Here is a 40,432-nt window from a genome sequence, read left to right as displayed (position 1 = left end):
CGAGCTTGCTCGCGAAAAACTCACAGGCGCCGCGTTCATTCAGGAAGCACGCGTTATCGTTGAAGTTTTTCGCGGGCAAGCCCGCTCCTACAGGGGGTTAGCGGCGACCGTTCCAGTAGCCGGAAAGTTGGTGCCAGGATTTGCCCGCCGTCAGCAGCAGCGGGCGAATCGCGTCCTTGCCGATGATGGTGGGGCGGTGAATCGAGCTGACCAGGTCATAGCGCGCCGAGCCTTCGCTCATGCCTTCGGCCAGCACCTTGCAGATGATGTGGCTGGGGGTGACGCCAAAGCCGGAATAGCCCTGCACGAAAAACGCGTTGCTGCGCCCCGGCAAGGTGCCCACCTGCGGGAACAGGTTCGGGCTGCACGCCATTGGGCCGCCCCAGGCCAGGTCGATTTTCACGTCCTTGAGGTAGGGGAAAATCTTCAGCATGAGGTTGCGGTTCCAGGCTTTGAGGTCGCCGGGAATGTGCTCCACCAAAGGCGTGGCGGCACCGAACAGCAGGCGGTTCTCGTTGGTGACGCGGTAGTAGTCGATCACTGGGCGGATGTCGCTATAGGCTCCACGGATCGGGCTGATGCGCTGGATCAACTCCTCGGACAACGGCTCGGTCATCATCTGGAACGCGTAGGTGTTGATGGTCGAGCGGTGCAGTTCCGGCTCCAGCTTGTTGAGGAAGCTGTCACAGGCCCACAGCAACTTGCTGGCGCGTACCGAACCGCGCCCGGTGCGCACGGTGATGCGCTCGCCGTAGCTGACGTCCAGGGCCGGGCTGTTCTCGAAGATCTTCACGCCATGGCTGGCCAGTGCGGTGGCTTCGCCCAGCAGCAGGTTCAGCGAATGCACATGCCCGCCACCCATGTGCAACAGGGCGCTGGTGTAGGCGGTGGAGCCGATGATCTGCTGCACATCGGAGCCGCCGAGAAAGCGGATTTCGTGCTGGCTGTTGATCGACTTGAAGTCCTTCTCCCAGGCGCGCAGGGTTTTTTCCTGGCGGGCGTTGAAGCCCATATAGCCGTAGCCGTGGCAAAAGTCCGCGTCGATGTTGTACTTGGCGATGCGGTTCTTGATGATGTCGGCGCCCAGGTCGCTGATCTCGAACACTTGGCGCAGGCCGTCTTCGCCCACGTCCTTCTTGATCTTCTCCAGGTCATGGCCGATGCCTGCCATGATCTGCCCACCGTTGCGGCCCGTGCCGCCAAAGCCCAGGTAGCGCGCTTCAAGCACCACAATGTTGGTGATGCCTTTTTCCGCCAGCTCGAGGGCCGTGTTGATCCCGGAAAAGCCGCCGCCGATGACCACGACGTCTGCCTCGATATCCTGTTCCAGGGTGGGGAAGCTGAGGTTGTATTTCTTGGTGGCGGTGTAGTACGTGGGGGTTTCGATGTTGATCATGGCGCAGCCTGAAAAAGTGAAGGAAGGCGCTAAAGCGGATGCCTCCATTAGGGCCCCTGGCGGGCGGGAAGTCTTGATCCTGCGTGCCCGGGTTTTTGATTCAGCGCGCCACGGGCGAGGGCACCTACAAGTTATAGCGCGGTCGCCGGCCGGGAATGTTAGAGTTTCGTTAAACTATTAACTAAATACTTCGTGACCCTGAGCCCTATGTCCACACCTCGACAATCCCTGACCCTGGCCTTGCTGCAAGCGCGCGAGGCCGCGATGAGTTTTTTCCGTCCTTCCCTGAATGAACACGGCCTGACCGAACAGCAATGGCGCATCATCCGCATCCTTGAACAGCATGGTGAGTTGGAGATCTACCAACTGGCGGAACTGGCCTGCATCCTCAAGCCGAGCATGACCGGCGTACTGGTGCGCATGGAAGCGGCCGGCATGGTGCACCGGCGCAAGGCCGAACAGGACCAGCGCCGGGTGCTGATTACCCTGGCGGACAAGGGCAAGGCGAGTTTCGAGTCCATGAGCCAGTGCATGGAGGCCAACTACCAGCGTTTGCAGGATCAGTTTGGCGAAGAGAAATTCCAGATGCTGTTGGGGTTGCTGGATGACTTGAAGAACATCAAACGCTGAACTAATGACTGAACCACCACCGGTCAACTGTGGGAGCTGGCTTGCCTGCGATAGCGCCGGGTCAGCTGGCTTATCTGTCGCTGATGCACCGCCATCGCAGGCAAGCCAGCTCCCACATGGATTTCAGTAGACACCACCGGTATTGGCAGCCACCGGTACGTCTTTGAACTTCCCGGCCAGGCTTTGCAGCCCCCGCATCAACACCGTGGTATCCACCCCCACCGCCACGAACGTCGCCCCCAACTCGATATAGCGTCGTGCGAGATTTTCATCCGCACTGAGAATCCCTGCCGCCTTACCCGCCTTGACGATACGCACGATGGCGTCCTCAATCGACGCCTGTACCTGCGGATGCCCCGGGTTACCCCGATGGCCCATTGACGCGCTCAAATCTGCCGGGCCGATAAACACCCCGTCCACGCCTTCGACGGCGGCGATGGCGTCCAGATTGGCCAGGCCCTCGGCATTCTCAATCTGCACCAGCAGGCACATCTGCGCGTCGGCCTGGTCGAGGTAGTCGGTGATGCTGTTCCAGCGCGAAGCACGGGCCAGGGCGCTGCCGACGCCGCGAATACCCTGGGGCGGGTAGTGCAGGGCGCGCACCAGTTCCCGGGCCTGGGCAGCGCTTTCGACCATGGGCACCAGCAGCGTCTGCGCGCCGATATCCAGCAGTTGCTTGATCAGCGCCGTGTCGCCGATCACCGGGCGAATCAGCGCCTGGCTGGGGTAGGGTGCGATGGCCTGTAATTGCGCGAGCATGTCCCCCAGCTGGTTGGGCGCATGTTCGCCGTCGATCAGCAGCCAGTCGAACCCGGCGTTGGCGGCCAGTTCCGCGCAGTAGGCGTTGGCAAGGCCGAGCCACAGGCCGATCTGTACCTCGCGGTTGTGCAGGCGTTGCTTGAAGCGGTTGACAGGCATGTCCATGAAAGCACTCCTGGGTTCAGACGAAGCGGCAGGCAATCGAGCCGAGCAGGTCGTAGTCGACGTGGAAGGTATCGCCAGGGCGGGCTGCCACGGGGCGGGTAAACGAGCCGCCGAGAATCACTTGGCCGGGCAGCAGGGTGACGTCATAGGGCGCCAGCCTGTTGGCCAGCCACGCCACGCCTTTGGCCGGGTGGTTGAGCACCGCCGCCGACACCCCGGACTCTTCGATCACGCCATTGCGATACAACACCGCCGGCACCTTGCGCAGGTCGATCTCGGTGGGGCGCACGGCGCGGCCGCCGAGGACCACACCGGCGTTGGCGGCGTTGTCGGAGATGGTGTCGAACACCTTGCGGGTGGCGTTGGTATGCGGGTCGACCTGCTGGATGCGGGCGTCGATGATTTCCAGCGCCGGGATCACCCACTCGGTGGCGTCGAGCACATCGAACACCGTGCAGTTTGGTCCTTTGAGCGGCTTGCCGAGGATGAAAGCCAGTTCCACCTCCACCCGTGGCACGATGAAACGCTCGAAGGGAATGTCGCTGCCTTCGTCGAAAAACATGTCGTCGAGCAGGGCGCCATAATCGGGTTCGGTGATATTCGACGACACCTGCATGGCCCGTGACGTCAGGCCGATCTTGTGGCCCTTGAGCGTGCGCCCGTGCTTGATCTTCTGGGCGACCCATTCACGCTGGATGGCGTAGGCGTCCTCGATCGTCATATCGGGGTAGCCGAGGGAAAACTGGCGCACCTGTTCGCGGCTGCGTTCGGCGCGGTCCAGGTGGGCGGCAGCTGCGAGGATTTGCTGGGAGTCGAGCATGGCAACGGTCTCTAGTGTGGGTTGACGATGGCGGCCTGGGTGCGCAGCACCAGCAAGCCACCGAGGGCGATAAACAGGGCGAGTACGTACAGGGCCAGGCTGGCGCTCTGGGTGGCGTCGCGCATCCAGCCGATCAGGTACGGCGCGAGGAACGCGGCGATGCTGCCGAACGAGCTGATCATGGCGATGCCCGCCGCCTGGGTGGTGTGGGAGAGAAACGCCGGTGGCAGTTGCCAGAACATCGGCAGCGCGGCACTGGCGCCCATGCCGGCGACCACCAGCCCGCCCATCACCAGCAGCGCGTTGGCGGGCGCCAGGCCCGCGACGGCGATGCCGAGCGCCGCCATCAGCAATGGCACGCACAGGTGCCAGCGGCGTTCGCGGTGGCGGTCGGACGAGCGCCCGCAGCCGAGCATGAAGAAGCAGCCGGCCAGGTACGGCACGGCGCTGAGCAAGCCGACCTGGCTGTCACGGCCGATGCCGGCGCCGTGGATCAGGGTGGGCATCCAGAACGCCAGGGTGTTGACCGCCAGCATCACCGCAAAGTACACGGCCACCAGCAGCCACACCTGCGGGTCACGCAGGATGCCGCCGAACGAGGTGATGGTCTTGCGCTGTTCCTCGTTGCTCAGTTGGGTGTGCAATTGCTGTTTTTGCTCGGCAGTCAGCCAGTGCACCGACTCGAAACTGTCCGGCAGCCACTTGAGTACCACCAGCCCCAGCAGCACCACGGGCGCGCCTTCGATCAGGAACATCCATTGCCAGCCGCGCAGGCTGCCGACGTCGTGGAAGTTCTCCAGGATCGCCCCAGAAATCGGCCCGCCCAGCACTCCGGCCATGGGCACCGCAATGGCAAACAAGGCAGTGACCTGGGCGCGACGGCGTGCCGGGTACCAACGGTTGAGGAATACCAGGATCCCCGGGAAAAAACCGGCCTCGGCCACACCCAGCAGAAAGCGCAGCACGTAGAACCCGCGTGCGCTCTCCACCCACAACATGCCGGTGGAGAGTAGACCCCACACCATCATCAGGCAGGCGATCCAGCGCCGTGGTCCGACGCGGTCCAGGGCAATGTTGCTGGGCACGCCGAACAGTGCGTAGGCAATGAAGAACAGGCCGGCGCCGAAGCCATACACGGTGTCGCTGAAGTGCAGGTCGCTGCTCATCTGCATCTTGGCAAAGCCGATGTTGATGCGGTCCAGATGGGCGAACAGGTAACACACCAGCAACAAGGGCATCAGGCGCCAGGTCACCAAACGATGGGTACGGTCGTGCTCGGCAAGCCGCAGGCTTGCAGTGGAATGGGCTGTGCTCATGGCGTTGTTCTTTTTGTTGTAGGAGCGAGCTTGCTCGCGAAAAACGTTAACGAAAACGCAGCGCTGCCGGTGATCCGCGGTGCCTGTGGGTTTTTCGCGAGCGAGCTCGCTCCTACAGGGGGGGCGGGGCCGTTTCAGCTTGCCGGGTTGTTCAGGAACGCATGCACATTGTTCTGCTTGAAGTTGAGCTGCGGGTGCAGCTCGATCATCTCGAACGACAGCGCCAACAACCGTTGCGCCTGCAGCTCGGCGAAGTGTGCGGTGATCACCGCGAACACCGCTTGGGCGACTGCTTCGCGCGTCGCCAGGTCGCGGCCATGGCCGACCTTGAGGGTCATGTGTACAAAGGCATAATCGTGCTTGCCGTCGGCCATGCGCCAGGTGTCCAGGCGCACGCCGCGACTGCGAATGCCGCCCAATGGAAACACACCGCTGTCACCCAGCACGCGGTGGACTTTTTCAAACAGGCCGGGCAAATCGGCCTGCTGTTCGAGGTTGTCGGTGTACTCAGCGATAAAGTGCGGCATGGTGTTCTCCCAGGGTTAAAGCGGGAAAATCGCGTTGATCTGGCCGGTGCCCGAACTGCCGAACGGCGGCGTGATGATCTCGGTCGGCTTGGCATAGTCCGGCCCACCCAGCAGGCCCAGGAGCATGGCGGTGTCGTGCATCTTGCCTTCGCCAAAACAATGTTCGGCGTAGTCGGGCAACATGGCGCAGAACTCCTTGAAGCGACCTTGCTTCCACATTTCCACGACATGCAGGTCCACCTGCTTGTCGAATTCGCGGGTCCAGTTGTGGATATTCGCCTCAGCCTGGCGGTCGTCCGAGAACCGATGGGACAGCGAGCCGGACGCCAGCACCAGCACCTTGCGGTCGCTCTTTTCGATCGCCCGGCGCACGGCGGCGCCGAAGGCAAAGCTGTCTTCCAGGCGATGCCAGGCGCACCAGGCAGCGATGGAAATGACCTTGAATTTCTCTGCGTCGGGCACGCCCATATGCATGTAGCGCATGGGCACCAGGGTGCCGTATTCCAGCTCCAGGCTCGGGATGTTGTGGGCCATGCTGCGCACGCCAGCCAGGTTGGCTTCGGCGGCGATCAGCTCGCCCAGCTCTGGGCAACCGGGGTAGGCGTAGTCCATGTTCTTGATGAAATGCGGCAGTTCGTTGCTGGTGTAGGTGCCCTGGAACTGCTCGCCGCAATTGACGTGGTAGCCGCTGTTGACCAGCCAGTGCACGTCGAACACCACCGCAGTGTCGGCCCCCAGTTCGCGGGCACGCCGGCCGATCTCCTTGTGCCCGGCAATCGCCGCTTCGCGACAGCCGTGATGCTTGCCGGGCAGTTCCGACAGGTACATCGACGGTACGTGGCAGATCTTCGCTGCCAGAACCACTTGGCCCATGATGACTCTCCTGAATAATTATTCTTGTATGGCCTGTGAGGTCCCTGTGGGAGCTGGCTTGCCTGCGATGGCATCGACTCGGTGCGGCTGAAGGACCGCGGTGTCTGCATCGCGGGCAAGCCCGGCTCCCACAGGAGGCTTGTTTGAGCCTGGGCTACACGCCCCAGCGCGGAATGTGATGACTGCCCATGGAAATACACACGTTCTTGATCTCGGCAAACACTTCGAAGCTGTACTGGCCGCCTTCACGCCCGGTGCCCGAGCCTTTGACTCCGCCAAACGGCTGGCGCAAATCCCGTACGTTCTGGCTGTTGATAAATACCATGCCCGCTTCGATACCGCGCGCCAGGCGGTGGGCCTTGCCGATGTCCTGGGTCCAGATGTAGGAGGCCAGCCCGTATTCGGTGTCGTTGGCCAATTGCAGCGCTTCAGCTTCGTCTTTGAACGGGATCAGGCACACCACCGGGCCGAAGATTTCTTCCTGGGCGATGCGCATCCGGTTGTTCACGTCGGCAAACACCGTCGGCTGGATAAACTGGCCGCGGCTGAGGTGCGCCGGCAGGTTGGCCGGGCGTTCCAGGCCGCCAGCCAGCAGCGTGGCGCCTTCCTCCAGGCCGATCTTGATGTAGCCGGTGACCTTATCGTAGTGGGCCTGGGTGATCATCGAGCCGACCTGGGTGTTCGGGTCCTGGGGGTCGCCGACGATCAGGCGCTTGGCTCGCGTCGCGAACTCGGCGACAAATTGCGAGTAGACACTTTCCTGGATAAAGATCCGGCTGCCAGCGGTGCAGCGCTCGCCGTTGAGGGAAAAGATCGTGAACAACGCGGCGTCGAGGGCGCGTTCCAGGTCGGCGTCTTCAAAAATCAGCACCGGCGACTTGCCGCCCAGTTCCATGGAGTACTTTTTCAGGCCGGCGCTCTGCATGATTTTCTTACCCGTGGCGGTGCCGCCGGTAAAGGAAATCGCCCGTACATCCGGGTGGCGCACCAGTGCATCACCGGCGGTGGCGCCGTAGCCCTGGATCACATTGAGCACGCCGTCGGGAATCCCGGCTTCCACCGCCAGGCGCCCCAGTTCATTGGCGGTCAGCGGCGACAGCTCCGACATCTTCAACACCGCCGTATTGCCCAGCGCCAGGCACGGCGCGGTCTTCCAGGTGGCGGTCATGAACGGCACGTTCCACGGCGATACCAGCCCGCACACGCCCACCGGCTGGTACAGGGTGTAGTTGAGCATCTGGTCATCCACCGGGTAGGTGTGGCCGTCCATGCGGGTGCAGACTTCAGCGAAGAAATCGAAGTTGTGTGAGGCACGCGGGATCAACACGTTCTTGGTCTGGTGGATCGGCAGGCCGGTGTCCAGGGTTTCCAGCTCGGCCAGGTGTGGCACGTTCTGTTCGATCAGCTCGCCCAGTTTGCGCATCAAGCGCGCGCGCTCCTTGGCCGGCGTATTGGCCCACTTGGGGAACGCCGCCTTCGCCGCCGCTACGGCTTGCGCGACTTCTTCGGCGCCGCCGCTGGCGACTTCGCCGATGGCCTCGCCGGTGGCCGGGTTGTAGTTGATAAAGGTGTCTTTGCTTTCGACCTCACGGCCGTTGATCCAGTGTTTGATCATGGTGCTCAAGCCTCTTTGCGCGCGGAGAAAAACTCCGTTTCACTGACAATACGGTTGACCAGGCGGCCCACGCCTTCGACTTCCACCACGACCTCATCCCCCGGCACCACATCGGCCAGGCCCTCGGGCGTGCCGGTGGCGATCATGTCGCCCGGTTGCAGGGTCATGAAGCTGGACAGGTATTCGATGAGGTAGGGGATATCGAAAATCATGTCTTTCGTGCTGCCTTCCTGGCGCAGTTCGCCGTTGATCCAGGTACGCAATTTCAGGTTGCCTGGGTCGGGCACATCGGCCACGTCGACAATCCACGGGCCGACCGGGGTGGTGGCGTCGCGGTTTTTCACGCGCAGGTTGGGGCGGTAGTAGTTTTCCAGGTAGTCGCGGATCGCGTAGTCGTTGCACACCGTGTAACCGGCCAGGTAGTCCAGGGCGTCGGCGCGCTTGACGTTGCGCGCGGTCTTGCCGATCACCGCCACCAGCTCGCACTCGTAGTGCATGTAGGCGACGTTGTCGGGGCGCCAACTGACTTGGCGGTGACCGGTGTAAGTGCCCACCGATTTGATGAATGCCAGCGGTTCGGTCGGCGGCGTAAAGGCCAGTTCGGCGGCGTGGTCGGCGTAGTTCAAACCCAGGGCGAACATGTTGCCGGTGGCGGGTGGCAGCCATTGCACCTGGTCTTCGGCCAGCAACCGCCCATCCTTCAGGCGCACGCTGCAGTCGGCTTGCACCAATACGTTGTGGGTTGCACCTTCAAAGTGGATACGTGCGCGTTTCATGCCGATGCCTCCGCTGCAATGGTGTTGCTCAGGCGGCCAATGCCGGTGATATCGACCTCAACCTGGTCGCCTGGCTGCACATCCACGCGGCCTTGCGGGGTGCCGGTGATCAGCACATCGCCGGGGTACAGGGTCATGAACTCGCTGATCTCGGCGATCAATTGCGGGATGTCGCGTACCCAATCGGCGGTAGAGCTTTCCTGGCGCAGCTCGCCATTGACGAACAGCTTGAGGCTCAATTGATTGGGGTTGGCCACTTGATCCCGCGCCACCAACTGCGGGCCCAGGGCGCAAAACCCATCGCGGCATTTGGCTTTGACGGCGGGGCGGTAGTAGCTGTCTTCCGGCAGGCTGAATTCATTCACCACCACATACCCGGCCACATGCGCCATGGCGTTCTCCAGGCTGACACGGCTGGCGCGCTGGCCGATCACCACACCCAGCGCCGGGCCCGGCTGCAGGCGCTCGCCCGCAGGCTGCAGCACTACGCCGCCATGGGCATTGCGGGTGTTGGGGGTTTTGATAAACAGCACCGGCTTGGTCGGCGGCTGCTGGTAGGGCGGCTGTTGGAAGGCGGCGAGATGCTGGTCCAGCAGGCCCTGGTAGTTCAGCGCAACGCCGAACAGGGTGCCGCTGGCAACATCATGCAGGGTTCGGCTCATGCGTTTCTCCTGGCGGTGACGACGGCTGCACAGGCCGTTCGTTAAGTTGTTAACGTTATAATTAATATGTTAACTACCGTCAAGCGTGGCACACTGCGCTGGCCTCACAACAACAAGAAGAGAGCCCCGTGAAGCCGATTCCCAACATCAACATCGGGCAGGTCTACGACCAGCGCTACAGCGACGCCGAGGTGCATTACGACAAGCTCGGCAACCTGGCGGGGTTTTTCGGGCGCAATATGGCGGTGCATCGCCATGACCGGTTTTTCCAGGTGCATTACGTCAAGAGTGGTGCAGTGCGGGTGTATCTGGATGACCGCCAGTACGTTGAATCGGGACCGATGTTTTTTCTCACGCCGCCCACGGTGGCCCATGCTTTTGTCACCGAAGCCGATGCCGACGGGCATGTGTTGACGGTGCGCCAGCAGCTTGTATGGGGATTGATCGACGCCGACCCCAGCCTCGCCTCCGGCGCCGCATGTGTGGCCTTGACTGGCGACGCTGAGGGCTTGGAACAACTCTTCGAGGCGCTGTGCAGTGAGATCAACGCCGAACGGGCAGGGCGCGCCGCCGCCCTCGACAGCCTGACGCGGTTGATCATGATCCGCCTGCTGCGCCTGTGCGCCCACGCCCAGCCGGCACGCCCGACAGCCCACGAAGACCTGCGCATCTTCCATCGTTTCAACGAGCTGATCGAAGCCCACTACCTGGAACATTGGCCGTTGGCGCGTTATGCCGAGAGTATTGGCGTGACCCAGGCGCGGCTCAATGAAGTGTGCCGACGCATTGCCGACCTGCCGTCCAAGCGCCTGATCCTTGAACGGCTGATGCAAGAGGCCAAGCGCCTGCTGTTGTTTACCGGCAGTTCCGCGAATGAAATCTGCTACCAGCTGGGGTTCAAGGACCCTGCGTATTTCAGCCGGTTTTTTTTGCGCTATGCACAGATGACACCGGGGGAGTACCGGCTGCGGCAGTCGGGGTTGCGCTGATATCCCAGGCGCCACCCAGTGCGGTATACAAATTCACCTCGGCGACCAACTGCGCCAGCCGGTCCACAATCAGCGCCTGTTGCGCGCTGAACAGCGAACGCTGCGCATCGAGGAACGTCAGGTTGCTGTCCACGCCGCTGCGGTAACGGTGCTCGGCCAGGTCATAGTAGTTCTGGTTGGCGGCGACGAAATCCCGTTGCGCCGCCAGTTGGTCGTTGAAGGTCTGGCGTGCGGCGAGGCCGTCGGCAACTTCCTGGAAGGCGCCCTGGATGGATTTTTCGTACTGGGCCACCGTGATGTCCTTCTGCAGCCTGGCGTAATCGAGGCTGGCGCGCAGGCTGCCGGCGTTGAAGATCGGCAGGTTGATCTGCGGCTGGAAGGTCCAGCTACCCGAGCCGCCCTTGAACAGCCCCGACAGCTCCTTGCTGGTGCTGCCGGCGTTTGCCGTCAGGGTCACGGAAGGAAAGAACGCAGCACGGGCCGCACCGATATTGGCGTTGGCCGCCTGCAACTGGTATTCGGCCTGGAGGATATCCGGGCGGCGTTGCAGCAGGTCCGAGGGCAAGCCGGCGGGCACGCGGGCGACCAGATCGTCGGCCAATGGGCGCGCAGGCAGGTGTTCATCCACCGGGCCACCCACCAGCAGCGTGAGGTTGTTGAGGTCCTGGGCCACCTGGCGTTCATAGCGGGCTACGCTGGCGCGGGTACTTTCCACTGCTGTGCGCGCTTGCACTACGTCCAGCGCCGAGGCTTTGCCTGCGCTTTTACTGCGGCTGGTCAATTGCCAGCTGTGGTCGTTGGCGACCAGGGTTTGCTCGGCCAGGGCCAGCAGTTCCTGATCGGCGCGCCAGGTCAGGTAGGCATTGGCGACGTTGGCCACCAGGCTCAATTGCGTACTGCGCCGCGCTTGTTCGGTGCCCAGGTAAGTGAGCAGCGCCTGTTCGCTGAGGCTGCGCACGCGGCCGAACAGATCCAGTTCGTAAGCGCTCAGGCCCAAGGTGGCGGAGTAATTGGAGGTTATCGCTGACTTGCCGGTGCCGGTCACGCTCCCCGGCAGCTTCTGGCGCTTGCCGGCGCCTGTGGCAGAGATCGCCGGGAACAGATCCGCGCGCTGTATTCGGTACTGGGCCTGGAACGCTTGCACATTCAGGGCCGCCACTCGCAGGTCGCGGTTGTTGACCAACGCATCATTAATCAGCTGTTGCAGCGCCGGGTCGCGGAACAGCTGCTGCCAGTCCGAGTTTTGCGCCTGGGTGCCGGCCTGTGCCAGGCGGTACACGCCGCCTTGGGGGTACTGCGCAGGCGTCGGCGCGGCTGGTCGCTGGTACTCGGGAATCAGCGAGCAACCGCCGAGCATCCAGGCCATGCCGACGGTGCACAGTGCTCGTGTGTTCATCAGGCGCCCACCATCCATTTGGCCAGGCCATGCCGGCCGCTCACGCCCAGCTTGGCGGCGGCGCGCTTGAGGTAGGTCTCGATCGAGCTGTTTTTGACACTGAGTTTCTCCGCGATTTGCGGCACGGTACCGCCGGTCAGCAGGCCCAGGCACACCTCCTGTTCCCGCGCCGAAAGGGTGATGTCGCTCAAAGACAAGCGTTTGTAGAACTCACGCTGCAACTGCGATTGTTCCAACACGGTATGGGCCGGCTCAGTCTCGGCGTGCGGCGCCTGGCGCAGGCTCTGGGCGTGCCGTTCCATCAACGGCAACAGCGTGTCCGACAAGCACTTGAGAAACGACAACTCAGCCAGGGAGAACCCCTGCTGCGTCGGCGGGCGGTAGAACGAAATCACACAGCGTCGATTGCCCTGGCGCGATACCAGGTTGCACTGGTGCGAAGTACCGCGCGGATGCGCGCTGTTGGCCTTGGCGTTCATCTGGATCAGCAGCGGGTCTTGCATGTGCAGCATCTGCCGCAGCAACGGGTGGTCGTTCAGCGCATGCAAGGTCTGGGGCACCGACAAATCCTTTTTTACCCCGGCGCTGCCCAATAACTTGATGTCCAGCACGCGGTCACGCAGTTCATCCAGGGCCCATTCGCTGAGGTCTACCAGGTGAATCGGTACCCACTTGCCCACCAGTTGCAACATCGTGGCGGCGAAATGTTCGTCGCCGCTGTTTGAAATCAACTCGCCCATTTCGGCATAAAAATGCGGGCCGCAGGTGTCGCCAATACTTGGGGTCAGACTCATAGCCATCTCATCCTTGATGTCGAAAACCGTCAACGGTTGCCCAGGGCCTGTGCAGGGCACTCCGTACTGCTTGAACGTAACTCGGCGTTCGAGATTTTATTTAGCCATAGGGATTTGTCCTACGTATGTAGCGGAAACGAGGGACACAAGCTGCCATAAAAGCTGCGCCATTAATCCGACGTTTCTCGTGAATTAAGCCGGCTACGTACAGGTGTAAGTTGTTTTTATTTTTAGCTAAGTTATTGATGTAAATAATGAATTATTAAAATCAACGGATTATCCAGAGGCTCGGCATGGATGAGCTGTAGCCAATCTCCTACAACGCTTTAATCGTTTCAGCCATGAACCTTTGACCAAGGCCTATCCATCCATTTGAATGTCCGGGTTTCGGGTGTCAGACACCCCTCGGCGCCCATGCTCCAATCCGGCAACTTCGGCGTAATGGGCCACCTCTGCGCGGCCAGTGCCTGACCCCCATGAGAAGGATCTTATGCAGTATTCCTCCAGCCAGCCGGCCCGCTTCCCCCTCACTGGCGCCCAACAAGACATTTGGCTCGACCAACTGCGCGTGGGCGATTCGCCGCTGTACAACATTGGCGGCTATCTGGATTTTGCCGGCACCGTCGAGCCCGAACGCATGCAGCATGCTGTCGCACTGCTGGTGGCCCGTCACGATGCACTACGCACCCAACTGCACACCGACGCCAATGGCCTGCCTGGGCAAACATTCGCCCCGGAGCTGAAGGTGGAAATGGCGCTGCATGATTTCTCCGCGCTGCCCGACCCATCCGCGGCAAGCCAAACCTTGATGCAGGCGCAAATGGCTCGGCCCTACGCCCTGAGCGGCGAGCCACTGTGCCGTTTTTTCCTGGTCAAACTTGATGATGATCACTACCGCCTCGGTACCCAGGCTCATCACCTGATCCTCGACGGCTGGGGCTTCGGCCAGATGCTGCAATCCCTCGCGCAGCTCTACAGCGCCCTGGAGCAGGGGCGCACCACCGAGCCACTGGCGCCTTCCTACATCGACTTTATCGACACCGACCAACGCTACCTGCAATCGGCCCGCTACGCCCGCGACCGTGATTATTGGCTGGGCAAATACCAGGTGCTGCCCGAGCCGCTGCTCACCCCCAGGCACAACACCAAGACGTCGAGCAACACCTGGGTGCAAGGCTTTCCGGTGCAGTTGCAGAGCCGCATGGAGCAGGTTGCCAACCACTACCAGGCGTCGGCCTTTCATGTGTTGCTGGCGGCGATGTATGTGTATTTCACCCGCACCAGCCAACGGCAGGAATGGGGAGTGGGCCTGCCGATTCTCAACCGCTCCAACGCGCGTTTTCGCGCCACTGTGGGCCTCTTCACCCAGGTCAGCGCGGTACGTTTTGCGTTCAGCGAGGGCGTGTCTTTCGGTGCTCTGGTACGGGGCATTCGTGATCAACTCAAGCGGGATTTTCGTCATCAGCGCTTCCCGTTGAGTGAGATGAACCGCGAGCTGGGCTTGCGCCGAACAGATCGCGGGCAACTCTTCGACGTGTCGGTATCGTTCGAGCAGGACGACCACGACCTGCGCTTCGGTCAGGTCCAGGCCCGCGCGATCAAAGTCTCCAATCACCATGAAGCGCTACCGCTCGCCATTCACTTGCGCAGCAACCGTTACCAGGACAATGCGTGGCTGCATTGCGTCTACAACGAGGCGTATTTCCAGGCGCACGATGTGCAGGCGTTGGCCCAGCGTTTCATCGGGCTGCTGGAGCAGGGGTTGGAGGACACTGCGCTGCCCATCGGCGAGTTTTGCATGCTTCTGCCCGAGGAGCACGCCCGACTGCTGCACTGGAACGCCACCGCGCAGCCCAACGCCACGCCGCAAACCCTGCACCAGCGTATCGAGGCCCAGGCCGCACGCACGCCCCACGCGATTGCGGCGGTGTATCAGGACCGCTCACTGAGCTACACCCAACTCAACCGCCAGGCTAATGCACTGGCCCATCAATTGGTGGCATTCGGCGTACAGCCCGATGACCGTGTGGCGATCCTGGCCCGGCGTGGCCTTGACACCCTGGCGGGGCTGTTGGCAATCCTCAAGGCCGGCGCCTGCTACGTGCCGCTGGACCCGGCCCATCCCGGCGAACGCCTGGAGTACCTGCTGCACGACAGCGCGCCCGTGGCCATCCTGACTCAGCGCGATTTACGCCAGCGTCTGCCCGTCTCGACGGTACCGGTGATCGCGCTGGAGCCTGGCAGCGCATCCATCGACAGTAACCCTCAGGTTGCCGTCACGCCGTCGAACCTGGCTTATGTGATTTACACCTCGGGTTCCACTGGGTTGCCCAAGGGTGTGATGGTCGAACATCACAGCGTGTCGAACCTGGTGGACTGGCATTGCCAAGCGTTCGACCTGCATGCGGGCAGCCACACTGCCAGCGTCGCCGGCTTCGGTTTTGATGCCATGGCCTGGGAAGTCTGGCCGGCGTTGTGCGTGGGGGCGACCTTGCACCTGCCACCGGCCCATGAAGGCGCGGAAGATATCGACGCGTTGCTCGGCTGGTGGCGCTCGCAACCATTGGATGTGTGTTTCCTGCCCACGCCTGTGGCCGAATATGCGTTCAGCCAGGGGCTGGGGCATCCCACCTTGCGCACCTTGCTGATCGGCGGCGACCGCCTGCGCACCTTCACCCAGGCGCAGACGTTTGCGGTGGTGAACAACTATGGCCCCACCGAAGCCACCGTTGTGGCGACCTCGGGGCGCGTTGAGGTGGGCCAGCCGTTGCATATCGGCGCGCCGGTCGCCAATGCCCGCGTCTACCTGCTGGACGCGCAGCAACGCCCGGTGCCGATTGGCGTGGCGGGGGAGTTGTATGTCGGCGGCAAGGGCGTGGCGCGGGGGTACCTGAACCGTGCCGAGTTGAGTGCCGAACGGTTTATCGACGACCCTTTCAGCGGCGGTCGCATGTACCGCACCGGCGACCTGGCGCGCTGGCTGCCAGACGGCAATCTCGACTACCTGGGGCGCAATGACGACCAGGTAAAAATCCGTGGCGTGCGCATCGAACTGGGGGAAATCGAGTCGGCCCTGGCCAGCCATCCGGCGCTTCAGGACGCGGTGGTGCAGTTTCGCGACGGGCAATTATGGGCGTGGTTTGTGCCCCGTCAGCCTGTGGAAATCGAAGTGCTGCGCACTCACCTGCAAGCCTCGCTGCCGGACTACATGCTGCCGGCGGCTTACGTGTGCCTCGACGCGTTGCCCCTCACCGCCAACGGCAAGCTCGACCGCCGAGCCTTGCCGTCACCGACCCAGGAAGCCTTTATCACCCGCCGCTTCGAAGCGCCACAAGAGGGCGTGGAGAACACACTGGCGCAGATCTGGGCCGAGTTGCTGAATGTGCAGCCAGTGGGCCGCCATGACCATTTCTTCGAGCTGGGCGGGCATTCGCTGTTGGCGGTGCAACTGGTGCAGCGCATGCGCGAGGCCGGCCTGCGCGCCGATGTGCAAGTGCTGTTCGGCCAGCCCACCCTGGCGGCGCTGGCGGCGGCGTGTGTCGGTCACGAACAGGCGGTGCCGGCCAATCGAATCCCGGCCGGTTGCACCCATATCACCAAGGATTTGCTCGTTCTTGCCGAACTTGACCAAACCAGCCTTGACCGCATCGTCGCCGGCATCCCTGGCGGCGCCGCCAACGTGCAGGATATCTATCCGCTGGCGCCGTTGCAGGAAGGGTTGCTCTACCACCACCTCACCGATGCGCACGACCCGTACCAGCAACAAGCGCTGTTCAGCTTCGCGCGCCGCGAGCAGCTGGATGCCTTCGCCAGTGCCCTGCAACAGGTGATCGATCGCCACGATATTTTGCGCACCAGCCTGGTGTGGGATGCCCTGGAACAACCGATGCAGGTGGTGTGGCGCCAGGCGCAGCTGCGAGTTGAAGTGCTGCGCGAACCGGCGCAACCCCTGGACTTGCGCCAGGCGCCGCTGATGGCCCTGGATTACGCCGAGGAGCCCCAGCACCAGCGCTGGGTCGCCAGGCTGCGCTTTCATCATCTGGTCAACGATGCCACGTCGACCACGCTGCTGGTGGACGAGATTCGTGCCCATCTGCTGGGTCAACAGGCGCAGCTGCCTGTGCCCGTGCCTTATCGCAACATGGTCGCGCAGGCCCGCTCAACGGCTCGCCAGGCGGCGCACGAGGCGTTCTTTCGAGAGCGTCTGGCGGATGTCGATGAGCCGACCTTGGCGTTCGGCCTACAGAAGCGTCAGGCCCTGCGTGCCGAGACCGAAGAGGCGCAGCGCTCGCTCAGCGACGCGCTCAATCTGCGCCTGCGCAGCCAGGCACGAGCCCTGGGGGTCAGTGCCGCGAGCCTTTTCCACCTGGCCTGGGCTCAGGTGCTCAGCCGTGTCGCCGGCCGCGAAGATGTGGTGTTCGGTACCGTGCTGCTCGGCCGCTTGCAAGCCGGCGAGGGGGCCGAGCGGGCCTTGGGCATGTTTATCAACACCTTGCCGCTGCGCCTGCGCCTGGCCGGGAAAAACGTGGCGGATGCGCTGCACGATACTCACGCGCAACTGAGCGCTTTGCTCGCCCATGAACAGGCGTCCCTGGCGTTGGCCCAGCGTCGCAGCGGCGTGCCGGAACTGTTCAACAGTTTGCTCAACTATCGTCACACCTCGGCGGACCCTGGGCTGAACCTTGTGCCGGGCATTGCCTTGCTTAGCAGTGAAGACATCCTCAGTTACCCGTTGATGCTCACGGTGGACGACACGGCCAGCGGCTTCCGGCTCAAGGTCATGGCCCCGGACACAGTGGGCGCTGAACCTGTCTTGAGCTACTTCGACACCGCGCTGAACGGCCTGCTGGACGCATTGGAAAGCACGCCGGATATGCCGCTGCGCGGTATGCAGGTGCTGCCCGCGAGCCAGTTGCACACTCTATTGGTGGACTTCAACGCAACCTCCACCGACTACCCACAAACGCTGACCGTGCAAGCGCTGTTTGAAGCCCATGCGCGGCGAAACCCCGATGCCATTGCGGTGCAGGCGGGTCAGCACGCATTGACCTACCGCCAACTCAACGAACGTTCCAACCAACTGGCTTTTCACTTGCGTGAGCACGGCGTACAACCGGACTCGCGGGTGGCGTTGTGCGTGGAGCGTGGGTTGGACTTGGTGGTGGGCTTATTGGGAATTCTCAAGGCGGGCGGCGCCTACGTGCCGCTCGACCCAGGTTACCCACGCGAGCGCCTGGCCTACATGCTCACAGACAGCCAGCCAGTGGCACTGTTGGTACAAGCTGCCACTCGCGAAGGGGTGGGCGATGTCTCGATCCCGCTGATCGACTTCGACCACTGCACCTGGAATCAGGCGCCGATCGACAATCCAAGCGTGCCAGGCTTGAGCGTCGCCAATCTCGCCTACGTGATGTACACCTCGGGCTCCACCGGCACGCCCAAGGGTGTGATGATCGAGCACCGTGGCCTGGGCAACCTGTTGCATTGGAGCTCGCAACTGTGCCCGAACGCCGAAGGCGGCGCCTTGTTGCAGCGCGCGCCGTTCAGCTTCGATGGTTCTGTGTGGGAGCTGTTCTGGCCGTTGAGCAACGGCATGCGCCTGGTTTTGGCGCGGCCCGATGGGCACCGTGAACCGGCGTACCTGGCCCAGGTGATTCGTGAGCAGCAGATCAGGGTGATCCAGTTCGTGCCCGCCATGTTGCAGCAGTTTCTGGACCTGGACGAATCGGCCCTGTGCACCAGCCTCACCGATATACTGTGCGGCGGCGGCGAACTCACCGCCGCCTTGGCCCGTGGCGTGCAGGCGCGCTTGCCCACGGTGCGCTTGCATAACGTGTACGGCCCCACCGAAGCCACGGTGGACAGCTGCGCCTGGACCCTCGAACCCGGCGCGCCGGTGCCCGCCTTGCAACTGCCGATTGGCCGCGCCATCAACAACACCCGCCTGTATGTCCTGGACGCTCATGATGCGCCGGTGCCCATGGGTATCAGCGGCCAACTGCACATCGGCGGCGTCGGCGTTGCCCGTGGTTACCTGGGCTTGGAACAGCTGACCGCCGAACGTTTCATCGAAAGCCCCTTCGTGCCCCGCGACCGCCTGTATCGCACCGGCGACCTGGTGCGCTACCTGCCAGACGGCACTCTTGAATTCCTTGGGCGTAACGACTTCCAAGTCAAGCTGCGCGGTGTGCGCCTGGAGCTGGGAGAGATCGAAGCACACCTGGCCGCCCACCCGGCGCTGCACGAGGTGGCGGTATTGATTCGCGATGAGCGCCTGGTGGCCTACTTCACCCTGCGCGGCCAGGCGCCGAGCCTGCAAGCCTTGCGTGACCATGTGCTGGAGCACCTGCCGGAATACATGGTGCCGGCCGCCTTCGTGCAACTCGACGCACTGCCCCTCAACCCCGCCGGCAAACTCGACCGCAAGGCCCTGCCGGCGCCAGGGCTGGAGGCCGTGCTTAGCCGAGCCTACGAAGCGCCAGTGGGCGAGGTGGAAACCCTGATGGCCGGGATCTGGGCCGACGTATTGAAGCTCGAACGGGTAGGGCGCCATGACCACTTCTTTGAACTGGGCGGGCACTCCCTGTTGGCAGTGAACCTGGTAGCCCGCCTGCGCAAGGCCGGGCTGGACGTGGACGCACGCACCTTGTTCAGCCAGCCCACGCTGGCACAACTGGCCGCGAAAACGGCGGTGCAGGCCCCGCGCGTGGAAGCTCCCCAAGCCGCCATCCCCCAACTCAACCGCCGTCGACGGATTTAGCTGACTTGTGGTGAGGGGAGCTTGCGGTGGAAGCGGCTTGCTCGCGAAAGCGGCCTGACAGCCGGCATTGATCCAACTGATGCCCTGCGAACCCATGTGGGAGCTGGCTTGCCTGCGATGGCATCGACCCGGTGCGCCTGAACTACCAAGGTATTTGCATCAATACCACTGTAGGCGCGAGCTTGCTCGCGAAACACCTCAACGATAACGCGGGCTTTCTGAATAAACGCGGCGCCTGTGAGTTTTTCGCGAGCACGCTCGCTCCTACAGAGAGCGATCCACCGTAGTCTTGGCAATCGCCTACAAATGCCACACGGCCAGCATCTTCGCCCGCCCTGGGCTATCCAACAACTCGCCACAATCGAGCGCCGTGGCCGAAGCGCTGTCGAGCAAGCTGGCGGTGCAAGCCTGACGCTTGTCAGTTGAGACTGACCCGGTCACTGTGGCGAGGGAGCTTGCTCCCGTGACGGCCTGACAGCCGACATTGAATCAACTGATGCCCTGCCAACCCATGTGAGAGCTGGCTTGCCTGCGATGGCATCGACTCGGTGCGCCTGAACTACCAAGGTATTTGCATCAAAACCACTGTAGGAGCGAGCTTGCTCGCGAAACACCTCAACGATAACGCGGGCTTTCTGAATAAACGCGGCGCCTGTGAGTTTTTCGCGAGCAAGCTCGCTCCTACAGAGAGCGATCTACCGTAGTCTTGGCTATCTCCAACAAGTGCCACACGGCCAGGTTCTTCGCCATGAAAAAAGGCCAGCAAGCAACAGTACCTCAGCGTATCCCCGGAACAAACGCCACACTCCCTCCCTCACGCGCCTTGAACAACCGCTCCCCATTATCCGGTTGCGTCGTCACCACTTGACGATCCACCCCCAGGAACGCCAACGGCGCGGGCTCGTCCTTGGAATACTGCGCGACGATTATCGTGCGTTGCGGATCAAACCCCTGGCCGTTGGTTTTCTCCAGCCAGGCCATGAATGCGGCGCTGTCGCCCTGGCGCGGGAAGTCCTGGCTTTCGCTGACGTAGTAGAAAGGTTTGCCGTGGTTTTGCAGGTACATGGGCAGTTTGTTGTCGACCTCCACCAGCACCAGTTGCCATTGGTTCCAGGGTGCGCTTTTTTCTGCCTGGGCTTGCAGGTCGGCGGCGAAGCGGGTGACGCCGCCGTTGCCGTTGGTCCAGGGGTAGATCACGCCCAGCACCAGCAAGAGCAGGCCTGCGCTGAGGCCAATGCCTGTTTGCCAGCGCGGCCAGCTCGAAGGTTTTTTGTGCAGGCGTTCACTCAGCCACCAGGCGGCGAGCAGTTGGGCGAAGGGCACCAGCGGCAACACGTAGTAGCTGCGGCGGCTGCCGCTGGCGGTGAAGAATACAAACAACAGGCCCAGGCCCCACACCAGCCAGCGTACGTTGGGCGGCGCCTTGCGCCAGTTGCGCACGGCCAGCCACAGGCCAAGTAACCAGCAGGGTGCCCAGGGCAGGGTGTAGACCGGCAAGTAGATCAGGTAGGTGTAGATCGGCCCCATATGGTCGAAGGGGTCGAAGAAGCGCACCACGTTTTCGCGGAACACCAGCTCCAGGCCGCTCTCGCCGTAAGTGGGGGCGCCGTAGCGGTGGGACAGTACAAAGGGAATCGCGTACACGATGCCTGCGATGAGCAGGGCCAGCACCAAGCGCAGGTTGAGGTGGCGTTTGTAGCGGTGTTCGCTCAGCAAGTGTGGCAACAGCACCAGGCCCGGCAGCACCACACCGATCAAGCCCTTGAACAGTGAGGTGGCGGCCAGCAACAGGAAAAACACCGTGTAGCGCCCCAGCCGCGTGTCATCCGGCCCACGCCAATACCACCACACCGCTGCCAGCACGCCGCACACGGTGAGGACATCGGCGGTGGCCACGCGGGCCCAGAACAGGAAGTAGAAGGTGGTGGCGAGCATCCACCCGGCAATCAGCCCGGTGCCTTTGCGAAACAGGCGTTCACCGATCAGGTACACCAGCCAGATGCTCAACCACGCGGCAATCACCGATGACAGGCGCAGCGACCACGGGCCGAGGCCGCCCAGCAGGTGGGCAAACCCGGTGATCAGCCAGTAGGAGGGCAGGGGTTTGTCGTAATACGGCGTGCCTTTGAGGTATGGGTCGAAATAGTCACCGCTTTGCAGCATCTGCAAGGCGATATTCGCCCAGCGCGTTTCCGGCCCCCACAGGTCGCGGCTGCCCAGGCCCAGCAAGAGCAGCAAGGCCGAGGTACCCAGCAGTAACACCAGAGCGCCGCGTTCGGTTTTCCAGAAACTCATGGGATGTTCCCCGTGGCAGGCGCTGCATTCAAGGTTGTTGGGAGTAAATCGTCAGTACCAGGTTGCCCTTGCGATAGCGTTTGCCGCCGGGCGGCAACTGCCCTTCTTCACGGTGTTCGCTGGTGCTCTTGACCTGCATCAGCACGCCGACCGACCCGTGTTGGCGGGCCTCGGCCAACCAGGCCTGGACACTGTCCGGCGTGACCTTGCGCTGTGCCGCGTCTTGGTAGTTCAAGCCATAGCGCAGCTCGCCCTGGGTGTTATAAAACGCCACATCGGGCCGGCGCAGGCGCCAGGTCAAGGCCGATGCCAGGCCCAGGTCATTGCTCAGCAAAGCACGGGTAGGTTGCAGTTCGTCCAGATGTTCCAGCACGAACTGGTCGGGCATTTCGTTATCTTCGATCAGGGCCGGCATGCCCGCCGGTAGCAATGCCACCAGCAAACCAATGCCCAGGGCAGGCATCGCCCACAACGTCAGCGGGCGCACCGCTTGCAACAGGTTGGCGAGGATCCAGCCCAGCAGCACGATAAACGTCAGGGACAGGTTGAACATCTCCGCATGGCTATTGCTGTACAGCGGGCGGGTGATTTGCAGGTAGATCAGCACCACCATGGCCGTCATGCCAAGCACGAAATTGAGCGCGCCGTTGATGACTAGCGTGCGCGCCTTGCCTTGCTTGATCAGGTCGATCAGACCGTGGCCCATTAACAAGGCCAGGGGCAACAGGCACGGCATGATGTAGGTCGGCAATTTGCCTTTGCTCAGGCTGAAAAAGCCCAGGGGCAGCAGCAGCCACAGGGCGAGAAAGGCAATCGCCGGCTGGCGCTTTTCCTGCCAGGTTTTTAGCAGGGTGCCGGGTAGCAAGGCAGCCCACGGCAGGCATGCCACCACCATGATTGGCAGGAAGAACCACAGCGGCCGAGCATGCTGTGCGTTGTCGGCGGCAAAGCGGCGGATATGCTCATGCCAGAAAAAGAAATGCCAGTAATCCGGTTCGCGCAGGTGGATCGCCAGGGCCCATGGCAGGCACACCAGCACGGCAACCAGCACCGCCAGCGGCCCGTAGCGCATCAACTCACCGACGCGCCGCTGCCAGACCAGATAGGGCACGGCGATCAACACCGGCAACAGCCAGGCCAGGAACCCTTTGGTCATGAACCCCATGGCGCAGGCCACGCCCAACACCGCCCAGGCACCCAGGCGTTCCCATGGCGAGCGGCAGTCCAGGGCAAACCACAACGCCACTAGGCTCAGGTTCACCCACAGGGTGAATTGCGGGTCGAGGTTGGCATACCCGGCTTGCCCGGCCACCAGGCCAAAACTCAGGTAGAGCAGGGCGCAGGCAAAGCTCTTGCGCGGCTCGTTCCACACGCGACGGGCGAGCAGGTAGGCCAGCACCACACTCAAGCCCGTGCTCAGCACTGAGGCGATACGCACGCCGAACAGGTTTTCACCGAACACCGCCTGGCCAAGGGCGATCAGCCAATAGCCGGCGGCGGGCTTCTCGAAATAACGCACGCCCATGAAGTGCGGCGCCACCCAGTTACCGCTCATCAGCATTTCCTGGCTGACCTGGGCGTAGCGGGTTTCGTCCGGCGTCCATAAACCGTGAAAGCCCAGGGGCAACAGGAAGAACACGGCAACGCCCAGCAATAGCCAGGACACAGGGTTTATGCGGGGCATGCGCACATCGCTCCATAACGTTCAAGTACGGGCAATGGCGGTATTAACTTAATAGGGCGAAGCATCGTAAGGGTCACTAAGTTGTTGTTGGAGAGCATAACTAACAGGCGCGGCTAAACATGCCAGAGTGGGGCTGTCGTTTTGCTGAACGTCTCAAGGCTTAATATGTAAACAAGTGTAATTAAAGTTGTTTAAGTGCGGCGGTCCACTCTTCGCTGTTCATGGTGCCCATGGCCTTGAAGGTGCCGTTGGGCAGCACCTTGACGAACAGTGCGCTGCCGTACTCTGCAGCGGCTGCGTGAGGGAAGCCGAGGCTGGTCTGGAAGTCGCTCATGCAGGCGCTGTGGGTGATCAGCATCAGGTTGCGTCCCGGCTGTTTGTGGCCGAGGATTTCACCGCCCATGGCGTCGCCGCAGATGGCCAGCGGGCCGGGGGACAGCTCGGTCTTGCCGAACATGAACAGTGACGTCTGGGCGGTTCGCGTGGTGGGGCTGCTGAGCACGTCGGTCAGAGCCATGCCCAATGAATCAAAGGCTTTGCCCAGTTCAACGGCGCGTTCAGTGCCGTTGATGGTCAGGCCATCGGCAGGGCCGAAGCAGGGGTTGGCCGAGCGGTCGCAGCGCTCCTCATGGCGCACCAGCACCACCAGCTCACCCTCACGCCAACTGGCGAGCACCCCGGAGGTCACCAGGCGATTGCCCACGCCCAGGTCCAGGGGCGAGCTGGGCCAGAATAAAAAGCCCGTCAACAACAAGGCGGTAACGCTGATGCCAAGCAGGTGCAGGCGGTATTTTCTCAGGCGTTTTAACCTTGACCTTTTGGGTTGGGGATTGGCCAGGATCATGTCTGCCACGCGGTTCATCCTCGGCACTGTTTGTTGTGTTTATAAAAAGGCTGCACGATTGGGCAGTTGCCCTTGGTGAGGCAGGAGACTGTCACAGCACCGCTGTCTTTTTGCTGAACACTTGCATGTTAAGAGTGTCACTTGGATTAACTAATAAGTTGTGAGTCACCACGAGTTGGCGGGCACTTTAAAGTTCGGTGGATGGGCAGACGGTGAAATCCATGTGAAAAATTTGCGTGGGCACGAGCGTCAGCCGTTATTCTCATTGCTGGTCCTTCAGATGAGCGTTCTTATGTTGCAGGTGCAAGGTGTTGTTAAAAACTACGCGACCCCGCAAGGCCCGCTGACCGTTCTGGCTGGCGTCGACCTGCACCTGGGTGAACGCAGCAGCCTGGCGCTGATGGGCGAATCGGGCAGTGGCAAAAGCACCTTGCTGCACCTGGTGGCTGGGTTGGACCGAGTGGACGCTGGCAGCATCCGCATCGGCGAGCAACGCCTTGACCAACTCAACGAAGGGCAACTGGCCCATTGGCGCCGCACGCAAATCGGCCTGGTCTTCCAGCAGTTCAACCTGATCGGCAGCTTGCGCGTGGAAGACAACCTGGCGTTCCAGGCGCGGCTGGCGGGGCGTTTCGACCCGCACTGGCAAGCGCAATTGGTGGAGCGTCTGGGGCTGGGCGACTTGCTCCGGCGTTACCCCGAGCAACTCTCCGGTGGCCAGCAGCAACGGGTTGCCGTCGGGCGGGCGCTGGCCTCGCGGCCGGGTTTGTTGCTGGCTGACGAACCCACCGGCAACCTCGACGAAGCCACCAGCGATGAAGTGCTGCAACTGCTGTTGGACCTGCTGCGGGACAGCCCCACCAGCCTGCTGATGGTCACCCACAGCCCGCGCCTGGCCGCACGGCTTGACCGGCAAGTGGTGCTGCACCGTGGGCGTGTCGTGCCGATGGACGCTCGCTGAGATGGCGCTGTTTTACTGGACGCTGCGCGCGTTGCTGAGCCACTGGCGGCGTCATCCGGTGCAATTTTTCAGCGTGCTCACCGGCCTGTGGCTGGCCACCGCGCTACTGACCGGCGTGCAGGCCCTCAACAGCCAGGCGCGGGACAGCTACGCACGTGCCAGCCAATTGATCGGTGGCGAACCCCAAGCCAGCCTGGTTGCGCCGGACGCCGCCAGTTTCCCCCAGGCACTGTTTGCCGAGCTGCGCCGCGCCGGCTGGCCGGTATCCCCGGTGGTGCAGGGGCGGGTGGTGCTCCAGGGGCGTGAGCAGCAGCGTCTGCAACTGATGGGCATCGACCCGGTGTCGTTACCCGGCAGCGGCAGCGTGGCGGGGCAACGCTTGAGCCAGGCGCAGATGCTGGCGTTTTTCGAGCCGCCGGGGCGTACCTGGGTCGCTGCGCAAACGTTAGAGGCGCTGGGGTTGCAGGCGGGCGAGCAGCCGCTGACGTCCACCGGGCAACGCCTGCCACCGTTGCAGGTACAGGCCGATATGGCGCCCGGCCTGCTGCTGACCGATATCGGCTTTGCCCAACCCCTGCTTAACATGCCTGGGCGCCTGTCGCGCCTACTGTTGGACAACACCTTCGCCGCCCACCACCCCACGCCACCCGCCGCGTTGCAACTCAAGCAGGGCGAGGACAGCAACCTGTCACGCCTCACCGAAAGCTTTCACCTGAACCTGGATGCGGTGGGTTTTTTATCCTTTGTGGTGGGGCTGTTTATCGTGCATGCGGCCATCGGCCTGGCCCTGGAACAGCGCCGTGGCCTGCTGCGAACCTTGCGCGCTTGTGGAGTCAGCGCACGCATGCTGATCCTGAGCCTGGGCGTCGAATTGGGCGCTTTGGCGGTGTTGAGCGGTGTGCTCGGTATCGCCAGCGGCTACCTGCTGGCCAGCCTGTTGCTGCCGGATGTCGCCGCCAGTTTGCGCGGCCTGTACGGCGCCGAAGTCGCCGGCCAATTGAACTTGAGCCCCTGGTGGTGGCTGGCCGGCCTGGGCGTGAGCCTGCTCGGCGCGTTGCTCGCCGGAGCCAGCAGCCTGTGGCGCGCAGCGCGTTTGCCGTTACTGGCGCTGGCCAACGCCCAAGCCTGGCATCAAGCCCATGGGCGCTGGCTGCGGCGCCAGGGGTGGGTGGCGTCCGCGGCCCTGGCGATCGCGTTATTGGCGCTGTGGCTGGGCGATAGCCTGGCCGCCGGGTTTGTGCTGATGGCGGCCTTGCTGTTGGGCGCGGCGTTGGCATTACCGGTGCTGCTCAACGGGTTATTGAAAGCCGTGCTGGGGCGTAGTCGCTCGGTACTGGGCCAGTGGTTCCTGGCCGATTGCCGCCAGCAACTGCCGGCCTTGAGCCTGGCGCTGATGGCGTTGCTGTTGGCCCTGGCGGCGAATATCGGCGCCGGCTCCATGACCTCGGGCTTTCGCCAGACCTTCACCCATTGGCTGGAGCAACGCCTCACCGCCGAGCTGTACCTCAACCCGCAAAATCCGCAGCAGGCCGAGCAACTGAAGACGTGGTTGACCCGTCAGCCCCTGGTGCAGGCCGTATTGCCCGCCTGGCAGGTGGCGGTGCAACTGCAAGGCTGGCCCGCCGAGGTGTTCGGCGTGGTCGACAACCCCACTTATCGTCAACACTGGCCGTTGCTGGAGGCAGTGGACGCGCCCTGGGACCGCTTGCTGCAAGACGACAGCCTGATGCTCAGCGAACAACTGGCGCGACGCCTGAAGGTGCAACTGGGCGACACGGTTTCCATCCCCACCCCGCAGGGCACCTGGGCGCCGAAGATCGTCGGCATCTACGCCGACTACGGCAACCCCAAGGGCCATCTGCTGGTCAATGCCCGGCACCTGTTGGCGCATTGGCCGACGCTCTCACCGGCACGCTTCAACCTGCGGGTAGCGCCTGCCGACGTGCCGTCGCTGATCCGTGAAGTGCAGCGTGAGTTCGCCCTGGAAGACAGCCGCATCGTCGACCAACAGCAACTCAAGGGGTGGTCCAGCCAGGTCTTCGAACGCACCTTCGCTGCCACTGCCGCGTTGAACAGCCTGACCCTTGGCGTCGCCGGCGTGGCGTTGTTCATCAGCCTGCTGACCCAGAGCCAAAGCCGACTCGGCCAACTCGCGCCGTTGTGGGCGCTGGGCGTGACTCGCCGACAATTGATGCTGCTCAACCTCGGCCAGACCTGGCTGCTGGCGGTACTCACGTTGATCCTGGCGTTGCCGCTGGGGCTGTTGCTGGCGTGGTGCCTGGATGCGGTGATCAACGTGCAGGCCTTCGGCTGGCGCCTGCCGCTGCAGGTATTCCCCGGGCAGCTTGCGCAATTGCTGGGGCTGGCGATGCTTGCCACCTTGCTCGCGTCGGCCTGGCCCTTATGGCAGTTGTACCGCAGCCGTCCGGCGGATTTGTTGAGGACGTTCGCCCATGAAGATTAAGGCATTGGCGTGCATCGCCTGGTTACTGCTGAGCGGCTGCGACCAGGCGCCCGCACCCGAGGACAGTTTCGCCGGGCTGGGCAGCGATGCGGCGGACTTTGCCCAAGTGGTGCCCGGCAAAGTCTTCAGTTTTCCCGAGGACCACGGGCCCCACGACGGCTTTCGTATCGAATGGTGGTACGTCACGGCCAACCTCAAGGATGCCCAGGGCAATGTCTTCGGCGTGCAATGGACGCTGTTTCGCAACGCATTGAAGGCCGGCCCCGTCCAACCGGGCTGGCGCGATTCAACCGTGTGGCTCGGCCACGCCGCCGTCACCTCCGCCACCCGCCACTACGCCGCCGAACGCCTGGCCCGGGGTGGCGTCGGCCAGGCGGGGGCTCAGGCAGAGCCGTTCAACGCCTGGATCGACGACTGGAACTTCGCCACCCGCCCCGGCGCCGCCAGCCCCCTGGCTGACATGCAACTCAAGGCCAGTGGCGCGCAATTTGCGTACGACCTGCACCTGACTTCCAGCCGCCCGCTGGTGCTGCAAGGCGACCATGGCTACAGCCGCAAATCCGACCAGGGCCAGGCGTCGTACTACTACAGCCAGCCGTTTTTCACCGCCAGCGGCAGCGTCAGCCTCGATGGCCACACCTACCAGGTCAGCGGCCCAGCCTGGCTCGACCGCGAATGGAGCAGCCAACCCCTTGCCGCCAGCCAGACCGGCTGGGACTGGTTCTCCCTGCATCTGGACCGCGGCGCGCAGCTGATGCTGTTTCGCGTGCGGCAGAAAGACAGCGACGGTTACCTCACCGGCACCTGGATCGACGCCCAGGGCCACACCGAGACCTTGCACAACAGCGATATCCAACTCACACCGCTGACCACCACGGCCATCGACGGGCGCAACATTCCCACACGCTGGTCGCTGAAAATTCCCGGCAAACAGCTGGACATCACCACCGAGGCCGTCAACCCGAAGGCGTGGATGGACTTGGGTATTCCGTACTGGGAAGGGCCGGTGCGGTTTGAGGGTGGGGTGGGGTATTTGGAGATGACGGGGTATTAGGGGGTATAGCAGGGTAGTTTTGCCCTACGGTCCGACGGGTAATACTCGTACAGGCTTTTCAAAAAAATACTGTACATGCATACAGTCTTATCCTACAGTCCATCCCAGGTGACCGGATGTCACCGGTTACCTGAGCTTCAATTTTTTAACTATGGATGGATAAAAAATGAAATCGAAAAAAGCCTTTATGCTAGGCGCGGCCATGATGGCCTCCTGCTTCGTTTCGGCCTTTGCCCTGGCTGATCAAGCGCCTGCGAAACTCAGTGCCGAAGCGGTCAAGCAGGCCGTGAACAAAGCGCTCAAGTCCGGCGGCAAGCTGGACGCCTCGAAGGTTTCGACCGAACTCAAGAAAAAACTGCTGGTGGCCAAGTCTGGTCAGTCCAAGGCCGTGACCCGATCCCTCAAGTCCGAGCCGTTCGACAGCGTGGTGAGTGAGTTGAAAAAGCCGGCGCAAGGCGCGTTGAAAGGTGCGGCTATCGCGGCGTTTGAACCGCTGTTTCCAACCCTGGATATCAACACGCTTTACACCGTCGATGCGGTGCAAGCCGGTAACGAGTTTGCCTACCACTTCAACCTGCCGCAGAACGCGCGGGTGCAGGTGCAACTGGTCAACCAGAGCGCAGGCGCGGATATGTCGCTGACCCTGTTTCAGGATGACGGCCAGGGCAACCTGAGTGTGGTCGGTTCGTCGGATGCTGCAGGCAATGCCGATGAATACCTCAACGGCGTGCTGCCGGCCGGCGACTACTACTGGTACATGGTGGCCAAGGTCGCCGATAACGCGCAGTTCAGTTTCGGCGTGGCGGTGGACAGCAACATCGACGCGTTCGAGCCCAACGACAGCGCGCAAACCGCGTTCGTATTGCCCGATTCGATGAACAAGGTCAGCGGCAATCTCGACAGCGCCAACGATGTCGATTACTTCGACTTCACGGCGGTACGTGGCCAAAGCGTGAGCATGTACCTGGCGGGCGACGAGAACGGCAGCCGAAACCAGTGGATCTTCGACCGCTTTGATGGCGCCAACTGGGTCACCGTGCCGGCCGGTTCTACCTCGACCTACCCGAGCGTCGCGCCGGGCACCACGGTGAAGGTGCGTGTACGGGCCAACCCGGCTGTGGCGCAGGACCCGAGCAAGTATTACCAACTGAGCCTGGGTTCCACACCGCGCTTGAACACCAGCAGTGTCAAAGGTGACAACATCGTGCGGGTGACGGAAGTGTGGCTGGCCACGCAAACCGCTCGGCTGTTGAACTGGTCGACCCAATGGTCGGACTCCACCGGTGCGCCGTTGCTGGGGGTCACGCCGGTATTGCGCGTCGATAACCACTTCGTCGACTTGAACTACCGTTGGGTTGACTACAAAGCGACTACCAACAGCGCGGGTGTATCAGAGGCCACGGCTAATATCGGTACGTGCTTCGGTGACTACACAACGGTGATCAACGACAGCAGCACTGGTGTGCCTTACAAGTGGCGTACCACCTACAACGAGGGTGGCTGGCGTATTGAGCTGGCTGAGTTCCCTGGTGTGGGCGTTGGCGGTGAGAACGTGCAATACGTCAGCCTGGGGCATATCTGCACTCAGGACATCATCCACTGACAGCGTGATGTGAAGCAGAAGGGGCGGCCTCTAGAGGCTGCCCCTTTTTTGTGGCTTTTTCCTGATCATTTCTGGCTATCGTGAGAACGCGGCTCCCAATACAAAGTGCCAAACAAATAGTCCATCAACGGCAGCACGATATTGAAGTTACGCCCCTGCATCAGCTCACGACGGTGATGCAGGGCATGCAGGCGGTGCATCTGGCGAATCCATGGCAGGCGTGCCACCGGGTGTTCGGCAGGCAGGTGTTCGCAGGCATGGAACACTTCGTAGAGCAGGTAGCCAAGGATCATGCAGCCTGCAAACAACCCGGCAACGTTGGGGCTCAGTTGGCTGAGCAGCCACCAGGCGGGAAGGGTGATGGCCAGGCTGTGCAGCATGATCAGCCAGGCTGGAAACAGGATGACGCGCCAGTCCCGAGGGCTGTCGTAGGTCATGTGGCCGGGGGTGAAGAAGCTGTGATGATCGCCGGTGTGGCGTGCGTAGAACAGCCGGGCGAATGCATGTTTGTGATGGCCCAGGTGGCGGTGCACGAGGTAGATGCACAGGTTGAAGAACAGCAGGGTCAGGGGCACGGTCAGCCACTGCAGGGCGGTGATATCGGCGGTGGAGGACCAGGCCAGCGTGATGCAGGCGATGCCGTAGCCAAGCACGAATGCGGCGTGCAGCCAGGGGTTGTAACGCGGGTTGACGCTTGCGCGGTAACGGTCGCGGAAAGTCTCGGTCGGGTGGGGCATGGCCGGCTGCTCGCTGTGTTTTTATTTGAGGCTGAGCTTAGTTGGCGTAAGCGGATGTGCGAGTTTTTACTGACCACCTCATCCCTCCTGTAGGAGCGAGCTTGCTCGCGAAAAATGTCAACGATAACGCGGGCTTCTGAATAAACGCGGCGCCTGTGAGTTTTTCGCGAGCAAGCTCGCTCCTACAACCGGAGAGCAAGCCAGCTCCCACGTTTTTGCCCGAGACCGACCAGTGGAGGCTTGCACAGGTCTGAATTACTTGTTAGTTTCTGGCAAAATGTTAACGATAACATTTGCTCTAAAAATAAAAACAAAACAGAGACCCACGCCATGAAAATGCTCCCGAAAACCCTGTGTTTACTGGCTGCCAGCATCACCCTGGGCAGCGCGACCCCCGCGTTTGCCGACGCTGCCAAGCCCATCCGCATCGGCGCCTCGTTCCAGGAAATCAACAACCCCTATTTCGTCACCATGAAAAACGCCCTGGAAGAAGCCGGCGCGACCATCGGTGCCAAGTTGATCATCACCGACGCCCGCCACGACGTGTCCAAGCAGGTCAGTGATGTCGAAGACATGCTGCAAAAGGGCATCGACATCCTGCTGATCAACCCCACTGATTCCGTCGGTGTGCAATCGGCTGTCAAGTCGGCCCATGCTGCCGGTGTCGTAGTGGTGGCGGTGGATGCCCAGGCAGATGGCCCGTTGGATTCATTCGTGGGCTCGAAGAACTTCGACGCCGGTTTCCAGGCCTGTGAGTACCTGGCTAAAACCATCGGTGACAAAGGCAATATCGCTATCCTTGACGGCATCGCCGTGGTGCCGATCCTCGAACGTGTGCGCGGCTGCAAAGAGGCGGTGGCCAAGCACCCGGACATCAAGATCGTCAGCATCCAGAACGGCAAACAGGAACGCGATCAGGCCCTCACCGTCACCGAAAACATGTTGCAGGCCCAGCCTACCCTCAAGGGCATTTTCAGCGTGAATGACAATGGCTCTCTCGGCGCGCTGTCGGCCATCGAAGCCAGCGGTATGGACGTGAAGCTGGTCAGCGTCGACGGTGCGCCGGAAGCGATCAAGGCGATCCAGAAACCCGGCAGCCATTTCATCGCCACCTCGGCCCAATACCCCCGCGACCAGATCCGCCTAGCACTGGGCATCGCCCTGGCCAAGAAGTGGGGCGCCCAAGTACCGGCCAGCGTGCCGGTGGACATCACCCTGATCGACCAGGCCAAGGCCAAGGACTTCAGCTGGTAAACCCCCCAGGCCCCGCGTAGTTCGTGGGGCCCAGGTCTTCCTTCTGAGTGCGAGGTCGGCGGTATGAGCAGTCTTCTGAAGCTGGAAAACATCTGTAAGCGTTACCCTGGGGTGCAGGCCCTCAAGGCCATCAACCTGCAAGTGGAGCGCGGCGAAATCCACGCCTTGCTCGGGGAAAATGGCGCGGGCAAATCCACCCTGATGAAGATTCTGGGCGGGGTCGAGCACCAGGACGAAGGGCAGATCCTTATCGACGGGCAGGCCCGACAATTTGCGACCTATCGGGATGCGATTGCCGCCGGGATTGGCATTGTGTTCCAGGAGTTCAGCCTGATTCCCTACCTCACGGCGGTAGAAAATATCTTCCTCGGCCATGAGCTGAGCAACCGCTTCGGCCTGTTGCGCAAACGCGAAATGGCCGAGGCTGCGCAGGCGTTGTTCCAGCGCCTCGGGGTCAGCATCGATCTGCACTGCGCCGTCAAGCACCTGAGCGTGGCCGAGCAGCAGTTTGTCGAAATCGCCAAGGCCCTGGCCCTGGATGCGCGCCTGCTGGTGCTCGATGAGCCGACCGCGACGCTGACCCCCAGTGAAGCCGAGTTGCTGTTCGAGATCATGCGCGAACTCAAGCGCCAGGGCGTGGCGGTGATTTTTATCTCGCACCACCTGGAAGAGATTTTCCAGGTCTGCGACCGCATCAGCGTCCTGCGCGACGGCAGCAATGCAGGCGTTACCGAAGTGGCCGACAGCGATATCGATCACTTGGTCGAGATGATGGTCGGCCGCCGACTGGAATGCAGTTTCCCGCCCAAACCCAGCAGCGAACGCGGCCCCTTGCTGCTGGAGGTCAAGGATATCCAACTGGTGCGCAACGGTCCCCACAACCGTTTCAATTTGCATAAAGGCGAGATCCTGGGCTTCGCCGGCCTGGTGGGCTCGGGCCGCACCGAACTGGCCCTGGGCATGATGGGCGCGCTGCCCACGGTGAGCAAAGACGTGTGGCTGCGCGGAGAAAAAGTCAGCCTCGATGACCCGGCCCAAGCCCTGGCCTGCGGCATCGGCCTGCTCCCCGAAAGCCGCAAGAGCGAAGGGCTGATCACCGCCTTCAGCATTCGCGAAAATATCTCGCTGAACAATTTGCCCAAGTATCAGCACGCCTCGGGCCTGATCGACAAGGCCCGCGAGTGCGCCAGCGTCGAAGCGCTGATGCGCCAGCTGTCGATCAAGGCACCCAGTGGCGAAAGCCTTGTGGTGAACCTCAGCGGCGGCAACCAGCAAAAAGTCGTGATCGCCCGCTGGATCAACCACCACTGCGACGTGCTGGTGTTCGACGAACCCACACGCGGCATCGACGTGGGTGCCAAGGCGCAGATCTACGCGTTGATGCGCAGCCTCACCGAACAGGGCTACGCGATCATCATGATTTCTTCCGAGCTGCCCGAAGTCATCGGCATGTGCGACCGCGTCGCCGTGTTCCACAAGGGCGCCATCGTCAAGGTACTGGAAGCGTCCGCCGTCAATCCTCAAGAGGTCATGCGCCATGCAACAGGGGGCTCAAGTGAATACGTCCATTAACACCGCCGGCACCGGCCGCTTGCGCCTGAACCTGGCGCGGCTGCTGCGTTCGCCGGCGTTTTATCCCTTTGTCGGGCTGGTGGTGGTGACCCTGGTGATGATCCTCGCCAGTGACACCTTCCTCACCGCCAGCAACCTCTCCAACATCGCCCGCCAGGTGTCGATCAACGCGATCATCGCAGTGGGCATGACCTGCGTGATTCTCACCGGTGGCATCGACTTGTCGGTGGGGCCGGTGATGGCGTTGTCCGGCACCTTGACCGCCGGGCTGATGGTCGCCGGGTTGCCGCCGGGCCTGGCGATTGGCGCCGGGCTGCTGGTGGGCGTGACCTTCGGCATCGGCAACGGGCTGTTCGTGGCGTACCTGCATATGCCGCCGATCATCGTCACCCTGGCGACCATGGGCATCGCCCGCGGGTTCGGGCTGATGTACACCGACGGCTACCCGATTTCCGGCTTGCCAGAGTGGTTCGCGTTCTTCGGTCGCGCCAGTGTGTTTGGCCTGCAGGTGCCGATCCTGATCATGCTGATCACCTACCTGGCGGCCTATGTGCTGCTGCAACACACCCGCATCGGCCGCTACATCTACGCCATCGGCGGCAATGAAGAAGCGGTGCGCTTGTCAGGGGTGCGAGCGGCGCGTTTCAAGCTGCTGGTGTACGGCATCAGCGGCTTCACCGCCGCGATTGCCGGGCTGGTGCTCACCTCGCGCTTGATGAGCGGCCAGCCGAATGCCGGCGTGTCGTTCGAGCTGGATGCGATTGCCGCCGTGGTACTGGGTGGTGCGTCGATTGCCGGCGGCCGCGGAGTGATCATCGGCACCTTGCTCGGCGCCATGCTGCTGGGCGTGTTGAACAACGGTTTGAACATGCTTGGCGTGTCGCCCTACGTCCAGAGCGTGATCAAGGGCGGGATCATCTTGCTGGCGATTTTCATCAGCCGTCAGCGCCATCGTTAATACCTCACTACACAGGACCGAACACATGGACAAGCACACTCACATGCAAGCCGTCGTCTGCCACGGCCCGAAAGACTACCGCCTGGAGCGCATCGGCAAACCCCAGGCGCGTGCCAATGAGCTGGTGATCCGTATCGCCGCCTGCGGCATCTGTGCCAGTGACTGCAAGTGCCACTCGGGCGCGGCGATGTTCTGGGGCGGCGACAACCCCTGGGTCAAGGCGCCAGTAGTACCGGGCCACGAATTTTTCGGCTACGTGGTCGAAGCCGGCGAGGGCGCTGAGGAGCACTTTGAGGTCAAGGTCGGTGACAAGGTCATCGCCGAACAGATCGTGCCGTGTGGCAAGTGCCGCTTCTGCAAATCAGGCAAATACTGGATGTGCGAAGTGCACAACATCTTCGGCTTCCAGCGCGAAGTGGCCGAAGGCGGCATGGCCCAATACATGCGCATTCCCAAGACCGCCATCGTGCACAAGATCCCTGAGTCGGTGTCCCTGGAAGACTCGGCGCTGGTGGAGCCGATGGCCTGCTCGATCCATACCGTCAACCGTGGCGATATCCAGCTCGACGACGTGGTGGTGATTGCCGGCGCGGGCACCCTGGGCCTGTGCATGGTCCAGGTCGCCGCGCTGAAGACCCCGAAGAAGCTGGTGGTGATCGACATGGTCGATGAACGCCTGGAGCTGGCGAAAAAATTCGGCGCCGATGTGGTGATCAACCCCGCCCGTGACAACGCTCGCGAGATCATCAACGGGCTGACGGACAACTACGGCTGCGACGTCTATATCGAAACCACCGGCGTACCGGCCGGCGTCACCCAGGGCCTGGACCTGATCCGCAAGCTCGGGCGCTTTGTCGAGTTCAGCGTGTTTGGCGCCGAGACCAGCGTGGACTGGTCGATCATCGGCGACCGCAAGGAGCTCGACGTGCGCGGCGCGCACCTGGGCCCGTATTGCTACCCGATCGCCATCGACCTGTTCGAGCGTGGCCTGGTCACCTCCCAAGGCATTGTCACCCATGATTTCCCGCTGGACGACTGGGCCGAGGCGTTTGAACTGGCCAATTCGACCAAGTCGATCAAGGTGCTGTTGACGCCGGTGCTCTGAGATGGACTACGTCATCGGTGTAGACATTGGCACCCAGAGCACCAAGGCGCTGCTGGTGGATGCCCAAGGCACGATCATCGCCCAGCATAGCCAAGGCTATCGGGTGGACACCCCGAAAGTGCGCTGGGCCGAGCAGTGGCCGCAGGTGTGGCTGGATGCTGTCGAAACGTGCGTGGCCCAGTGCATGGCCAAGGCCGGGGTACCGGCGCCGCAGGTCAAGGCGCTGTGCATCAGCAGTTTGTACGGTGGTTCGGGCATTGCCGTGGATGCGCAGATGACGCCGCTGCACCCGTGCCTGATCTGGATGGACCGCCGCGCCGGCGAGCAGGTGGCCTGGGTGCGTGAGCATGTGGACCTGGAGCGCTTGTTCGCCATCACCGGCAATTCGGTGGACAGCTACTACGGCTTCACCAAGATGCTCTGGCTCAAGCAGCACCAGCCTCAGGTGTGGGCGAATACCCGTTACCTGTTGCCGCCCAACAGCTACATCAATTGGTGCCTGACCGGCGAGTTGGCGGTGGACCACAGCAGCGCCGGGAATATCGGCGGTGTCTACGACGTGGCGGCGCGCAACTGGTCAGGCGAGATGCTGGAGGCGTTGGGTATCGCGCAGTCGATGATGCCCGAGCGGTTGCTGTATTCCGGCGAGGTGGTGGGTGGTTTGCTTGCAGACTGGGCCGCACGCCTGGGCTTGCAGGCGGGCACGCCGACCCTCGCTGGGGGCGTGGACGCGGCCATGGCGACCCTGGCGGCGGGTGTCACTCAGCCAGGCAATCATGTGGCGATGATCGGCACCAGCATGTGCTGGGGCTACCTGAACCAGCAGGTGGATGCGCGCCACGGTTTGGTGAGCATGCCCCATGTCTACAACGGCCACCGCGACCTGTACATCTTCGGCGGTGCGATCACCGCCGGGGCCTCGGTCAGCTGGTTTCGCGAGCAGTTCTGCCAGGCCGAAGAACAGCAGGCCCAGGCCACGGGGCAAGACAGCCTGGCGCTGCTGGAGCAGAGCGCGATGAAGATTCCGGCAGGCAGCGAAGGCGTGGTGTTTTTGCCTTACTTGATGGGCGAGCGCAGCCCGGTGTGGGATGACCGCGCCAGCGGCAGTTTTGTCGGGCTCAACCTCTACCACAGCCGCTTTCACCTGTACCGCGCGGTGCTGGAGGGCGTGAGTTTTGCCCTGCGCCACAATATCGAAGCGGGCAGCCAGGGCGCGCATTCCCTGGACCCGCGCTTGATTGTGGTGGGCGGGGCGAGCCATTCGGACCTGTGGATGCAGATCATCGCCGACGTCACACGCTACCCGGTGTACACGATCGTGCAGGAGGTAGAAGCAGCCCTGGGCGCGGCGTTGTTGGCGGCGCATACGATGGGGTTGGTGAGTGATGGGCAGATGGACACGGGTTGGGTGCAGTTGCAATTGCGGGCGCAGCCCAAGCGGGAGAATGTCATGACCTATGACCGGGCGTTTGCCGAGTACCTGAAGTTGTACCCAGCCCTGAAACCGGTCATGCACAACCTGCAAGCCACCTGATTCAACACTGTCCAAAACTGTGGGAGCTGGCTTGCCTGCGATAGCGGTGTATCAGCACCCGATAAGGAGACTGACACTCCGCTATCGCAGGCAAGCCAGCTCCCACAGTGGGTCTTCATTGGTTTTGAGATCTTTATTTATGTCTACCACCTTCGACTTTTCGTACCAGCGCATCCTCGTCACCGGTGCCAGCAGCGGCATCGGTCGCGAAATTGCCCAGCAACTGATCGCCAGCGGCGCCGAAGTCTTCGCTCTCGGTCGCGATGCCCAGGCGTTGGCGGCATTGGGGTGCCGCACCTTGTGCGTGGATATCGCTGACAGCATCGCCCTCGACAAAACCCTGCAAGATTTGCCGCCTCTGCACGGCCTGGTCAACTGCGCCGGTATCTCACGCCTGGAGCCTGCCGCGGCCATCAGCGCCGGCGCCTTCGACCAGGTGATGAGCGTCAACGCCCGCGCCGCTGCGCAAGTGGCCAGCCGGGTCGCGGCAAAGATGATCGAGGCGAACATGGCCGGCAGCATCGTCAACGTCTCCAGCCAGGCGTCGTTGGTGGCGCTGGATGATCACCTGAGCTACTGCGCCTCCAAGGCTGCACTGGATGCGATCACCCGCGTGCAATGCGCCGAGTGGGGCCGTTTTGGCATACGCGTCAACAGCGTCAACCCCACCGTGACCTTGACGCCGATGGCGGCCATGGCCTGGTCCGACCCGGCCAAGCGCGACCCGGCGCTGGCAGCGATTCCTTTGGGGCGTTTTGCGCAACCGGCGGAAGTGGCGCTGCCGGTGCTGTTTTTGCTTAGCGACGCAGCGAGCATGATCAGTGGCGTGAGCCTGCCGGTGGACGGCGGCTATACCAGCCGCTAGCCGTTTTCCAACTGCCCGGCGATGACCACTTTGTCCCGTGGCTTGTGCGGGTCTTGCAGGCGATCAAGCAGCAGGCGCACCGCACTGCTGCCGGCCAGGGACGCGTCGTGGGCCACGCAGGCAATCGGCACGCCAAAGATATCGGCGAAGGGCAGGCGGTCGATTCCGCAGATGGTCAGGCTGTCATGGGCGATGTTATGCATGCGCAACGCGCGCAGGGCGCCCAGGGTGATCAACTGGTTGAAACCCATGATCGCGTCCGGTGCCGAGTGCGCGGCCAGGTAATCGAGGGTATGCAGGTAAGCCGGCATCAGCGTGTAGTCGCCCGCCTGCACCTCGACCTGGATGTCGGGATGTTCGGCCAGCACTTCCCGCAGGCCTTTGAGGCGCTCCACGCTGATACGCGAGTGCTCGGGGCCGGTCAGCACCAGCAGGCGCTTGAGGTTTGGGGTTTGGCGTAACAGGTAGTGCGCGGCTTGCAGGCCGCTGTGGTAGTTGTCGAGCACCACGCGGCTGAACGGGCTGTCGTGGATCGTGCGATCGAGCAGCACCACCGGAGTCTTGCCGTTGCCCAGGCGTTCGAGGTAGTCGGGCTGGTAGCTTGGCTCGTCGGAGACCGGCGACAGGATGATCCCCGCCACGCGATAGCCCAGCAGGGTATCGACTGCCTTGCTTTCGAGTTCTTCCAGCTCATCGGTGTCCACCAGCATGATGGTGTAGCCGTGCTTTTTCGCCTCGCGGGAAATCGCCTTGATCATCTCGCTGTAGAACGGGTTGTCTACCGATGCGGTGATGACCCCGATGATCAGGCTTTCACTGCGCTTGAGCCCACGGGCGAAGGCGTTGGGCACGTAGTCGAGCTCGCGTGCCACTTCAAGAATGCGCGCCAGGGTGGCGGGTTTGACCAGGTCGGGTTTGCTCAAGGCCCGGGATACCGTAATGGTGGTCATGCCGACCCGTTTGGCAATGTCGCTGATGGTGACGGACTTTTTCTTGTTCATCGGTAAGGCTGCGAGAGGAAACACCAGCAGGCTAGCATGTGCGCAGATGTAGAGTGATTCAAATCAGCGGGTCCCAGCGTTGCGACCAGTCGCCTTCGGCCTTCACCACCGCGCGTAGCAGTTCCAGGGCTTGCTGCAACACCGCCGAATCCCGCGCCCGCGAATACACAAGGTAGGTCGGAAAGCTGAATTCCGGCGCCTTGGCCACGCGCTGCATGACGCCGCTGTCCAGGTAGCTCTGCACCACCCGCGTGCGGAAGTAACCAGCACCGCCATTCTCCAGGATGTACTGCAACGCCAGCGGCCCCAGGTTGAAACTCAGCGCGGCACGCGCACGGTCGGGCAGGGCGGCGTCGTGTTGCTGGCGAAAACCCTGGCCCCAGTCGATATACACGTAAGGCGAGGGTTTGCTCGCCAATTGCACCAGGATCAGTTTTTCTTCCAGCACCTGCTCCACCTGCAAGCCCGGCCAGTATTGCGGCTGGAACACCAAGGCGGCGTCGAGCACACCCAACTCCAGTTGGCGCAGCAGGTACTCGCCTTCACGCACTTCGGTGCGCAGCGCGTGCCCCGGTATCTGCTCGCGCAGCGCCTTGGCCCAGCCGAGCATCAACGGGTTGCACAGGCTGACCTCCCCGCCGATATGCAGCACATTGCGATAGCCGTCCGGCAATGGCAGGTCACGGCGGGCGGCTTCCCAGGTTTGCAGCAACTGGTTGGCGTACACCACGAACGCCTCGCCGTCGGCGGTCAGCCGCGCACCGGCACGATTGCGCACGAACAGCGTGCAGCCGAGCTGGTTCTCGAGGTTTTTGACACGAGCGGTGATGGCGGTCTGGGTGACGTGCAGTTTCTCGGCCGCCGCGGCCAGGCTGCCGCAGCGGGTGATTTCGAGGAAGGTGCGTGCCAGTTCGATGTCCATGAAGCCCCCGGGGATGAATGGGGGACAGTGTAAAGGAATGCGGTCAAACCTGTGGGAGCGGGCTTGCTCGCGAAGGCGGCCTGGCAGTCAACACAGTTGGA

The 40,432-nt window shown here is 62.5% G+C and carries 31 protein-coding genes; 14 read left to right on the top strand and 17 right to left on the bottom strand.

Features of this window, described 5'->3' with window-relative positions:
* Positions 1-97: 97 nt before the first annotated feature.
* On the bottom strand, positions 98-1,396 hold the full coding sequence (locus OC445_RS24315) for an NAD(P)/FAD-dependent oxidoreductase (protein ID WP_072446204.1): 1,299 nt from the start codon (positions 1,394-1,396) through the stop codon (positions 98-100).
* Between the two features lie 207 nt (positions 1,397-1,603).
* On the opposite strand from OC445_RS24315, the gene hpaR reads away from it, so the two are divergent.
* The gene (gene hpaR / locus OC445_RS24310; RefSeq protein ID WP_032896376.1) at positions 1,604-2,026 is read left to right on the top strand and encodes a homoprotocatechuate degradation operon regulator HpaR; all 423 of its coding nucleotides are present in this window, start codon (positions 1,604-1,606) and stop codon (positions 2,024-2,026) included.
* A gap of 123 nt (positions 2,027-2,149) precedes the next feature.
* On the opposite strand, the gene hpaI is transcribed toward hpaR, so the two are convergent.
* The 8 genes from hpaI to OC445_RS24270 all read right to left on the bottom strand — a co-directional run bounded on the left by hpaI (position 2,150) and on the right by OC445_RS24270 (position 9,539).
* On the bottom strand, positions 2,150-2,950 hold the full coding sequence (gene hpaI / locus OC445_RS24305; protein ID WP_198790590.1) for a 4-hydroxy-2-oxoheptanedioate aldolase: 801 nt from the start codon (positions 2,948-2,950) through the stop codon (positions 2,150-2,152).
* 16 nt (positions 2,951-2,966) lie between these two features.
* Complete coding sequence (gene hpaH, locus OC445_RS24300) at positions 2,967-3,770, bottom strand: 2-oxo-hept-4-ene-1,7-dioate hydratase (RefSeq protein ID WP_198790589.1); 804 nt, start codon at positions 3,768-3,770, stop codon at positions 2,967-2,969.
* Positions 3,771-3,781: 11 nt separating this feature from the next.
* Complete coding sequence (locus OC445_RS24295) at positions 3,782-5,086, bottom strand: MFS transporter (RefSeq protein WP_096144679.1); 1,305 nt, start codon at positions 5,084-5,086, stop codon at positions 3,782-3,784.
* Positions 5,087-5,220: 134 nt separating this feature from the next.
* Positions 5,221-5,613, bottom strand: a complete 393-nt coding sequence (locus OC445_RS24290; protein ID WP_034128187.1) for a 5-carboxymethyl-2-hydroxymuconate Delta-isomerase — start codon at positions 5,611-5,613, stop codon at positions 5,221-5,223.
* A 15-nt stretch (positions 5,614-5,628) separates the two neighbouring features.
* Entirely contained in the window at positions 5,629-6,486 is an 858-nt protein-coding gene (hpaD, locus tag OC445_RS24285) for a 3,4-dihydroxyphenylacetate 2,3-dioxygenase (protein WP_057974989.1), read from the bottom strand.
* A gap of 154 nt (positions 6,487-6,640) precedes the next feature.
* A complete protein-coding gene (gene hpaE / locus OC445_RS24280; RefSeq protein ID WP_198790588.1) occupies positions 6,641-8,101 on the bottom strand; it encodes a 5-carboxymethyl-2-hydroxymuconate semialdehyde dehydrogenase in 1,461 nt (486 codons plus the stop codon).
* Between the two features lie 5 nt (positions 8,102-8,106).
* Positions 8,107-8,877, bottom strand: coding sequence for a fumarylacetoacetate hydrolase family protein (locus OC445_RS24275; protein ID WP_054917481.1), 771 nt, complete (start codon positions 8,875-8,877; stop codon positions 8,107-8,109).
* Positions 8,874-9,539, bottom strand: a complete 666-nt coding sequence (locus OC445_RS24270; RefSeq protein WP_054917480.1) for a fumarylacetoacetate hydrolase family protein — start codon at positions 9,537-9,539, stop codon at positions 8,874-8,876. The genes OC445_RS24275 and OC445_RS24270 overlap by 4 nt, the downstream gene beginning before the upstream one ends.
* A gap of 128 nt (positions 9,540-9,667) precedes the next feature.
* On the opposite strand from OC445_RS24270, the gene hpaA reads away from it, so the two are divergent.
* Complete coding sequence (gene hpaA / locus OC445_RS24265) at positions 9,668-10,528, top strand: 4-hydroxyphenylacetate catabolism regulatory protein HpaA (RefSeq protein WP_054917478.1); 861 nt, start codon at positions 9,668-9,670, stop codon at positions 10,526-10,528.
* Here hpaA and adeC read toward each other — a convergent pair.
* Complete coding sequence (adeC, locus tag OC445_RS24260; RefSeq protein WP_198790586.1) at positions 10,455-11,924, bottom strand: AdeC/AdeK/OprM family multidrug efflux complex outer membrane factor; 1,470 nt, start codon at positions 11,922-11,924, stop codon at positions 10,455-10,457. The genes hpaA and adeC overlap by 74 nt on opposite strands.
* On the bottom strand, positions 11,924-12,718 hold the full coding sequence (locus OC445_RS24255; protein WP_198790585.1) for a helix-turn-helix transcriptional regulator: 795 nt from the start codon (positions 12,716-12,718) through the stop codon (positions 11,924-11,926). Before OC445_RS24255 ends, adeC begins: the two co-directional genes overlap by 1 nt.
* Before the next feature lie 490 nt (positions 12,719-13,208).
* Between OC445_RS24255 and OC445_RS24250 the strand changes: the two genes are divergently transcribed.
* On the top strand, positions 13,209-19,478 hold the full coding sequence (locus OC445_RS24250) for a non-ribosomal peptide synthetase (RefSeq protein ID WP_262020393.1): 6,270 nt from the start codon (positions 13,209-13,211) through the stop codon (positions 19,476-19,478).
* Positions 19,479-19,767: 289 nt separating this feature from the next.
* On the top strand, positions 19,768-19,890 hold the full coding sequence (locus OC445_RS24245) for a hypothetical protein (protein ID WP_254914268.1): 123 nt from the start codon (positions 19,768-19,770) through the stop codon (positions 19,888-19,890).
* Between the two features lie 365 nt (positions 19,891-20,255).
* Here OC445_RS24245 and OC445_RS24240 read toward each other — a convergent pair whose 3' ends face one another.
* The 3 genes from OC445_RS24240 to OC445_RS24230 form a co-directional block, all read right to left on the bottom strand.
* Entirely contained in the window at positions 20,256-21,773 is a 1,518-nt protein-coding gene (locus OC445_RS24240) for an ArnT family glycosyltransferase (protein ID WP_262020392.1), read from the bottom strand.
* Positions 21,774-21,801: 28 nt separating this feature from the next.
* Positions 21,802-23,457, bottom strand: coding sequence for a lipid IV(A) 4-amino-4-deoxy-L-arabinosyltransferase (arnT, locus tag OC445_RS24235; protein ID WP_198790582.1), 1,656 nt, complete (start codon positions 23,455-23,457; stop codon positions 21,802-21,804).
* Positions 23,458-23,638: 181 nt separating this feature from the next.
* Positions 23,639-24,319: a histidine phosphatase family protein gene (locus tag OC445_RS24230; RefSeq protein WP_034128177.1), complete on the bottom strand. Its 681-nt coding sequence runs from the start codon at positions 24,317-24,319 to the stop codon at positions 23,639-23,641.
* 274 nt (positions 24,320-24,593) lie between these two features.
* Between OC445_RS24230 and OC445_RS24225 the strand changes: the two genes are divergently transcribed.
* The 4 genes from OC445_RS24225 (at position 24,594) to OC445_RS24210 (ending at position 30,383) form a co-directional block, all read left to right on the top strand.
* Positions 24,594-25,262: an ABC transporter ATP-binding protein gene (locus OC445_RS24225; RefSeq protein ID WP_020301318.1), complete on the top strand. Its 669-nt coding sequence runs from the start codon at positions 24,594-24,596 to the stop codon at positions 25,260-25,262.
* A 1-nt stretch (position 25,263) separates the two neighbouring features.
* Entirely contained in the window at positions 25,264-27,726 is a 2,463-nt protein-coding gene (locus tag OC445_RS24220) for an ABC transporter permease (RefSeq protein ID WP_054897423.1), read from the top strand.
* Positions 27,716-28,780 carry a lipocalin-like domain-containing protein gene (locus tag OC445_RS24215; RefSeq protein WP_198790581.1) on the top strand — a complete coding sequence of 355 codons (1,065 nt, stop codon included), beginning with the start codon at positions 27,716-27,718 and terminating at the stop codon, positions 28,778-28,780. The genes OC445_RS24220 and OC445_RS24215 overlap by 11 nt, the downstream gene beginning before the upstream one ends.
* A gap of 166 nt (positions 28,781-28,946) precedes the next feature.
* Positions 28,947-30,383 (top strand): hypothetical protein, encoded by a 1,437-nt coding sequence (locus OC445_RS24210; protein WP_054897425.1) that lies wholly within the window; start codon positions 28,947-28,949, stop codon positions 30,381-30,383.
* Positions 30,384-30,448: 65 nt separating this feature from the next.
* Here OC445_RS24210 and OC445_RS24205 read toward each other — a convergent pair whose 3' ends face one another.
* Positions 30,449-31,120, bottom strand: a complete 672-nt coding sequence (locus tag OC445_RS24205; protein ID WP_054897426.1) for a sterol desaturase family protein — start codon at positions 31,118-31,120, stop codon at positions 30,449-30,451.
* Positions 31,121-31,450: 330 nt separating this feature from the next.
* Between OC445_RS24205 and OC445_RS24200 the strand changes: the two genes are divergently transcribed.
* The 6 genes from OC445_RS24200 to OC445_RS24175 all read left to right on the top strand — a co-directional run bounded on the left by OC445_RS24200 (position 31,451) and on the right by OC445_RS24175 (position 38,408).
* A complete protein-coding gene (locus tag OC445_RS24200) occupies positions 31,451-32,374 on the top strand; it encodes a substrate-binding domain-containing protein (protein ID WP_014719049.1) in 924 nt (307 codons plus the stop codon).
* 63 nt (positions 32,375-32,437) lie between these two features.
* Positions 32,438-33,946 (top strand): sugar ABC transporter ATP-binding protein, encoded by a 1,509-nt coding sequence (locus OC445_RS24195; RefSeq protein WP_197883080.1) that lies wholly within the window; start codon positions 32,438-32,440, stop codon positions 33,944-33,946.
* Positions 33,912-34,904 (top strand): ABC transporter permease, encoded by a 993-nt coding sequence (locus tag OC445_RS24190; RefSeq protein WP_072446176.1) that lies wholly within the window; start codon positions 33,912-33,914, stop codon positions 34,902-34,904. The genes OC445_RS24195 and OC445_RS24190 overlap by 35 nt, the downstream gene beginning before the upstream one ends.
* Positions 34,905-34,929: 25 nt before the next feature.
* Positions 34,930-36,009 (top strand): alcohol dehydrogenase catalytic domain-containing protein, encoded by a 1,080-nt coding sequence (locus tag OC445_RS24185; RefSeq protein WP_198790580.1) that lies wholly within the window; start codon positions 34,930-34,932, stop codon positions 36,007-36,009.
* Position 36,010: 1 nt separating this feature from the next.
* Complete coding sequence (locus OC445_RS24180) at positions 36,011-37,543, top strand: FGGY-family carbohydrate kinase (protein ID WP_262020391.1); 1,533 nt, start codon at positions 36,011-36,013, stop codon at positions 37,541-37,543.
* A 139-nt stretch (positions 37,544-37,682) separates the two neighbouring features.
* Positions 37,683-38,408: an SDR family oxidoreductase gene (locus OC445_RS24175; RefSeq protein ID WP_198790579.1), complete on the top strand. Its 726-nt coding sequence runs from the start codon at positions 37,683-37,685 to the stop codon at positions 38,406-38,408.
* Here the strand turns inward: OC445_RS24175 and OC445_RS24170 are convergent.
* Positions 38,405-39,409: a LacI family DNA-binding transcriptional regulator gene (locus OC445_RS24170; RefSeq protein ID WP_054897430.1), complete on the bottom strand. Its 1,005-nt coding sequence runs from the start codon at positions 39,407-39,409 to the stop codon at positions 38,405-38,407. The two genes, OC445_RS24175 and OC445_RS24170, sit on opposite strands and share 4 nt — an antisense overlap.
* A 58-nt stretch (positions 39,410-39,467) precedes the next feature.
* Entirely contained in the window at positions 39,468-40,331 is an 864-nt protein-coding gene (locus OC445_RS24165; protein WP_198790578.1) for a LysR family transcriptional regulator, read from the bottom strand.
* Positions 40,332-40,432: the final 101 nt, after the last annotated feature.

Source organism: Pseudomonas sp. Pse35 (genome assembly GCF_024519715.1).
GTDB lineage: Bacteria > Pseudomonadota > Gammaproteobacteria > Pseudomonadales > Pseudomonadaceae > Aquipseudomonas > Aquipseudomonas paracarnis.
Note: the sequence above shows the minus strand (reverse complement) of the source record. Positions and strands in the feature narration are given on the sequence as shown.

Excerpts from the sequence above, each read along its gene's own strand:
- OC445_RS24315 (WP_072446204.1), bottom strand. The coding sequence starts at position 1,396 with ATGATCAACATCGAAACCCCCACGTACTACACCGCCACCAAGAAATAC.
- hpaR (WP_032896376.1), top strand. The coding sequence starts at position 1,604 with ATGTCCACACCTCGACAATCCCTGACCCTGGCCTTGCTGCAAGCGCGC.
- hpaI (WP_198790590.1), bottom strand. The coding sequence starts at position 2,950 with ATGGACATGCCTGTCAACCGCTTCAAGCAACGCCTGCACAACCGCGAG.
- hpaH (WP_198790589.1), bottom strand. The coding sequence starts at position 3,770 with ATGCTCGACTCCCAGCAAATCCTCGCAGCTGCCGCCCACCTGGACCGC.
- OC445_RS24295 (WP_096144679.1), bottom strand. The coding sequence starts at position 5,086 with ATGAGCACAGCCCATTCCACTGCAAGCCTGCGGCTTGCCGAGCACGAC.
- OC445_RS24290 (WP_034128187.1), bottom strand. The coding sequence starts at position 5,613 with ATGCCGCACTTTATCGCTGAGTACACCGACAACCTCGAACAGCAGGCC.
- hpaD (WP_057974989.1), bottom strand. The coding sequence starts at position 6,486 with ATGGGCCAAGTGGTTCTGGCAGCGAAGATCTGCCACGTACCGTCGATG.
- hpaE (WP_198790588.1), bottom strand. The coding sequence starts at position 8,101 with ATGATCAAACACTGGATCAACGGCCGTGAGGTCGAAAGCAAAGACACC.
- OC445_RS24275 (WP_054917481.1), bottom strand. The coding sequence starts at position 8,877 with ATGAAACGCGCACGTATCCACTTTGAAGGTGCAACCCACAACGTATTG.
- OC445_RS24270 (WP_054917480.1), bottom strand. The coding sequence starts at position 9,539 with ATGAGCCGAACCCTGCATGATGTTGCCAGCGGCACCCTGTTCGGCGTT.
- adeC (WP_198790586.1), bottom strand. The coding sequence starts at position 11,924 with ATGAACACACGAGCACTGTGCACCGTCGGCATGGCCTGGATGCTCGGC.
- OC445_RS24255 (WP_198790585.1), bottom strand. The coding sequence starts at position 12,718 with ATGAGTCTGACCCCAAGTATTGGCGACACCTGCGGCCCGCATTTTTAT.
- OC445_RS24250 (WP_262020393.1), top strand. The coding sequence starts at position 13,209 with ATGCAGTATTCCTCCAGCCAGCCGGCCCGCTTCCCCCTCACTGGCGCC.
- OC445_RS24240 (WP_262020392.1), bottom strand. The coding sequence starts at position 21,773 with ATGAGTTTCTGGAAAACCGAACGCGGCGCTCTGGTGTTACTGCTGGGT.
- arnT (WP_198790582.1), bottom strand. The coding sequence starts at position 23,457 with ATGCCCCGCATAAACCCTGTGTCCTGGCTATTGCTGGGCGTTGCCGTG.
- OC445_RS24230 (WP_034128177.1), bottom strand. The coding sequence starts at position 24,319 with ATGAACCGCGTGGCAGACATGATCCTGGCCAATCCCCAACCCAAAAGG.
- OC445_RS24225 (WP_020301318.1), top strand. The coding sequence starts at position 24,594 with ATGTTGCAGGTGCAAGGTGTTGTTAAAAACTACGCGACCCCGCAAGGC.
- OC445_RS24220 (WP_054897423.1), top strand. The coding sequence starts at position 25,264 with ATGGCGCTGTTTTACTGGACGCTGCGCGCGTTGCTGAGCCACTGGCGG.
- OC445_RS24215 (WP_198790581.1), top strand. The coding sequence starts at position 27,716 with ATGAAGATTAAGGCATTGGCGTGCATCGCCTGGTTACTGCTGAGCGGC.
- OC445_RS24210 (WP_054897425.1), top strand. The coding sequence starts at position 28,947 with ATGAAATCGAAAAAAGCCTTTATGCTAGGCGCGGCCATGATGGCCTCC.
- OC445_RS24205 (WP_054897426.1), bottom strand. The coding sequence starts at position 31,120 with ATGCCCCACCCGACCGAGACTTTCCGCGACCGTTACCGCGCAAGCGTC.
- OC445_RS24200 (WP_014719049.1), top strand. The coding sequence starts at position 31,451 with ATGAAAATGCTCCCGAAAACCCTGTGTTTACTGGCTGCCAGCATCACC.
- OC445_RS24195 (WP_197883080.1), top strand. The coding sequence starts at position 32,438 with ATGAGCAGTCTTCTGAAGCTGGAAAACATCTGTAAGCGTTACCCTGGG.
- OC445_RS24190 (WP_072446176.1), top strand. The coding sequence starts at position 33,912 with ATGCAACAGGGGGCTCAAGTGAATACGTCCATTAACACCGCCGGCACC.
- OC445_RS24185 (WP_198790580.1), top strand. The coding sequence starts at position 34,930 with ATGGACAAGCACACTCACATGCAAGCCGTCGTCTGCCACGGCCCGAAA.
- OC445_RS24180 (WP_262020391.1), top strand. The coding sequence starts at position 36,011 with ATGGACTACGTCATCGGTGTAGACATTGGCACCCAGAGCACCAAGGCG.
- OC445_RS24175 (WP_198790579.1), top strand. The coding sequence starts at position 37,683 with ATGTCTACCACCTTCGACTTTTCGTACCAGCGCATCCTCGTCACCGGT.
- OC445_RS24170 (WP_054897430.1), bottom strand. The coding sequence starts at position 39,409 with ATGAACAAGAAAAAGTCCGTCACCATCAGCGACATTGCCAAACGGGTC.
- OC445_RS24165 (WP_198790578.1), bottom strand. The coding sequence starts at position 40,331 with ATGGACATCGAACTGGCACGCACCTTCCTCGAAATCACCCGCTGCGGC.